Origin of the sequence: Streptomyces sp. NPDC096046 (assembly GCF_040303285.1) — a bacterium.
Classification (GTDB): domain Bacteria; phylum Actinomycetota; class Actinomycetes; order Streptomycetales; family Streptomycetaceae; genus Streptomyces.
The window spans coordinates 1-56,899 of the sequence record NZ_JBEOSZ010000033.1 but is presented as its reverse complement, the minus strand read 5'-3'; the positions used below and the strand labels follow the sequence as shown (position 1 = coordinate 56,899).

The following is a 56,899-nucleotide window of genomic DNA, read 5'->3' as shown; positions in this document are numbered from 1 at the left end:
AGGTCGTTCGTCCGCAGGCCCCGCCACAGGGCGGCCTGGTGTTCCTTCGGCCTCAGCGGCGTGCTGCACACGTACTTCGCACCCTCGAAGTCGGGCTCGGCGAGGTTGTCGGTGGACAGGAACAGGTACTGCGGGCAGGTCTCGCCGAAGACGTTGAGCCCTTCGTCGCGGGCCCGGGCCAGTTCGGCGACCGCCTCCGTCGCCGAGACGTGCACGACGTAGAGGGGCGCGCCGGCGACCTGCGCGAGCTTGATGGCGCGGTGGGTGGCCTCGGCCTCCAGCAGGGCCTTGCGGACCTCGCCGTGGTAGCGGGGGTCGGTCTCGCCCCGGGCCAGCGCCTGCTCGACCAGGACGTCGATCGCGATGCCGTTCTCGGCGTGCATCATGATCAGGCCGCCGTTGTCGGCGGAGCGCTGCATGGCGCGCAGGATCTGGCCGTCGTCGCTGTAGAAGACGCCCGGGTAGGCCATGAACTGCTTGAAGGAGGTGACGCCCTCCTCGACCAGGTGGTCCATCTCCTTGAGGGTGTGCTCGTTGACGTCGGAGACGATCATGTGGAAGCCGTAGTCGATCGCGCAGTTGCCGTCGGCCTTGGCGTGCCAGGCGTCCAGGCCCTCGCGCAGGCTGCGGCCGACGCTCTGCACGGCGAAGTCGATGATGGTGGTCGTGCCGCCCCAGGCGGCGGCGCGGGTACCGGTCTCGAAGGTGTCGGAGGCGAAGGTGCCGCCGAAGGGCAGCTCCATGTGGGTGTGGGCGTCGACGCCTCCGGGGATGACGTACTTTCCGGTGGCGTCGATCGTGCGGTCCGCGGTGAAGGTCTGCGCGGCGGGGGTGCCGGAGGCGGCGAGGGCGGCGATGCGGCCGTCCTCGATCAGGACGTCGGCGTGGATCTCGTCGGATGCGGTGATGACGAGGCCGCCGCGGATGACTGTACGGCTGCTCATGTCGTGGTCGCTCCTCGCGGTGGGTTGGTGCGGGTGGTGGGTGACTGGTCGCGCCCACGCGGCGGTGGCCGCATGCCGAACGCGGTCCCGCGCCCCTGAGGGCACGTCCCCCGCGGACGTCTCAAGGTGCAGTCAGCGGTCCGTAGGCCCCCGGTGCCCGGTCCCGGTAGAACTGCCAGCGGTCGCGGACCTCCCGGAGTCGGGCCATGTCCAGCTCCCGCACGACCAGTTCGGACTCCTTGTCGCTCGCCACCTCGCCGACGAACTGGGCCTCCGGGTCCACGAAGTACGAGGTGCCGTAGAAGTCGTTGTCGCCGTACTCCTCGACCCCGACCCGGTTGATCGCGCCGACGAAGTACTCGTTGGCGACCGCCGCCGCCGGCTGCTCCAGCTGCCAGAGGTAGCCGGACAGGCCGCGCGAGGTGGCCGAGGGGTTGAAGACGATCTCGGCGCCCGCCAGGCCGAGGGCGCGCCAGCCCTCGGGGAAGTGCCGGTCGTAGCAGATGTAGACGCCGACCTTGCCGACGGCCGTGTCGAAGACCGGCCAGCCGGAGTTGCCCGGACGGAAGTAGAACTTCTCCCAGAAGCCCCTGACCTGTGGGATGTGCGTCTTGCGGTACTTGCCGAGGTAGGAGCCGTCCGCGTCGATCACGGCGGCGGTGTTGTAGAGGACGCCGGGCTGCTCCTCCTCGTACATCGGCAGCACCAGGACGATGCGGAGTTCCTTCGCGAGGGCCTGGAAGCGGCGGACGATCGGGCCCTCGGGGATCTGCTCGGCGTACTCGTAGAAGGCCGGGTCCTGGACCTGGCAGAAGTACGGTCCGTAGAACAGCTCCTGGAAGCAGAGGACTTGGGCGCCCTGCGCGGCGGCGTCGCGGGCCGCCTGCTCGTGGACCTGGATCATCGATTCCTTGTCGCCCGTCCAGGCGGTCTGGAAGACGGCGGCACGGATCACTGGGCTCATCGGGACCTCCGGTCGCTCGGTGTGCCGTGAGCCTAGGAAGTCGCGCGGGCGTCTTTGAGTTGCAGCGTGTCACGTCGAAGGGCGTACGGCGTGCCACCGTGTCACTCTGTCGTGGGCCCATGTTTCACCGCCGTTTTCCCAGGTGGGAGCTTGTTTCACTGTTGTTGCGCGTCGTGCGCGAGGAGTGCGATGTGCACCGAGGCGGCTTGCTCGAAGTCGTCGAGGTCCACCCCGAGGCGGACCTGTATGGCCTCCAGACGGCGGTAGAGGGCCGGCCGGGAGACGTGGTGGAGCTGGGCGGTGCGGGACTTGTTGCGGCCGGTGGCGAGGTAGGTGCGCAGGACCGACAGCAGGTCCTCCTCGGTCCCGCGCAGCAGCCCGTCCAGCTCCCGCTCCGCGAAGGACTGCACATGCGGGTCGTCGCGCAGCAACCGGATCAGGCCCCGCAGATGGACGTCCTTCAGGCGCACGACCGGGGGGAGGTCGAGGACGGCGGAGGAGTCGGCCACGGCATCCGCGACGTGCTGCGCCTCGCGCAGTCCGGTGGGTACGTCGTCCCAGGCGGCCCGGGGCTCGGCCGCCGCCACGACGGTGTCCGGGCCGGGCTCGGTGCGCAGCCGGGTCGCGAAGTGCGCGGCGAGGGCGCCCGCGTCCTGGTCCCGGGGAACGCTCAGCAGCACGGCGGTGGCGCCGTCGGCGAGTTCGGCGACCAGCCCGGGCAGGCCCAGCAGCCGCAGAAGCCGTTCGAGCCGGGCGGGGTCGGCGTCGCGGACGACCAGCGGTACGAAGGTGCGCCGGTTGACGGGCAGCCCGGCCGCGCGGGCCCGGGGCAGGAGTTTCCGCGCCGGTACGACACCGCTGACCAGGTCGGTCAGCAGGCTCTGCGCGGACTGCTCCTCCCAGGAGCAGGCGGCGCCCCCGGCGAGCATGCGGTGCAGGACGAGGGCCTCGGCGGCGCGGTCGGCGAGCAGCCGTCCGGTGGCGGTGTCGCCCCGGTAGCCGCACAGCACGATCCGGCCCCAGCGTTCCCCGCACCCGCCCAGTTCGGCCCGGATCCAGCCGTCGCCCTCGGTGCCTCCGGCCTGCCGGGCGATGCGTTCCCAGTCGCGCAGCACGTCGTCCACGGCGGGCCGCTCCCCCGCCGTGCCGAGGACGCGGTGGGCGAGGTTGGTGACGACGACCGGGCAGGCGCTGTGCCGGGCGACCTCGTCGAGCAGGCGTTGCAGTGGGGCGCCCGCGGTGATGAGGGCGGTGAGTTCGGTGCGGACGGTCTCGGAGAGGCTGACGGCGGCGAACTTGCGCCGTACGAGCCTCGACTGAACCTCCTCGGTCAGGTCGGCGAAGGGGAAGGGCCGGTGCAGGACGACCATCGGCAGTCCGCACCGCTCGGCCGCCCGGCGCATCACGTCCGGCGCCGCGGGGAAGGCGCGGCCGAGTCCGAGGACGACGGCGGCGGCCTCCGCGCGGTGCAGGGACCGGACGTACTCGGCCTGCTTGTCCTCGTCGCCGGCGAGCAGGACTCCGGTGGTGAGGACCATCTCGCCGCCGCTGAGCATCACACCGACGTCCGCGGCCTCGGCGACGTGCACCCAGCGCACCGGCCGGTCGAGATGGGTCGCGCCGGCCACCACCTCGGGCTCCCCGGCGAGCACCCGCTCCAGGGTGAGGATCTGCCGCACCGACAGGGCGGGTTCCAGGGAATCCAGGATGGTGGTCATGGGCGGTCCCTTGCTCGGCGCACTGCTACCGGATGCTCCTCAGAGCGTTCTCGAGGATCGCGGCGCCTTCCTCGGCCTCCGCGACGGTGAGGGACAGCGGCGGGGCGACGCGCAGCGCACTGGTGTTGTGCCCGCCGCCCTTGCCGATCAGCAGGCCGCCCTCGCGGGCCGCCTCCAGGACGGCCGCGGCGGTCTGCGGATCGGCGTCGTCGGTCCCGGGCTTGGTGATCTCGACGCCGATCATCAGCCCCCGGCCGCGTACCTCCCGCACGGCCGGCACCTGGGCGGCGACGGACCGCAGCCGCTCGATGAGCAGGCCGCCGACGCGCCGGGCGTTGCCCTGGAGGTCGTGCTCCAGCAGGTAGGTGAGGTTGGCGAGGCCCGCCGCCATGGTGATCTGGGTGCCGCCGAAGGTGGAGATGCTGTGGGAGTCCAGGCAGTTCATGATCTCGGAGCGGGCGACGACCCCGCCGATGGACATGCCGTTGCCGATGCCCTTGGCGAAGGTCATGATGTCCGGCGGTCCGTTGCGGCCGTGGGCCTGCCAGCCCCAGAAGTGGTCACCGGTGCGGCCCCAGCCGGTCTGCACCTCGTCGGCGATCCACAGGATGCCGCGTTCGCGCAGCACCTCGCGGAACGCCGCGTACAGCCCGTCCGGTGGTGCGGTGAAGCCGCCGACTCCCTGGACGGGTTCGGCGATCAGCGCGGCCGGGGGGCGGGTGTGGCCGAGCAGGTCCTTGAGGTCGTCGACACAGGCCGCGATGAAGTCGTCGTCGCCCAGGGAGGCGAACGGGCCGCGTGTGCGCACGCCGCCGTGGACGTACAGCGTCTGGAGCGGGGAGAGCGAGGTCGGGGACCAGCCGCTGTTGCCGGTGATGCCCACGGAACTGAAGGAGCGGCCGTGGTAGCTGTTGCGCATGGCCAGGATGGTGTTGCTGCGCCGGTACGCCGTGGCCAGCAGCAGCGCGGTGTCGTTGGCCTCGGTACCCGAGGTGGTGAAGAAGACGCGGGCGTCCGGGATGCCGCTCAACCGGGCGATGCGCTCGGCGAGTTCGACCATCGGGCGGTTGAGGTAGAGGGTCGAGGAGTGGATGATCCGCCCGGCCTGCTCGCTCACCGCCTTGGTCACCTCGGGCAGCGCGTGCGCCGTCATGGTGGTGAGGATGCCGCCGAAGAAGTCGAGGTAGCGGTTGCCCTGCGCGTCCCAGACATGGCGGCCCTCGCCGTGGGTGATCTCGAGGGGCTCCTCGTAGTAGAGGGCGAGCCAGTCGGGGAGCACGGCCCGGTGGCGGCCCAGGAGGTCGTTGATCACGGCTTCACCAGCCCTTCGTAGGCATCGGGGCGGCGGTCGCGGTAGAAGGCCCACGTCTGCCGCACTTCTTCGATGAGGTCGATGTCCAGTTCCCGGATCACGAGTTCCTCCTGGCTGTCGCTGGCGACGTCCCCCACGAACTGGCCGCGCGGGTCGACGAAGTAGCTCGTGCCGTAGAAGTCGTTGTCGCCGTACTCCTCCTGCCCGACGCGGTTGATGGCGGCGATGTAGTACCCGTTGGCGACGGCTGCCGCGGGCTGCTCCAGCCGCCACAGGTGGGACGACAGACTCCGGTGGGTGGCCGAGGGGTTGTAGACCAGCTGGGCTCCGGCCAGGCCGAGCTGCCGCCAGCCCTCCGGGAAGTGGCGGTCGTAGCAGATGTACACGCCGACCTTGCCGACGGCCGTGTCGAAGACGGGCCAGCCGAGGTTGCCGGGCTTGAAGTAGAACTTCTCGCGGAAGCCCTTGAGCTGCGGGATGTGGTGCTTGCGGTATTTGCCGAGGTAGGTGCCGTCGGCGTCGATCACGGCCGCGGTGTTGTAGTAGAAGCCGGGCTGCTCCGCCTCGAACACCGGCGCGACGATGACCATGCCGGTCTCACGCGCGAGTGCCCGCATGCGCCGCACGGTCGGCCCGTCGGGGACGGGTTCGGCCCAGCGGTAGTGCTCCGGTTCCTCGACCTGACAGAAGTAGGGGCTGTTGAAGACTTCCTGGAAGCCGATGATCTTCGCGCCCCGGCGGGCCGCCTCGCGGGCGTGCTCCTCGTGTTTCGCCACCATGGACTCGGTGTCGCCGGTCCAGGTGGCCTGGACCAGGGCGGCACGTACGACGTTGGCCATGAGCTGCTCCTTCGACGCGACGTCTGCGCCTCTACGCCCGTAGAAGCCGGGCGTAGAGCCACGAACGTAAGCCTCTGGCACGGGGTTGCCAAGACCATCGTCGCCAACCCGCGGGGCATTGCGCGATTCGCACTCCGGTGGGTGAGTCGCCCGGAGCGCGATGTCGCCGGTCAGGCGGGTAATCCGGCGACGCGCAGGGCGTGTACGACATCCCGGTGGCGCTCCTGAGAGACCCCCTGGGCGGCTTCCAGCAGGAGCGGCACGAGGCGCCGCGGACCGGGCTCGGCGCTGCGGGCGGCCTCCTCGGGGGTACGGGCCCGCACGAACGCGTCGAGCAGCACCCTCACCTCGCGGTGGCGCTCCTCGTCGACCAGGTCGAGGACGGCCTGCCCGAGCTCGCCCGGCGGCCGGGCGCCCCCCTGCCGGAGCATCTGCCGCCCGTCCCCCGGCCGCCCCGCCGCGACCAGCGCGTCGGCGACGGCGACCAGCCGTCCGGCGGGCAGCGAGGCGGCCTCCCACAGCAGGGTCTGCCAGTCGGCGCCCAGCCCGGCGGTGTGCAGCCCCTGCGCGAGCAGCGGGAACCGGCCGGGCTCCCACGAGGCGACCTCGGCGAGCAGCGCGTGGGCCTCCCCACTGCGCCCCTCGCTCCGCAGCCGGGCCAGCGCGTCGACGGTCCTCTCCACCTCGGCCAGGCCGGCGGCCCCGGCCGGGGCGGCCTCCCGCGCCGGGTGCTCGACCCCCGCCTCCTCGGCGGCCCCGGCGAAGCGCGCACCCCGCGGTGTGCGGCCGGTGGCCGCGGGGGCGGGTGCGGGCAAGGCCGGCCCGACAGCGGGCGGCACCGTGACGGGTGCGGTGCCCTCGTCCGCCATGCCGGCGAAACGGGCGCTGCCACGACGGCGTTTGCGCTGCCTGGACGTGGGGGCCGCGGGGGCTGGGCCGGTGAACATGTCGGGGACGGCCGCAGCGGTGAACGCGTCGGGCGAGCCGCCCGCGACGGTTTCCGCACGGGCACTGCGAGGCTCCGCGCCCCGCGGAGCCCACCCCCCGGCCCCGGTCCGGCCCGGGCCCGCGAATTCCTCGGGCATGACCCCCTCCACGGCCTCCCCGGAACCGCTCCGGGCCCCCGGACGCCGCAGGGCACGCCATCCGTCGACCCCGGCCCCGCCCGGGCCCGCGAACGGGTCGGGCGTGCCCCCTTCTCCGGCCTCCCCGGAGCCGCTTCGGGAATCCGGACGCCCCGGGACGTGCCGCCCGCCGGCCCCGGCCCCACCCGGGCCCGTAAACCCCTCGGAGATGACCCCCTCCACGGCCTCCACGGAGCCACTCCGGGCCCCCGGACGCCCCAGGGCGTGCCGCCCGGCATCCGGGGTGACGGCGTCGTACCGGCCGGGTGTGGTGGTCGGCGTCGAGGCCGGAGTCGTGCGGTGCCGCTGCGTCAGGGCGGGTGATCCCGCCCCGGCGCCGTGCGGCGCGTCGGCGTCGTTCCGTCTTCCCGACGGCACCCCCTGCTCGGGCCGGTCCGCCTGAGCGATCCGCGCGCGGAGTTCGGCGCAGCGCGCGGCGGCCCGTTCGTGGTCGTCCTGGGCCCAGGCGAGGTCCACGCGGAGGGCGTCCGCCTGTGAGCGGGTCGTGGCCGAGGTCAGCTGGCGGGCCAGGGCGGCCCGGCGTTCCGCGGCATACTTCTGTTCGCGGAGCATGACGTCGAGACGGTCACCGAGGGCGTGGCGACCCCCGGGCCGGGTGTCGTACGCGGCGAGCGCCGCGGCGTGCAGGGACCGGGCGCGGTCCTGCTCCGGGCCGGCGTTTCCGGGGCCGTACCGCCCGGCGAGATCCTGGAGCAGGGACTCGACCACGTCCCACGGCGGCATCTCCCGCCCGTCGAGACAGGCCCGCATGCCCTCCGGGTCGCGGTGCCAGAAGACCGCGCACCAGCCTCCGGACGGATCGAGGCGTGCCAGCAGGCCGTTCAGGTAGGTCGCGAACTCCCCGACCTCAGCCGGGAGTCGATCCGCCGCCATCGCTCAACTCCCGTGAGACCGGAGCACTCCGCCCCGTAGGCAACACCAGTCGTGTTACGGACGTGCTACGGGGAGTTTTCACACGGGGCGCGGGAGTCTCAGACGGGCACCAGCACGCACTGGCCCGCCAGTTCGTCCATCGACAACCCGAGCACTCCGGCCAGCGCGGCCACCGTGAAGAAGGCCGGGGTCGGGGCCCGTCCGGTCTCGATCTTCCGGAGGGTCTCCGCGGAGATGCCCGCGCTCGCCGCGATCTCCGTCATGCTCCGGGAGCCACGCGCTTCACGCAGCAACCGGCCGAGCCGCTCGCCGCGTTCGCGCTCTTCTGGGGTGAGAGGGGTGCGCACCATGACCCCATTCTAATACCGGTATAGTAATTGGCATGGTGGAGCTCAAGACAGACACTTCGATCGACGCGATGTACGAGGCGGGCCAGGTCGTCGCCCGCGCCCTGACGGCCGCCCGGAAGGCCGCCGCCGTGGGCGTCTCCCTGCTGGAACTGGACGAGGTGGCGCACGACGTCCTGCGCGAGGCGGGCGCGACCTCGCCCTTCCTCGGTTACCGGCCGCCCTTCGCGCCGACCCCCTTCCCCGCCGTCCTGTGCGTCTCGGTCAACGACGCGATCGTGCACGGCGTCCCGACCCGCTACCGCCTGCGCGACGGCGACCTGGTCTCCATCGATTTCGGCGCCGAACTGGGCGGCTGGGTCGGCGACTCCGCGCTGAGTTTCGTCGTGGGCACCCCGCGTGTCGCGGACCTCCGCCTCATCCGCACCGTCGAGCAGGCCCTCGCGGCCGGCATCGAGGCCGCCGTCGTGGGCCATCGCATCGGCGACATCGCCCACGCGATCGGCACGGTGTGCCGGGACGCCGGCTACGGCATCCCGGACGGCTTCGGCGGCCATGGCATCGGCCGCCGTATGCACGAGGACCCCGGGGTGCCGAACGAGGGCCGCCCGGGTCGCGGCATGCGGCTGCGGCACGGCATGGTGCTGGCGATCGAGCCCATGGTCATCGCGGGCGGCACGGACGACTACCACGCGGCCTCCGACGGCTGGACCCTGAAGACGAACGACGGTTCCCGCGCCGCTCACGCGGAGCACACGGTGGCGATCACGGATTCGGGGCCGAGGGTCCTGACGGCGCGCTGAAGCCCGTCACACCTCCCTTTCCTCCTGGTATGCCCTGAAGGTGCCCCTCGCCCACGATCGTGCGAAGGTGTTCTACGAGCGCGCCCCAGGTGTAACCGGCTGCCACCCGGGTTACCCGACCCCGGCACGTCGACCAGCGAGGGCGTCCCCCGCCCGCGCGCCGGGGACGCCGGGAACGGAAGGCCCATGAGCAGCGGCTTCACCAGCCCGGAGGGCTACGGCTCGGACCCCTTCGGAGAATTCCTCGCACGCTTCTTCGGCGGACCGCGTCCAGGTCCCCGGCAGATCGATCTCGGGCGGCTGCTCAGTCAGCCGGCCCGGGAGCTCGTCCGCGGCGCCGCCCAGTACGCCGCCGAGCACGGCAGCCGGGACCTCGACACCCAGCACCTGCTGCGGGCGGCGCTCGCCACCGAGCCCACCCGCACCCTGCTCAGCAAGGCCGGCGCCAACCCCGACTCGCTGGCGTCGCAGATCGACGACCGGTCGGGACCCGCCCAGCACACGCCGGACGACGCCCCGCCGCCCACCGCGCTCTCCCTCACCCCGGCCGCGAAGCGGGCCCTGCTCGACGCGCACGACATGGCCCGGGCACGCGGCTACGGCTACATCGGCCCGGAGCACGTGCTGAGCGCCCTGGCGTCGAACCCCGACTCGGCCGCCGGGCACATCCTCAACGCCGCCCGCTTCGCCCCCTCCGAACCGCCCGAGGCACCGGAGGTTGCCCCATCCGAGCGCCCGCGTCCGACGAACACGCCGACCCTCGACAAGTACGGCCGCGACCTCACCGAGCTGGCCCGGCAGGGCCGGATCGACCCGGTGATCGGCCGGGACCAGGAGATCGAGCAGACCGTCGAGGTCCTCTCGCGCCGCGGCAAGAACAACCCGGTGCTGATCGGTGACGCGGGGGTCGGCAAGACGGCCATCGTGGAGGGGCTGGCGCAGCGCATCTCCGAGGCGGACGTGCCCGATGTGCTGCTCGGGCGCCGGGTGGTCGCCCTGGACCTCACGGGCGTGGTCGCGGGCACCCGCTACCGGGGTGACTTCGAGGAGCGGATGAACAACATCGTGGGCGAGATCCGCGCCCACTCCGACCAGTTGATCATCTTCATCGACGAGTTGCACACGGTCGTGGGCGCCGGCTCCGGTGGCGGCGACGGCAGCTCGATGGACGCCGGCAACATCCTCAAGCCGGCTCTCGCCCGGGGCGAGCTGCACATCGTGGGCGCCACCACACTGGTGGAGTACCGCCGCATCGAGAAGGACGCGGCGCTGGCCCGCCGCTTCCAGCCGATCATGGTGCCGGAGCCGACCCCTGCGGACGCGATCGAGATCCTGCGCGGCCTCCAGGACCGCTACGAGGCCCACCACCAGGTCCGCTACACCGACGAGGCCCTGGTCGCGGCCGTGGAGCTGTCGGACCGCTACCTCACCGACCGCCGCCTGCCCGACAAGGCGATCGACCTGATCGACCAGGCCGGTGCCCGGGTGCGGTTGCGGGCCCGGACCAAGGGCACGGACGTACGGGCCCTGGAGCGGGAGCTGGAGCAACTGACCCGGGACAAGGACCAGGCCGTCGCGGACGAGCAGTACGAGCAGGCCACCCAACTGCGCGACCGGATCATGGAGCTGAAGCAGCGGATCACCGACGCCGGTGGCGACAGCGAGGTCGACGAGGGTCAGGACCTCGTGGTCGGTGCCGAGGCGATCGCGGAGGTGGTGTCCCGGCAGACCGGCATCCCGGTCAGCAGCCTCACCCAGGAGGAGAAGGAACGCCTGTTGGGTCTGGAGGAACATCTGCACCAGCGGGTCGTCGGCCAGGACGAGGCCGTGCGGGTCGTCTCGGACGCGGTGCTGCGCTCCCGCGCCGGGCTCGCGGCTCCCGACCGCCCGATCGGCAGCTTCCTGTTCCTCGGCCCGACGGGCGTCGGCAAGACCGAACTGGCCCGGGCGCTCGCCGAGGCGCTGTTCGGCAGCGAGGACCGCATGGTCCGGCTCGACATGAGCGAGTACCAGGAGCGCCACACCGTCAGCCGGCTGGTCGGCGCCCCGCCCGGCTACGTCGGCCACGAGGAGGCGGGCCAGCTGACGGAGGTCGTGCGCCGCCACCCGTATTCGCTGCTCCTGCTGGACGAGGTGGAGAAGGCCCACCCCGACGTCTTCAACGTCCTGCTCCAGGTCCTCGACGACGGTCGGTTGACCGACTCCCAGGGCCGCACGGTGGACTTCAGCAACACGGTCATCGTGATGACGAGCAACCTCGGCTCCGAGGCGATCACCCGCCGGGGCGCCACGACGGGCTTCGCCGCGGGCGGCGCCGACGCGGACGAGGAGGCCCGCCGCGAGCAGATCCTGCGCCCGCTGCGTGAGCACTTCCGCCCCGAGTTCCTCAACCGCATCGACGAGATCGTCGTCTTCCGCCAGCTCACCACGGAGCAGCTGCGCCGGATCACCAACCTCCTGCTGGACCGCACCCGTTCCCTGGTGCGGGGCAAGGGCATCACGGTGACCTTCACCGACCGGGCCGTGGAGTGGCTGGCCGACCGCGGCTACCAGCCGGAGTACGGCGCCCGTCCGCTGCGCCGCACCATCCAGCGCGAGGTGGACAACGAACTGTCACGCCTGTTGCTGGACGGCAGGGTCGATGAGGGCGGCAGGGTGACAGTGGACGTCAAGGACGGGCACTTGGCCTTCGAGACGCAGGGGTCGGCAGCGCCCTCTTAGGGGTCCTTTCACTATGAGCGTCCGATCAGGGCACGTGGTCTGGTGCCGTGCATCGCAAGGCGCCGGGAAGCCCTCGTAGCGGAGCTACCAGGGCGTTTCCGCAACGCGGCGAGGTGCGGTGCCAGGCGGCGCGACCCGGACGGGCATAGTGAAAGGACCCCTTAGGGGCGCGGGGCCGTCGAGGTGCGGGTGCGGTGCGCGTGCCGGTGCGTGGGCGCGACCAGCCCCGCGCACCGGCCCACCGGCACCCCGCACCCGCACCCGCACCCGCACCCGCACCCGCACCTCAACGCTCGGGCCACACCACCATCGCCGACCCTCCGCCCCGTCGCGCGGTCTCAGCGGCTGCCAGCCACTTCCCACCGGGCAGCCGCTGCACACCCGTGGCCGCGCCGATCTCCGGGTTCTCCTTGAAGGAGTGCCCGATGGCCTCCAACCGCTGCCTCAGGTCACTGTCGTACAGCCCGGGCTCCAGATCGGTCCGCGCGGCGTTGCGCTGGCTGGCCCGGGGCGCCGCGATCGCGTCGACCAGCGGCAGCCCCCGGTCGACGAAGCCGGTGAGCGTCTGCAGCACGGTCGTGATGATCGTCGCGCCGCCCGGCGACCCCAGCGCCACCACGGGCCTGTCCTGCCGGTCCAGCACGATCGTCGGCGCCATGGACGACCGCGGACGCTTGCCCGGCCCCGGCAGGTTCGGGTCGTGCACGGCCGGGTTCGCCGGGGTGAAGGAGAAGTCCGTCAGCTCGTTGTTGAGGATGAATCCCCGCCCGGGGACGGTGATCCCGCTGCCGCCGGTCTGCTCGATGGTGAGGGTGTAGGCGACGACGTTCCCCCATTTGTCGGCCACCGACAGATGCGTGGTGCTGTCACCCTCGTACGTCGTGGGAGCCGCCGTGCCGCCGGAGCCGCAGCGCCGCGGCTGACGCGGATCGCCGGGCGCCACGGGGCTGGTCAGCACCGCGTCGTCCTTGATGAGGCACTCGCGCGAGTCGGCGAACCGCTGCGACAGCAGTTCCCTCGTCGGCACGTCCTCGAAGGCGGGGTCGCCCACCCACCGCCCCCGGTCGGCGAAGGCGATCCGGCTGGCCTCGATGAAGCGGTGCAGATAGCGCGCCTTGCTCGCCTTGGACAGGTCGGTCCGTTCGAGGATGTTGAGCGCCTCCCCGACCGTGGTGCCGCCGGAGGAGGACGGTGCCATGGAGTAGACGCCGAGCCCGCGGTACGAGGTCCTGCTGGGTGCCTGGAGCCTGGTGCGGTAGGCGGCCAGATCCTTGGCGGTCAGGTCGCCGGGCCGGGCGTTCCAGCCCGAACCGGGGTCCACCGGCGGCTTGTTGACGGTGTTGACGACGTCCCGGCCGAGCCGGCCGTGGTAGAGCGTGTCGACTCCCTTGCGTCCCAGCTCCGCGTACGTGCGGGCGAGGTCGGGGTTCTTGAAGGTGGAGCCGACGACCGGGAGTCGCCCGCCCGGCAGGAACAGGTCGGCGGTGTCCGGGAAGTAGCGGAAGCGGGTTTCGTTGGACGCCGTCTGCGAGCGGAAGGTCTCGTCTACGGTGAAGCCCTCACGGGCGATCCGCTCGGCCGGCTTCAGCACAGTGGAGAGCCGCTTGCTGCCCCATTTGTCGAGCGCCGTCTGCCAGGTGGCGGGTGTGCCCGGGGTGCCGACGCTCAAGCCGCTGCTGACGGCCTCGGCGAAGGCGAGGGGCTTGCCGTTCTCGACGAAGAGGTTCTCGTCGGCGCTCAGCGGGGCGGTCTCGCGGCCGTCGACGGTGCGCACCGTGCGGGACCCGGCGTCGTAGTAGACGAAGTAGCCGCCTCCGCCGATGCCGGCGGAGTAGGGCTCGGTGACGCCGAGCGCGGCGGCCGTGGCGACGGCCGCGTCGACGGCGTTGCCGCCCTTCCTGAGGACCTCGATCCCGGCGGCGGAGGCGTCGGGGTCGACGCTCGAGACGGCACCGCCGTAACCGACGGCCAGCGGGGACTTCTCACCGCCGGTGTGCCGCGCGGTGGGTGGCGGCGCCGCCGCTCCCACCGACATCACCACGGCGGCCGAAACCGCCAGGACCGTCAGATTCCGTGCGACAGGGCGACGCATCCGCACCTCCAGTCAAAGGCCGTCCGCGCAGCTTAATTCATCGCCATGGCCGCGTCAGGAAGGCGTCGAACACCGGTGCGTCGGGCCCGCCGGCATGTGCGCCCACGACCGACGAGGTGCGCAACATCTGAAGCCGGCGGCCTGCCTCTGCGGCCTTCCTCTGCCACGTTTCTGCCGCACGGCGTAGCTTCTCCAGCCCTGCCCTGTTCAGCGGGCTCGGTGTCAGTCGTCGGTGACCTGGTGGAGCGTGGTCCGGACGTCGTGGATGAACTGCCCCTGGCCCCGGCATAGGAGTGAGCCCGCCATGACAGGCCTGCCACCACGTCAAACCCCTTGAGCAGCCGACCGCATTGCTCTCGGCTCGCGCTGGGGTGATGGACGAGACGGCGTGACGGTGTACGCGGTGATCGTGCCGCTGCCGCCCTGGCCGCTGGTGAGGAAGGCGGTGGCGCCGCGCCGCGCCACCGCCTGACCCGGTCACCGCGGCACCCGTCCCCGGGTGCCGTCCGGGAAGCGGATCTCCACCTCGCCGGTCGCGGCGACCCGAACGCGCGGTCCTGAACGCCGCGCATACGGGTCGCCGTTCGTCTCCGGACCGGCGCTCAGCACGACGAGGGTCACCAGGAGGTGGGTGCCGCCCGGGTGGACGGGCAGGGTGAGGCACGGGGTCGCCGAGTGGTGGCCGCAGGCGTTGGCGCCGACCGCGCGTACCACTGCCGTCCCGGCGTCCTGCCACCCATGCAGGGCGACGACCGTGCTGGTCAGCCCGTCCGCGCGCCGGGCCAGCGCCCAGCCGGGGCCGGTCGACGCGACCGGCGGCGCGCTGTCGTCGGCGACGGCCCAGCCCCCTTCGCGCACGGGTGTGCCGGGCGGCGCGTCGACGCGGTGCACCCGGACCTCCCAGACGCCGTGGGCCACGCTGACCGTCTCGATGCGGTGTCCTTCCTCGCTGCCCGGGAGCACCGCCCGGTGCCAGGAGGCGGCCCGCGTGCCCTCGACGCCGAGGGGGTGGATGCGACCGCGCGGGGTGGGCGTGCCGTCGGGGGCGAGCAGGGCGATGTGGTTGTCGAGGCCCGTGTCCGGTGCAGCCGGTGTTTCGGGCGCCGTCGCACTGGAGTAGGCGAACCGGGCGTAGTGCGGGCTGTCCTCGGCCGTCGCGGGTGGGGGTGGCAGCCGGTCGCTGCCGTGGTTGACGAGCCGGACGATCCCGTCGGCGGCGGTGGAGTGCAGCAGCCAGCCGGGGGCAGGTAACGCGAGGCGCACGTCGGCCGTCTCGACCGGGCCGGGTTCCTCGGGCGCGGTCCACACGGGGTGGTCGGCGGGCAGGAGCAGGCCGAGGAAGGCCTTGCTCGCCCAGTAGGGGGAGGCCGGTCCCGAGTACCGCTGGGTGACGGGGAGGAACGGCCCGTACCAGCCGAGTGTGAGCAGTCCCTGCGCGTCGGGCACGCCGCGCTCGGCGAAGTGCTTCAGCGCGCCGGAGGCAAGACGGCGGGTGCGGCCGGGCGGCAGCGGGGTGGCGTCGGCGAGGACCCCCGCCCACAGCGGGGCCGTCGTCGCGAACCGGTAGGTGAGCGAGCGGCCCTGGTGGACGGGGGCGCCGTCGGCGCCGAAGAAGTGCTGGTGGTCGTGGAGGAACGACCACAGGCGCGTGCGGTGTTCGGCCACCAGCCGTGGGTCGGCCCGCGGCCCCGCGATACGGGCCCACAGGACCGGGTAGAGGTGCAGCGCCCAGGCGTTGTAGTAGTCGAACTTGCGGCCGTCGCCGTCGGTGTACCAGCCCTCGCCCCGGTACCAGTCCTCCAGGCGGGCGAGGCCGGCGTCGATCTCGGTGCGGCTGTGCGGGGCGTCGACGGAGGCGAGGAACTCCTCGGTGATGACCTGGAACAGCCGCCAGTTGGAGTCGTTGACCACGGCTCCGACGAAGCCGCCGAGCCAGTCGGCGACCCGCTGCCGTACCCCGTCGTCGAGCCGGTCCCAGATCCAGGGGCGGGTTTCGTGCAGGGCGATCGCGAGGGACGCGGCCTCGACCATGGGCTGGGACCGGTCGGTGATGGGCGGCCACCGGTCGGGCCCGCGCGGGTCGGACCCGGCCGCGAGCCCGGCCGCGTACCGCTCGATCAGGCCGGACACACCCTGCCCGCCCGAACCGCCGATGCGGAACGCGGCCAGCAGGAAGGAGCGGGCGAAGCCCTCCAACCCGTCCGACCAGGGACCGGAGTGGCTGGGCGGGCCGGGCAGCCGGTACTGGGCCAGGCCCGGGGAGGCGTAGGGCGTCAGGGCGTCGAGGAGGCGGTCGGCGATGGCCTCCCAGTGGGCGCGGGTCCAGCCGGTGAGGGGCGAGGTCAGCGGGTCGGGGGGTGGCAGATGGGGCAGGTTGGGGAGGTGCGTCGGGTCGGGGAGCGACACGTGCGGCGCGCTCATGCGGGTGCGGTTCCTCCATTGGTCACAGGGCGCGCCCGGGCGGGGGCGCGCCGACGCTGTCGCGTACGACGATGTGGGTGCCGAGCAGATGGTGGGCACCGGCCGCGTGCTCGGGGTCGCGCAGCGCGATGCGCACGGCGGCGCGGCCGAGTTCCTCGGCGGGGGTGCGGACGGTGGTCAGGGGCGGGTTGAAGTCCTCGGCGAGCGGGATGTCGTTGTAGCCGACGACGGAGATGTCACCGGGCACGCGCAGTCCGGTGTCGGCGATGGCGCGCAGGGCGCCGGCGGCGACCATGTCGTCCCCGGCGAATACGGCGGTGAACTCCCGTGTTCCTTTGAGGAGTTCAGTCATCGCGCGATGGCCGGCGGCCCGGCCCAGGCCGCAGTCGACGACGTGTGCGGCTTCCGGCGGCAGCCCGTGCTCGGCGAGGGCGGCCCGGTAGCCGGCGACGCGGGCGTCGAGGGCGGTGTTGCCGGGCAGTCCGCCGAGGAAGACGATCCCGCGGTGGCCGGCCGACAGCAGATGGGAGGTGATGGCGCGGGCCCCGGCCTCGTTGTCGAACTCGACGACGAGTGCCGGGATGTCCGGGTCGGGCGCGGGCCGGCCGCAGAGCACGAGCCGGGCTCCGGAGGAGTCGAGGGCGTGGGCGTAGTGGGCGACGCGCCGGCGGTAGGCGTCGTCCTCGACGACCCCGCCGACCAGGATCACCAGCCGGGCGCCCTCCTCTCGCATGAGCTGCACGAACTCCATCTCGCGCTGGGCGTTTCCGCCGGTGGCGCCGACCACGCAGAGCCAGCCGCGGTCGGCGGCCTCCGCCTCCACGCCCTCGGCGACCTGGGCGTAGAAGGGGCTGGTGACCTGGCGGACCACGACGGCGGCCATCTTGCGGCCGCCGCCGACCAGGGCGCGGGCGTGCGCGTTGGCCACGTAGTCGAGGTCGCGGGCCGCGCGCAGGACCCGGGCGCGGGTCGCCGGCGGCACCGGGTGGTTGCCGCTGAGCGCACGGGAGGCGGTGGCCGTCGACACGCCCGCCCGCTCGGCGACCTCGCGGATCGTGACCCGTCCCTTGGACACCATGTCGTTCCCCATCCCCCGCGTCTCCCTCTTCGGCCCACCACCACTCAGGTGTTGGCCGCGTAGTCCTCGGCGTATTCCTCGGCCATTCTGTCGCCGCCCCGGCTCCGCCACTTCTTCACGGCCGCGTCCCACTCGGACATGGGCAGACGCCCGGCGATGATCCCGGTGACCGTGTCGTCCAGGAAGGTCTTGAGGGTGGCGCCCTGGGAGTTGTTCGTCGCGGACTGGAGGCCGAAGGAGGCGTCGCGGATGGCGTGCGGTACGACCTTGCGCTGCCAGGCGTGCAGGGCGCGCACGGCGTCGGGCATGCCGGGCACGAACAGCACCTGGGGGCCTTCGGCGAGGTACTTCAGCGGCAGGTTGGTGTTGTTCTCGACCTCGCCGAGCTTGGTGAACTCGGGCGATCCGTCCCTGCCGCGGGTGAAGTGGACACCCTCGACGCCGTAGTGGACGAGTTCCCACTCCTTGCTGCCGAAGGGCGCGGCGAGGTAGTCCAGGATGCGCAGCAGCAGTTCTATGCGCTCCTTCTTCGCCTGCTTCAGGACGGTGTAGCCGAAGGAGCGGCGGGCGGCGACGATGCCGCCGGGCTCGCCGCCGACGCTGTACGGCAGGGCCGCGGCGGGACTCATCTTGCCCTGTGATTCCCGGTACTTGGGCAGGTAGGCGCCGAATCCGTCCTGCATGGAGCCGACGGTGCCGTTGTAGTACAGGGTCGTCAGGTCGATCTGGGAGATGGACGTGGCGTCGGGGTGGTAGGAGCCGTTCTCGCGCAGCTGCGCCTGGAAGGCGATGGACGCCTTGTAGCGCTCGTCGGCTGCGGCCGGCAGGAAGGTGCCGTCCTTGGTGACGGCCCAGCGCTGAGGCGCGTTGTGGGCGGCGGAGTGGAAGCCGTTGCCGAACAGGGAGCCGTTGGCGGCGCCCAGCATGTACGTCCTGCCGCGGGTGCCCCGCCGGGCCACGGCGGTGAAGTCCTCGGCGGTCCAGCCCTCCTTCATGCCCGCGTCGGCGAACATGTCCTGGTTGATCCAGAGGGTCGAGCCGGGCAGCGGGCGTTCCAGCGGAATGCCGTGGATGCGGCCGCCGATGCGGCCCATGTCGCGCCAGGCGTGGGTGGGGATGCCCGCGAGGTTGGGGTAGTCGGCGATCGCGTCGCCGGAGAGGTACGGCGTGAGGTCCTGGGCGCGGCGCCGCACGAACTGCGCCTCACGCGGCAGGGTGAAACCGGCGAACAGGTTGATGATGTCGGGCAGGGCGTCGGCGTCGCCGGCCATGACCGTCGCCATCTTCTTCTGGTAGTCGGCCTGGGAGATGATCGTGTACTCGATCTTCACGCCGAGGGCCTTCTCGACGGCGGCCCAAAAGCGGTTCTGGGAGGCGGGCTTGGGCGGGGTGCCGAAGGAGACGGTCATGACGCGGACGGTGGAGCCGTCGCCCGGGGCGCGGGAGACGGACTTGACCAGGTCGGACGGGTAGGTGGTGTAGCCGGCCTGGACACCGGCGTCGGTGGGGGCCAGGTCGGGCTCGGGCCCGGCGGCGGGCCGGTAGGCGGGCCAGGGGGCGAGCTTCTTGCCCGCGTTGGAGACGTCTCCGTCCCCGGAGTCCGAGGAGGAGCAGGCGGTCAGCAGACCGGGGACGGAGACGGCGGCACCGCCCACTGCCATGGAGCGCAGGAGGGTGCGTCGGGACATGCGGGGCATGGGTGAACCACCTCGTGTCAGCTCTTGATGGCGCCGGTGAGCACGCCCTTGGTGAAGTACTTCTGGAGGAACGGGTAGACGAGCAGGATCGGCACCGTGGCGATCACGAGCACCGCCATCTGCACGGTCTGCGGAGCGGTGACGGTGGCTTCGCCGGTGGTCGCGTCGGTGAGGCCGGCGCCGGACACCACATAGGTACGCAATACCTGCTGGAGCGGCCAGTGGTCGCTCTCCAGATACAGCGAGGCGTAGAACCAGGAGTTCCAGTAGGCGACGGCGTAGAACAGGCCGACGACGGCGAGTGCGGCCTTGGACAGCGGCAGCACCACCGACACCAGCACCCGCCAGTCCCCCGCCCCGTCCAGCCGGGCCGCCTCGTACAGCTCCTCGGGGACCGACTGGAAGAAGCCGCGCAGGACGACCAGGTTGAACACATTGACCAGGACGGGCAGGACGAGGGATGTGTACGAGTCGAGCAGGCCGAGTTCCTTGACGAGCAGGAAGCTCGGGATCATGCCGGGCGGGAAGAGGAACGTGAACAGCACCAGCAGCAGGACCGGTCTGCCGCCGAAGACGCCCGGGCGGGACAGCGCGTAGGCCAGGCTCACCGTGCAGGCGAGGCTCAGCAGGGTGCCCGCGATCGTGACACCGGCGCTGACCCCGAGGGCGTGGGTGACGATGCCGCCGTCGAAGATGTCGCGGTAGGCGTCGAGCGAGGGGTCAGTGGGCCACAGCACCCAGCCGCCGTTGTCGACGACCTCCCGGGTGGACGCCAGAGAGGTCGAGACGATCACCAGGAACGGCACGCACACCAGCAGGACGACCGCGGCGAGGGCGAGGGCCTTCGCGGCCTGGGTGAGCGGCCGGGGCTTCTCCATCCAGCCGGGCCGGGCTGACGCGCTCACTTGTAGACCCCCTGTTCACCGAGGCGGTGGGCGACCTTGTTGGCCGCATAGACGAGGAGGGCGCCGACGACACCCTTGAACAGGCCCGCGGCGGCGGCGAATCCGTAGTCGCCGCCGACGATGCCCTGGTAGTAGACGAAGGTGTCGATGACCTCGGCGGTCTGAGGTCCGACCGCGTCGCGTTGCAGCAGCATCTGCTCGAAGCCGACGGAGAGGATGTCACCGAGCCGCATGATGAGCAGCAGCACGATTACCGGGCGGATGGCGGGCAGGGTGACGTGCCAGAAGCGCCGCCAGGGCCCGGCGCCGTCGATGGCGGCGGCCTCATACTGCTGTTCGTCGACCTGGGCGAGCGCGGCGAGGAAGATGATCGTGCCCCAGCCGGCGTCCTTCCAGATGACCTGGGCGACGACGAGCGGCTCGAACGCGTCCGGGTTGCCGATGATGTCGACGGAGTGCAGACCGGCCCCGCTCAGGCCGCTGTTGAGCAGGCCGGTGTCCCCCAGCACCTGCTGGAAGAGCGCGACGACGATCACCCAAGAGATGAAGTGCGGCAGATACGCCACCGATTGCACGAACCGCCGCACCGAGCTCCAGGTGAGCGTGTGCAGCAGCAGGGCGAGGCCGAGCGGCACCGGGAAGTAGAAGACCAGCTGGAGGACGGAGATCCAGAGGGTGTTGAGGACCGAGTCCCAGAACGCCGCGTCCTCGAACATGCGCTGGAAGTTGCCGAGGCCCACCCAGGGGCTGCCCCACAGGCCGTCGAACGGCACGTACTCCTTGAACGCGATGACGTTGCCGACGAGCGCGCCGTAGTGGAACAGCAGGAAGTAGGCGACCCCGGGCAGCATGAGCAGGAACAGCGCCCGACTCTGAAAACCTTTACGCTTGTTCTGCACCCCATCGGGATCACATCGACCGGGACTCACTCCCTTCACACCTGCTCGTTCCCGTAAGGCAGTTGCCACGGCTCCCCCTCACCTCGGCGCGTCCGGTGAAGGGAAGCTAAAACGTTTTCACTACCCGGTCAACACTTCTGACACAGCGCTCAACACTTCCGGCGACGACGGGACTTCGGGGTCCGCGCGGACGTCGTGGAGGGGTCGGGTCGTGGAAAGGGTGTCTCATCGAACCCGTCAATGTGGTGGCGAGGGTTGTCGGCGCCATGTCGGGGCACCGCCCGCCCTGTTGCCCGAGCGGTGCTCCGACAGGTCCCGGTCAGGCGCGGCGGCGGGTGAAGCGCTGGTTGGGGTTGCCGCTGTAGGTGTACTGGGAGATTCGGGCGCCGTCGGCGGTCGAGTATTCCCAGACATCCATCGCCAGGCCGGACTCCCGGTTCACGAGGCTGATCACGCCACCGCCGTGGTCGACCACGCGCCACTGCTGACTGGTGGCGCCGGTGTCGGCCTGTTGGACGACGTCCGCGCCGGTCGCCGTGCCCGTGGGCTGGAGGAACAGGCCACTGTGCAGTGCCTTGACGCGGACGTGGCCGTTGCCGGCGTCGAGGAACTCGAACTGCTGGTTGGGGCGAGTGTTGGTGGTCCGCTGAACCAGTTGTGCGCCGGCGGCGGTGGAGGCCCCGTTGATGTCGGCGGCCTTGCCGCTGTGCTGGGCCAGCAGGGTGTAGAGGCCCGGGCCGCCGGGCGAGTCACCCAGCTGGGCTTCCCACCTGGTGTTGGACCCGGACGCGTCGGCAGGGAGGCGGTCCCGTGCGGCGGTGTCGCCGTACATGGTCCAGCGGGCCCAGTCGACGACGGTCCTCGGGAAGCGCTGGTCGCTCCAGAAGCTGGTGTGGCTGCCGCCGACGAAGGTGAGGAACGCCTTGGGCCAGGTGATCTCCGAGTACGCCTGCCGGGCCGAGGAGTACTGCGTGGTCGAGTCCCGGTCGCGGCGTAGAAGCCGGCCGCCTTGTTGAGGAACGCCACCGAGGAGCGGACGGTGTGCTTCGGCGCGTCGGCTTCGTAGTCGCCGCCGTAGCCACCCGACTTGAAGCCGGCCCCGTTGCCGGAAGGCGTCGTCGTCCCCGGCACGTACCCGTTGCGCCAGGCCCACGAGCTCTCGATGATCACGGGAGAGTAGGTGGAGATGAGATCGAACCCGTCATCGGCGTTCCACCACGATCGGCAACCCCGGAACACGTTCGCGGGGCGGCCGGACGGCGTGTAATGCGCACGGAACCCATCGGCGTTTTCACCGGGCCCGTCACTGCTGCGCAGGTCGTAGTTGTCGTGCGAGTCCGAGTTGAGGACGAGGTTGCCGCCCCCGCCGTTGATGAACAGGCCGGTGGCCATGTGGTGGCGGATGTTGATCTGCTCGAAGATGTTGTTGCTGCCCGAGTCCAGACGCCCCAGGACTCGGCGTTCCGGTTGTTGTTCTGGGGAACGCCCTTGACTTCCAGTCCTTTGAGGTGGATCCAGCTGCCGGTGACGCTGAAGCCCTTGATGCGGCAGTTGTCCGTCATCCGCGAGAAGTCGAAGACCGGCTTCTCGCCCGGCTGGGCCCAGTACCGGATCGGGTTGCCCGAGCTGCCGCTCTTGTTGAGGGTGATCGCGTCGACCCTGGCGGTCTGGCTCGGACAGGCGCTGTTCGCGCGGGTGTAGGCGTAGGTGCCGCACCGGAAGTAGACCGTGTCGCCCGCCTTGGCGACGGCCTGTGCACGGGCGATCGATGCCCACGGAGCGGCCTGCGTACCCGCTGCTCCGTCGTTCCCGTTCGGGGCGACGTAGTAGGTGTTTCCGGCCGCCGCGGCGCTCGCGGACGCCGAGTCGTCGACCATCGCGATGGAGCTCGCCGTGACCACCGAGAGCAGGAGGGCGGCAGGGGGGGACGAACTTAGCGGTCCTCACGGTGTCAGCTCCCGGAGTAGGTGATCTTCGGCCGGGGTGGCCGGGTCATGCCGGCACCGAGGAAGTAGTCGACGTGGTGGGACTGCATGTATCCCTTGAGCGTCATGGCGTTGCGGTAGGCGGGGTTGTGCGCGAGCGTGTACAACCTGGTGCTTGTCGGGTGATCGGTGGTGAAGATGATCAGCTGGTTGTGGCTCGCGTTGGTGTACACGGCCTCCTCACGCCAGTCGCCGAGGATGTCGCCGTAGAAGGTGGGCTGGACGTTCTGGCTCGCGTCGACCGCTCCGTAGTCGGAGGTGGTGAGCAGCCGCGCCAGGCTGTTGCTGGGCTTGGGGTTGTTCGGGTTCCACTTCTCGAACTTGCCGTCGTTGAGCAGTTCCATCGTGATGTCGCCGTCCCACCACAGACCCAGCTGCGGCCAAGGACGCAGCGAGGTGTTCGGTTCGGTGAGACGGTTGGCAGGTGCGTTGTAGAGGCCTGAGAAGGACCAGACCTCCATGCCGGGGAACCGCGGGTCGATGTCGCCGGCCATGCCGCGTCCCACGTCGGCGGTGCCGGACGCGGTGTGTCGCCAGATGATGGAGCCGTTGGTGGCGTCGTAGTAGTACTCGCGCAGACCGCTGGGGTTGTCCTGCTGGACGCCGTAGCCCTGCAGGCCTGGACGGTTGGGGTCCATCTTGGCGATGTGGAAGCGGTCGCCGTGGATGACGCCCGCGGGGCCCAGGGAGTACCGCAGGGTGCCGTCGCCGTTGAGTACGAATCCGATCTCGGCGACCTCGTCGGTCCCGTCGCCGTTGACGTCGATGACGCGGGTGTTGTGCCCGTCGGGTGTGTTCTGGTTGCCGCGCAGCCACTTCCACTGCCGGGTCAGGGACTGGCCGGTGAACTGCCAGGCGCCCATCATGAGGTTGAACGCCCCGTTGCCCCTGCGGTTCTTCATGAAGGCGACCAGACTGGGCCGGGAACCGTCGAGGTAGCCCACACCGAACCGGGCGTACATCGGGCCGTCCGCCAGGTAGTCCGTCGGCACGGGAGCGGTCGCGCGAGGCGCCCCGGTCATGCCGTCGAGAATCGCGATGAACTGGCGGTTGTCGTCGCTGTGGGTGAAGGTGGTGCCGTTGCCGAAGCGGACACCGTTGGCGATCCGCACGGCGACCTCGGCTCGGCCGTCGCTGTCGAAGTCGTAGACGGTCACGCCGTCGTTGTGGCCGACGTCGATGGTGGACGATCCGCCTTCGATGTTGTTCTGGTTGGTGCTGTTCGGGCCCATGTCGACCGACCAGAGGAGCTGCCCGTCGCGCCGGTAGGCCTCGAGAGTCTGCGGCGACGTCTGGCGATCCAGGACGAAGTCGTACTCACCGTCGCCGTCGAGGTCGCCGACCCAGACGAACTTCACCGGGCCACCGGCGCGCAGCGGTACGCGGACGGCCGGCTCGACGGCGTGGTTGGCGGTCAGGGTGAAGGCGCCGCTCGGGGGCTGCTCAGCGCCGTTGATCACGGGCCGTACCCGGTAGCTGTTCGACCGGGTCAAGTCGGCCGTCGAGTCGGTGAAGTTGGTGCCTCCGGTCAGGACCGCGGAGTTGAGCTTGACCTCCTGGCCTGAGGCGGTGGACCGGTACACGTTGAACCCGATGCCGTCCGGATCGAGTCCCAGCAGTCGCCAGGAGACGAGAACGCTGGTGTTGCTCGACCGCACGGCCACGACTCCGCGGCCGAGGTTCTCCATCGGTCTGGCGGCCGCCGCCGCGACGCCGTCCGTGGGCGTCGCGGCACCGGCGTCGACTGCGAGCGTCGTAGCCGCGACGGACAGGAGTACGGCTGTGGTTCCGGCTAACGAGACCTTGATGGAACGTTTCATGGATCCTCCCGTGCAGTGCAGGGCAGGGCAGTTGACCCCCCTCGGCCGCGATTGCGCCGGTACGGCCGCCTGGCCCGTCGGAGTGGTGGGGGGAGCGACGGGAAGGTTCGGGCATCGGAGCCCTCCGCCCAAGACGGTGTTGAAAACGTTTACTATCCTGATGGCATGATCGTGTCAAGACTCGCCGTCGTTCTCCATTGCCAGCACTGGTATTGCTCGTGCTGCGACGCCACCATAAGCTCCGGTCATTGATGCAAACGCTTTAACCGATGCTCCCCCGGGCGACGGGTTGCTGTCTCCCTGCACGGGTGGCCGGTTCGCGGGGTCCAACCCCCAGGTGTCGGCCGTCTCGGTGAAGCCGACGGCCCAGCCGATGGTCGCCTACCTGGCCGGTGACTCAACCGTGTGCGACCAGCTGATCGCCCCGCACGCCGGATGGGGCCAGATGATCACGCCTTTGCGTCCCGGCGCTGTCGTCGCCAACTACGTCGACTCGGCGCTGTCGTCGCCAACTACGTCGACTCCGGAGAGAGTTCGGGCGGCTTCCGGAGCAACTCGGCGCTCTTCCCGACCCTGCTGTCGAAGGTCAGGGCGAACGACGCGGTCTTCATCCAGTTCGGCCACAACGACAAGCAGACCAGCGCATCCGCCTTCCGGAGCAACCTCACGTCCATGATCACGCAGGTCCGTGCGAAGGGCGGCGTCCCGGTCCTGGTGGCCCCGCCGGTCCGCCGGCACTTCAACGGCAACCGGCTCACACCAACGGCGCTGCATGTCAACGGCGTGGGCGTGAACCTGCCCGCCGGGATGCGCTCGCTCGGCGCGGCGCACAACGTGCCGGTGGTCGACCTGACCACCAAGAGCAAGACGCTGGTGGAGTCCCTCGGCCCGTCCGCCTCCGCGCAGCTCTTCCTCCGCTCCTGCGTCGACGGCGTCACGGACAACACCCACTTCTCGCAGTACGGCGCGACCCAGTTCGGCGGGCTGGTGCTCCAGAGCATCCGGGAGTAACGCCTGCCCCTGGCCGCATACCTGCGCTGACTGACGCGCGGCGGCGCCCGTCCCCGGGAGAGAACCAAGTATGCGCTGCCGGCCCGGCTCACCCGGGGGACCGCAGCGACGCCCGCCCCGTGTTCCTCTTCTGCGGCCGGCGGGCCATCACCAACCAGGCGGCCACCCGCTACCTCACGCGCCACCACGAACGCCGGTCCCGCACGTACGACACCGGGGAGTTCGTGCTGCTGCTCAAGGTGATCAGCTCGCAGGCGTACGGTTCGGACGTCGTCGAACCGGTGGAGGACGTGACGCGAGCGGCACGGACCCCACTGCCCGCCGCGACGGCGACGGCGACGGCGACGGCGACGGCGACGGCGACGGCTCCACGCAATACACACCGCGCCTCCTGAAGCCCTCCACTGCTCAACAATCGTTACTGGCACGTAACTTACCGACAGGTTACCCCTGGTAAGCCACCGAGGTTACCGTTCGGTCACTTTGCATTGACACGAGTGAGGAGTGACCCGTGGGACCCCACCGCAAGGCCCTGCGCACCACCGCCGTAGGCGCCGTCTCGGCGACCCTGGTCGTCGGCACCGCCCTCGGATTCGCCCCCACCGCCCAGGCGGCACCTCACCCCGTCCGCTTCGTCGACATCGCCGGCGACGGCGGCACCGTCCTCAAGGCCAACGTCGTCACCCCCGCCGGCGCTCGTGACGGCAACCGCTACCCGCTGCTCGTGATGCCCACGAGCTGGGGACTGCCCCAGATCGAATACCTGGCCCAGGCCCAGAAGCTCGCCGACTCCGGGTACGTCGTGGTCACCTACAACGTGCGCGGCTTCTGGCAGTCGGGCGGCGAGATAGAAGTGGCCGGCCCACCCGACGTGGCCGACGCGTCGAAGGTGATCGACTGGGCACTGGCCCACACCCCCGCGGACGCCGGGCACATCGGCATGGCGGGAGTGTCCTACGGCGCGGGCATCAGCCTGCTCACCGCCGCACACGACCGGCGGGTCAGGGCGGTCGCCTCGCTCAGCGGCTGGGCCGACCTGACCGGCTCGATCTACGCCGGGCGCACCCAGCACGTCCAGGGCGCCGCCCTGCTGGACGGCGCGAGCGTGGTGACGGGCCGCCAGAGCGCGGAACTACGGCAGACGTTCGACGACTTCTACAGCTCCAACCTGGCCAAGGAACCCGAGCTCATCGCCTGGGGGAAGAAACGTTCCGCTGCGACCTACGTCGACCGGATCAACCGGAACGGCCCGGCGATCATGCTCGCCAACGCCTGGGGCGACAGCGTCTTCCCGCCCAACCAGTACGCCGACTTCTACGAGAAACTGACCGGCCCCAAGCGCCTGGAGATGCGGCCCGGTGACCACGCCACCGCCGAGCTGACCGGTCTGTTCGGGCTGCCCAACGACGTGTGGAAGAACACCGAGCGCTGGTTCGACCACTACCTCCGGGGCGAGGACAACGGCATCGACCGTGAACAGCCCGTCCAGCTCAAGTCCCGCTCCGCGGACGGCTACGAGGGCTACCCGGACTGGAAGTCGGCCGGGGCCACCCACCGGAAGATCGCCCTCGCGGGCACGACCACGATCCGCGCCAACGTGAACTCGGGGGCGGACGGCGGGGTCGTCTTCCTGTCCAGCATCCTCGACCAGGTGGCGAAGGTGCCGCCGCTGGCCTCGATCCCGCTGATCCCCCGCCGCTGGGCGGCCGTCTGGCAGTCCGAGAGGTACACCTCGACCCAACGGGTGCGCGGCACGGCCACGTTGCACTCGACCCTCACCCCGACCAAGGAGAGCGGCACCCTCGTCGCCTACCTGTACGACGTGGGGCCGCTCGGCCTCGGCAAGCTGGTCACCAACGCGCCGTACACCTTCCACGGGCGCACCCCCGGAAAGCCGTTCGGCGTCGACCTGGAGCTGTACTCCACGGCCTACGACGTCCCGGCCGGGCATCGCCTCGCCCTGGTCGTCGACACGGTCGACCCGCTCTACATCGAGCACAACCCGTCCGGCGCGCAGCTGACCTTCTCCTCACCGGCGAACGACCCGTCGTACGTGTCGGTTCCGCTGCGCGAGCAGTGATCTCCGGCTGCCGCCGGACGGGCCTGGCCGATGTGAACCGCCGCCCCCATGGGCTTCGGGCCGTGGGGGCAGCGCCCGGTGGGAATGTCCCGCGGACCGGGCGGGCGGTCTGCTCACCCCTGGCGGGATCGGCGGCCTTCGGTGAAGTCCCCCTCTCCGACAGGGATGAAGGGCACATCGTAGTCGAGGTCCGATCCGATGAGCCGTCCGGTGCCTGCTCCTTCAGTGCTTGAGGATCTTGGAGAGGAAGTCCTTGGCGCGGTCGCTGCTGGGATCGGTGAAGAACTCGTCGGGGGTACGGTCCTCGACGATCCGGCCGTCGGCCATGAAGACGACGCGGTTGGCGGCCGAGCGGGCGAAGCCCATCTCGTGCGTAACGACGACCATGGTCATGCCATCGCGGGCGAGTTGCTTCATGACCTCCAGCACCTCGTTGATCATCTCCGGGTCGAGGGCCGAGGTCGGCTCGTCGAAGAGCATCGCCTTGGGCTCCATGGCCAGGGCGCGGGCGATCGCCACGCGCTGCTGCTGGCCGCCGGAGAGCTGCGCCGGGTACTTGTCCGCCTGGTCGGCGACACCGACCCGCTCCAGGAGTTCCCGGGAGCGCTTGTCGGCGTCCTCCTTCTTGCGTCCGCGCACCTTGACCTGCCCCAGCGAGAGGTTCTCCAGGACCGTCTTGTGGGCGAAGAGGTTGAACGCCTGAAAGACCATGCCGACGTCGGCGCGCAGCCGGGCCAGCGGCTTGCCCTCCTCCGGCAGAGGCTGCCCGTCGAGGACGATCTCCCCGGACTCGATGGTCTCCAGACGGTTGATCGCCCTGCAGAGGGTCGACTTCCCCGAGCCGGACGGGCCGATGACCACGACCACCTCCCCCCGGCCGACGATGAGGTTGATGTCCTGAAGGACATGCAGGTCCCCGAAGTGCTTGTTGACGTCACGCAGCTCGATCAGCGGCTCGACGGCCATGCTCAGCCCTACTCACTCTCAGCTGTGTGGTGGTTGCCGCAACGTATCCAGGCAAGATCGCGGTTGTCGGGCGACACGCACTTTTCGATCATTAGCCGTATTTACGTCGGACGTTGGGCCAACGGGTGCCGTCATGAGGCTCACGACTCCGCGACTTCGGCGTACAGCTGCGACAGCTCGGGGACCCCGTTGACGGCCCACTCGTGCCCGGAGTCCACCACGTCGAACTCCCGGCCGGAGGTCAGCCGTACGACCGGCTGCCCGTCGGACCGGATCTCCCAGGCGGCCCCAGGCACGGTGCGTACGATGACGGTGCCGAGGTAGAGCCCGGCGTCGTTGCCGAGCCAGTGCAGGGTCTCCTCGTCGTCCCGCCAGCGCGGCACGAGCTGGTCCAGCGCTTCGAGGGAGGCCGCCGAGTCGTCCAGCCGGACCCCCTCCCGGTACGCCTGGGAACGGAGCAGTTCGCACTCGGCGAGGAGTTCCGCGATGCCTGCGGGATCGGGGAATCCGATCTTCTGGCGCCGGTTGCCCAGGAAAGGGATGTTCATACGTCCAGCGTGTCATTCGTACCGCCGTATGCACCACAGGGCGCGCGGGCCCGCCGATCCGGGCCGCTCAGGCCGAGTTCACGCGGCGCGCGTTGACGCGGCCCCTGCGGTCTCCCTGACTTCACCGTGCGTCTTGCGTCCCGGCCCTGTTCACCTCTGCGGTTTCGTCCCTGCGTTTCGTGTTGTCGCGTCGTGTGTCGCTGAGCGGGAGGAGTCGGCCGGCCGACTCCTCAGGCAGGACACCGTCCCGCGCTACGGCGTGCTGAACCTCGGCGTCTCGGGAAACCGCGTGGTCACCGACCGCTATCCCGGCGACGGGGTGTCCACGGACACGGCAGGGGTGAGCGCCCTGCACCGCTTCGACCGGGACGTCCTCGCCAGCCGACGGCGCGCACCGCCGTCGTCTTCGAGGGCGTCAACGACCTGCGGTGGGGCACCTCGGCTCAGCAGGTGATCGATGGGCTCCGCGACCTCGCGGCGCGCGGGCACGCCCGCGGACTGCGGATGCTCGCGGCGACGATCCTGCCCTGCGAGGGCGAGGCGTGGTGCACGCCCGCCGTCGACACCGAGCGGGTCGCGGTGAACGAATGGATCCGCACCGGCGGGGTCTTCGACGGGGTGCTCGACTTCGACGCGGTGGTGCGTGACCCGCGGCGGCCCTCCCGGAGACTGCCCGACCACGACAGCGGGGACCATCTGCATCCGGGCGACGCGGGGCTGACCGCCCTGGCGGACTCGGTCGACCTGCGGCTGCTGCGGCCCTAGCCTAGGAAGATACCAACCACCAGGCGATATCACCCAACGTAACGAAGCACTACTTGACGTCCAGGTCAAGATCCAGGTCGACGACCACGGGCGCGTGGTCCGAGGCGCCCTTGCCCTTGCGCTCCTCGCGGTCCACGTACGCGTCGCTGACCGCCTTCGCGAAGGGTGCGTTGGCGTACACCAGGTCGATGCGCATGCCGCGGTTCTTCGGGAAGCAGAGCTGGCGGTAGTCCCAGTACGTGAACGGGTGCTCGTACTTCAGGGGCCGCGGGACCACGTCCGACAGGCCGGCCTCGCGCAGGGAGGCCAGGGCGGCGCGCTCGGCGGGGGTGACGTGGGTGGAGCCCTCGAAGAAGGCGGGGTCGAAGACATCGTCGTCCGTCGGCGCCACGTTGTAGTCGCCCATCACCGCGAAGGGACGGCTGCCCGCCGCGTCACCGGCGACGGCGGCCTTGAGGGCCTCGAACCACTGGAGCTTGTAGGCGTAGTGCGGGTGGTCCACCTCACGGCCGTTCGGCACGTAGACCGACCAGACGCGGAGCGGGCCGCAGGTCGCCGAGAGGGCGCGGGGCTCCACCGAGCCGTCGAACCCGGGGTCGCCGGGCAGGCCCTTGACGACGTCCTCGAGGCCCACGCGGGAGAGCACCGCCACGCCGTTCCACCGGCCGGTGGCGTGGACGGCCGACTCGTAGCCCAGCTCGCGCAGTTGCTCCGCCGGGAACTGCTCCTCGGCGACCTTGGCCTCCTGGAGGCACAGCACGTCCGTGCCGCTGCTCTCCAGCCAGGTCAGAAGCCTCGGCAGGCGGGCGGTGATCGAGTTCACGTTCCAGGTCGCGATGCGCATGTCCCACAACCTACCCGGAGGGTCCGACAACGCGGCCGGGCCCCGTGACGGCCTAGATATCCGCGGAGTCTCCGGGCGTCAGCCGCAGGTGCTCCGAACCTCCGAGCTGCCCGATCTGGCGGTCGTAGATAGGGCGGGCCAGGTCGGTGAGGAGGGCGTCGTGGACGTCGTAGGCGCGCTGCGGCCTCACCTCGCGCACGTAGTCGATGACCTCGGAGATCTTGCTCCAGGGGGCCATCACGGGGAGCATCAGCGTCTCGACCGGGTGATCGGGGACGGTGAGGGCGTCGCCGGGGTGGAAGACCCTGCCGCCGTCGACGAGGTAGCCGACGTTGGTGACGCGCGGGATGTCCGGGTGGATCACCGCGTGGAGTTCGCCGTGGACCTGGACGTCGAAGCCCGCGGCATCGAAGGTGTCGCCGTGGCCGACGGTGTGGACGCGGCCGGGGAAGGCGGAGGAGATCTTCTCCGCGACGGCCTTCAGGGTCCAGATCTCGGCGGCCGGGTTGTTCTCCATCGCGGCCCGCAGCCGGAACTCGTCGAAGTGGTCGGGGTGCTCGTGGGTGACGAGGATCGCGTCGGCGCCGAGCGCGGCGTCCTCCTCGCTGAAGGCACCGGGGTCCAGGACGAGGGTCCGGCCGTCCTTCTCGAGGCGGACGCAGGCGTGCGACATCTTCGTGAGCTTCATGACTCCATCCTGCCTCCGTGCCCCGGCGCGGGGCTCACTCCTGGGGCGTGGTCTCCTCGCGGATGACCTGCTGGGCCACCTTGAAGGCGCTGTTCGCGGCCGGTACACCGCAGTAGACGGCCGCCTGGAGCAGCACTTCCTTGATCTCGCCGGGGGTGAGGCCGTTGCGCAGGGCGGCTCTGGTGTGGAAGGCCAGCTCGTCCAGGTGACCGCCGGCGACCAGGGCGGTGAGGGTGACACAGCTGCGGGTACGGCGGTCCAGTCCGGGACGGTCCCAGATCTCGCCCCAGGCGTAGCGGGTGATGAACTCCTGAAAATCCCCGGAGAACTCGTCGGCCTGGGCCAGCGCCCGGTCCACGTGCGCGTCGCCCAGCACCTCGCGGCGGACCTTGAGCCCGGCGTCGTACGGGTCGGGCCGGCCCTGGGGCTGCTGCGGTACGGCGCCCGGGGCGATCTCGGCGACGGGCCCGGTCTGCGGGGGCTGCGGCGAGGCGGGAGACAGGACCGGTCTGAGGGCGGCCGGGGGCAGGGCGGTCAGGCCGGTGGAGGTCTCGAAGGCGGGCTGCCAGGCCGTGGAGAAATGCCGCACCAGCAGGTCGGTGACCGCGGTGGGCTGCTCCACCGGGACCAGGTGGGAGGCGCCGGGGACGACGGCGAGGCGTGCGTCCGGGATGCCGGCGACCAGCGTACGGGCCTCGGCGGGGCCGGTGACCTGGTCGTCCGACCCGACCAGAACCAGGGTCGGTACGCCGACCCGCCCGAGCTCGGGACGGACGTCGAACGAGGCGAGCGCCTCGCAGGAGGCGATGTAGCAGCCGGGGTCGGTGGTGCGCACCATCTGCACGGCCCACTCGGTGATCGCGGGCTGCGCGGCGGCGAACCCGCCGGTGAACCAGCGCTCGGGCGCGGTACGGGCGATCGGGTCGAGGCCGTTGGTGCGGACGATCACACCTCGCTGCCGGAACTCGTCGGCCGTGCCGAAGCGGGGGGAGGCCGCGATCAGCGCGAGCGAGGCGAGCCGCTCGGGGTGGCGCAGGGCCAACTCGATGCCGACGGCACCGCCGAGCGCGCAGCCCGCGTAGCCGAAGCGCTGCACGCCGAGCCCTTCGAGGGTGGCCAGCAGCCGCGTGGTGAGATCGCCGACCGATCCGGCCGGGTACGCGGGAGCGCCGCCGTGACCGGGCAGATCGAACCGGAAGACCCGCCAGTGCTTGATCAGCTCGGGAATCTGGCGGTCCCACATGTGCCATGTGGTACCCAGGGAGGGACCCAAGATCAGGACGGGAGCCTCTTCTGGCCCGTCAAAGCGGTATTGCAGGGTGTTCGACGGTGTCTCACTCACGCCTCAGACCCTCTCACGTATCAGGGACGCCCCTATAACGCGGGGGTGCGGGCAACCGGTCTGACCAGGTTGAATACCTCGCGGGCTGCGTATCGCTTGAGGCATCGGATGATCTCGCGTCGGGTCTTGCCTTCCTGGGTGCGGCGTTCGTAGTACGCCTGGGTGCGCGGGTCGTGGCGCAGGCGGGTGAAGACGATGCGGTGCAGGGCGGCGTTGGCCTGCCGGTCGCCGCCGTAGTTGAGCCGGCGCGTGCTCCGCCGGCCGGAGGAGTACTCGATGGGGCTGACTCCGCAAAGGGCAGCAAAGGACGCCTCGGTGTTCAGTCGCTCGGGGTTGTCTCCCATGGTGATCAGGAGAGTGACGGCGCTGTCCGGGCCGATGCCCACCTGCTCGAGTAGCTGTGGGGCGTGGCGTTCGACGAGCCGGGTCAGGCGTTGGTTCAGCTCGTCGATCTGAGCGGTGAGCTGCTCGATTCGCTCGGCGAGCATGCGCAACGTCAGGTGGGTGGCCTGGCCCACCGTGTCCTCATCTCCCCCACCGTCGTGCGGGCGAGGTGCGCGCAGGTGCGGAACAGCTCGCGGTTACCCAGGCTCGACAGCCGTTCCCGCAAGGCCGGTTCGGCGATGACTAGGACGGCCTTGAGCTGGTTGATCGCCTGGGTACGGGCCTTGACCGCGGAGTCCTTGGCGAGCTTGAACAACCGGGCACTGTGCACCGGACCGTCGCCGGACTTGGCCCGGGCCCGGGCGCGGCCACTGAGCACGGCCCGCGCGGCGGCCTGTGCATCGAGCGGGTCCGACTTCCCCAGCAGCCGGCGGGCCGAGCGATCGGGCCGATTGACCTCATATACCTCGACCTGCTGCGCCAGCAGGTAGCGGGACAGCCCCGCACCGAAGGTGCCGGTGCCCTCCACACCGGCCCGGCGCACCGTCCCCCGTTTACGGGCCCACACGAGCAGCCGCCGGTAGCCGGCCGCCGTCGCGGGAAACGACTCTGTTCCCAGGACCTTCCCCAGCGGGGACACCACGGCGGCGACATGCACCTCGCCGTGCGTGTCCACACCCAGCACGACCTCCCGCCGAACGGGAGGATCCGTGCTCGAGGAGGTACTGCTCTGTCGGCTCGTCATGGTGGTCCGCCTCCCGCGTGGTGACATGCTTGGTGGATGGCACCGGCCTGCTCAGGCGGTCTGAACCGTGATGGCGCCGGATCGTCGGCAAGGCCCCTATAGGGACACGCCCTGTGGCTCGGTACCAGCAGAGACCGTCCCGCAACGGCAATCGACAAGTCCGTGACTGGACACTTCGGTCATAGATCTCATGAGTCAGACCCCCGCCCGGGACGGCACTGCGCAACCGTCCCATTGGCCCCGGCACACCGGCACGAACCGATCACAGTCGCATGACTTCGAACGAACCGGCGCTCAACCTGGCTTTGACGGGCTGACGCTGTGTTGACTACTCGCCCATTCGTGACCGGCATTGACGAACGGCTAGTGGCCCTGCGGAGCCATCACCGCAGGCGCGGGGTCGACTCGCCCGACCCGAAATGAACAACGACCCTGGCCGGCCAGAGTTCCACGAACCGGAAGGTAGTCCTCGGCCCGACTCCGCCACCGCGTTATCGCTGTCGACGGTCGATCCGCCGCAGTCCACCTCCGTCCGGAACTGCCCTGTCACCTGCCTAGCGCCGTCGTACCGGCAGTTCCGCGCACTGTTCCCGCCAATGGCTCGTGGGGACACGCGAGACACCGATCGACTCTGGTCCGCTGACCACTGCGGCAGACGGGAAGGGCCCGGCGTCCCGAAGCCGGGATGCCGGGCCCTTACCGAGGCGCGCGATCAGGCGGGGCGGATGTTCTCCGCCTGCGGGCCCTTCTGACCCTGTGTGATGTCGAACTCGACCTTCTGGCCCTCCTGCAGCTCGCGGTAGCCCTGGCTGGCGATGTTGGAGTAGTGGGCGAAGACGTCGGGGCCGCCGCCCTCCTGCTCGATGAACCCGAAGCCCTTCTCGCTGTTGAACCACTTCACTGTGCCCTTGGCCATGACTGTCTCCTTTGAGGGAAACCGGGCACGCACCCTGCGCGACCGGGAGGTGATCGCCCTGGTCCGGAGAGGCGCTGAACAGCAAGAACGCCCGTGATGGCGATCACGGGCGAACGGAACTTCGGAACCACGACTGCTGATCACAACGCTATAACGGCATGATGGAAGCCGCTAGCGGAAACGCGCCAGCATCCGGCCCGGAACGAAGGGCTGGATCGCCCGTGAGGCTCGACCGATGGTGATCAAGCAGTTCCGCGCCCTTCTGACACAAGGCGGCGAGGCATGGCTCCCCGCCGCCGACTGTTTTCCGGGTGGGCCTCACCGATCATGCGTGACCGGCCCCTCCTCAAACGAAGGCGGATCAGGTCGCCCGGGCCATGCGCTGCCAAGCGGCGAACTTGGCCACCTCGACGCCTTCGCGCTCAAGGTGATCGAAGACAAGGCGGCGGACGATAGCGAGGCAGGTCGGCAGTGCCTGCTCAAGGCGGGCGCGGCCGGCGTTCGATGAGATGGCCACTCTCGCAGCGGGCTCCGGCGCGGGCAAGAGAGGCGACCTTGCCAACGGCGCTGCAGCGTCGGAGAGTCTGCCACCACCTGCTTGGGGTGCGACCAGCGTTGAAGGCGGTAGCCGGTGACGAGCTCGGCGAGGATGCCGACAATGCGGTCCACGGAGTTCCCGGTGGCGCACCACCGTCAGTGGGCGGTGATCGAGGTCGCCGGACCGGTGACCATGACGCTCCAGCCGGTACCGGTGTGCGGGCCGATGTGGTCGGCCTGGTAGATCACGACCTCGGTGACGGCGGTGTGGTGCAGGAGCACCGATCCGCTGTGGTCGCCGAAGCCATGAGGCCGGTTTTGCGTAAGCGCGGGCGCTGGCTGGTGTGCGACCGCGGTGCCGGTTCGCCGAGAGCCAGGTCCGAACCGGCACACAGCAGTGAAGGCCCGGTGGACACCGGGCCTTCACGTCTGAGTAGCGGGGACAGGATTTGAACCTGCGACCTCTGGGTTATGAGCCCAGCGAGCTACCGAGCTGCTCCACCCCGCGTCGGTACGGTGAACTGTACGGCACCCATCGGGATCGGCCCAATCGACTTTCGCCTGCGCCCGGAGTTGGGCCGACTGCCATGATCGACCGACATGCCCACTGAACTTTCCCCGTGATGCTGGACACTCGTTGCTTACGCTGCGAGGGCGTGTTTGTGCTCGTGTCGTTGTCGGATCTCCAGCAGGGTGAGGTAGCCCCAGGCCGGGTGCTTCCGCAGTCGTCTGCGGTTGTAGAAGGTCTCGATGAAGGCGAAGATCTCCGCACGGGCGGTGATCCGGTCGGGCCAGTGGAGGGTGCCGATCTCTGCTTTGAGCAGTGCGAAGAAGCTCTCGGCTGCGGCATTGTCGTAGCACGAGCCGGTTCGGCCCATGCTCTGACGCAGGCCCAACCTGCTTATTTCCCGGCGGAGTTCGTCGGAGGTGTACTCCGATCCGCGATCGGAGTGTGCGATGCAGCCGGGCTGAAGCCGACCGCGTCCGGCGGCCATCGTCAGCGCGTCGACGACCAGGGATGCGCGGTGGTGGTCGGCCATCGAGTAGCCGACGATCTCGCGGGTGGCCAAGTCCAGCCAAGTCGCCAGATACAGCCAGCCCTCATCGGTGGGGATGAAGGTGATGTCACCGACCAGTTTCCGGCCCGGGGCGTCGGCGGTGAAGTCGCGGCCGATCAGGTCCGCGGCAGGCACGGCCTTCTTCGCCGGACGGGTCAGCGACCGGCGCTTGCGCCGGGTGACTCCGGTGATGTCGCGCTCACGCATGATCCGCTCCACACGCTTGCGGTTGACCCGCCGGTTCAGCCTGCGCAGCTCGGCGTGGATACGCGGCACTCCGTAGGTGCGCCGGGAGGCCAGGTGCAGCACGATGATCTCGTGGGCCAGGGCGTCGTCGGCGGCCCGGCGGGCGGCTCGGGCTCGCTCGCCGGCCTGCCAGGCGTAGAAGGAGGACCGCGCCACCTTCAGTAGCCGGCACAACAGAGCAACATTGTGGGTGGTCTTCTCCGCCTCGATGAACGCGTACACCTCGCTCATCGATCGCTCTCCTTCGCGAAGAAGACCGCCGCTTTTCGCAGCACCTCGATCGTCTCGGCCTGCTCACGGTTCTGCCGACGCAGCCGACTCAGCTCTTCCCGCTCCGCGCTCGTCAGCTCGCCCGACGCCCCTTGACCGCGGTCGATCGTGTCCTGCTTGACCCAATTCCGCAGTCCCTCGGCACTGACCCCGATCTCCCGGGCCACCTCGGTGACGGTCTTCCCGGAGGAGCGTACGAGCGCGACCGCGTCCCGTTTGGACTCCTCCGTATACCGCCTGCTGCGATTGCTCTTGCTTCCCACCTGGCGCTACTTCCTCTGGAACCTCACGTCCCAGTCTCCAGGTGTCCAGCAGCAAGGGGAAGCTTCAGTTCGCGGCGCTGGACATCGCCACCGGGAAAGTGATCGGCAAGGTGTCCGCCCGTCATGCCGCCGAGGACTTCCGTGACTTCCTGGACCTGCTCGACCACGAGGTGGAGTCCGGCCTGGCACTCCACGTGATCTGCGACAACCTCTCCGCGCACAAGGCGCCGGTCGTTCACAAGTGGCTGGTGGCCCACCCACGTTTCGCTCTGCACTTCACACCCACGTACTCGTCGTGGATCAACCAGGTGGAACGCTGGTTCGCGGAACTGCAGCGCCGCTGCCTGGAGCGCGGGGTGTTCTGCTCAGTCGACGCGCTCCAGGCAGCCCTGGAGAAATGGATCGAGGTCTGGGACGAACAGGCCCGACCGTTCCGCTGGACGAAGACAGCCGACCAGATCATCGACCGGATCTGCCGCTACTGCGACAGGATCTCCGGACCAGCTCACTAGAACTGAGGGACAAGTAGCTTTGCGTAGTCCGTGACTATGGGTGCCGGCCGGTGCCCGGGGCACCGTCTCTTGCCGCTGTCCACCAGACCACCCGACAAGGGCATGGGGGCGTGCACATTTTAGGCAAAAGTGAACGTTTACGTTTAGAAGATTTAGAGATTCCTTAGCTCCGCGGGCGGGGACGCGGCTGATATGGGCATACACGCGGCACCAGACGAACTGCGCGAACCTGCGGCGAGTACAGCACTTCCTCGACGGGCCATGACCGCCCGCATTCCGGCCCCGCTCCTTGTCGTGGGCAGCGTCGTGAGCATCCAGGTCGGACAGGCATTCGGGAAGCATCTGTTCGGAGCCGTTGGGCCTTTGGGAGTTGTCTTCCTCAGGCTGGCTTTGACCGCGGTGGTGCTCGGTCTGGCGTGGCGGCCGGCTTTACCCAAGAATTGGCGGGCTCGGGGGCTGATCGTGGCCCTGGGCACCGCGATCGCCGGTATGAACGTCATCTACTTGGCGCTAGAGCGTCTTGATGTGGGAGTAGCCGTCACGCTGCAGTTCTTGGGGCCACTGGCACTGGCATTGATCGGCTCGCGACGCCTCATGGACTTCCTCTGGGCCGTCTTGGCGTGGATTGGGGTCTTCTTGTTCACGAACGCCGGTGGTGGGAGCGAGCTCACTCTGTCGGGAGCAATCTTCGCGTTGGTGTCCGGTGCCTCCATGGCGATCTATGTAGTGCTGAACAAGAGGGCCGGTGCAAGGACATCCGATGGCAGCTACCTGACGTATGCCGTCGCGTGGGCGGCTGTTCTCTCCTTGCCGACCGGTGTGTGGGAGGGTGGCGCGGAACTGCTCGAACCATCGATACTGGCAGCGGGTCTGGGCGTGGCGCTGCTGTCGGCAGCGATTCCGTACACCCTCGACATGGCTGCGTTGCGGCGTCTGCCGCCGCGGACCGTAGCTGTACTCGAGAGTCTGGAGCCGGCCGTTGCGGGCCTGGCCGCAACGGTGGTGCTGGGTGAGATCCTCGCCGCAGTGCAGTGGGTGGCCATCGCGTGCGTGGTCGCTGCGTCGATCGGCGCTGTGTGCACGCCCAAGAAGACATCGAAGCGGTAAGGCAGCGGGGCTCACCGCGGGAACCGAGTTCGTCGAGGACCGGAGGGTGGAGCTTCGCCCACGTCCTGGTGGTCTTGCACCACTCGGTGAAGCGCCGGTGAGCTGTCCTTCCCGACGTCTCAACGACGCGGACGCCGCGGGCGTGCCCCCAAAAGGGTGCACGCCCGTCACTTGTTTACCGAGGAATGGGAGTGAAGTCGCGGTTGCCGAGGTACTGCGGCCGGGGCTGCGGGGCCGCATAGGGCTCTTCCAGGTGTTTTCGGTGCTGTTGTAGACGATGAAGATGTTCGAGCGCGGGTAGGGGGTGATGTTGCCGTTGGACCCGTGCAGGATGTTGCAGTCGAACATGACGGCGGAGCCCGCCGGGCCGGTCACCTGGTGGATGCCGTGCTCGTTCGCCATGCGGGTCAGACTGTCGTGGTCGACCGAGCCCACGGTAAGGCGGTGGACCCGCAGGGATTCCTTGTGGTAGTCGGGCGGGGTTTCGCCGACGGACGGGATGAACGTCTTGTGGGACCCGGGCATGACCATGAGAGGCCCATTGAAGTCGTAGTTGTCCGTGAGACCGATGGAGATACTGAAGGCCCTGGGACGGGGCATACCGTCCTCGGAGTGCCACGTTTCGAAGTCCGAGTGCCAGTCGAACTCGGCTCCTCCGAAGGCGGGCTTGTAGTTCACACGGCTTTGGTGCACGTACACATCCGAGCCGAGTACCTGCCTGGCGATGTCGGCCAGCCGTGGCGAATGGATGAGGTCGGCGAAGACAGCGCTGATCTTCTGCGCCTCGAAAACCGAGCGGATCTCGTTGGAGTCCGGTTCACGCACTACACGGTCGGTTCCGTGAAGGCTCGTGTCCTGGCTGAGGCGCCGCAGTTCCCCACGGTAGTGCTCCACCTCCTCAGGTGAGAGGAGGGCGTCCAGGACGAGGTAGCCGTCGCGGTCGTACTGCTCGAGCTGATCCCGGCCGAGGGGGCCTTCGGCGGTGGACCAGACGGTCGGGTCCTCACGGCGCTGAGGCCGGGGTTCGCTGACAGTGCGCGTCGGGTAGTGGTCGATCCGTCGAGTGGTCGTTGTCACGTTGTCCTCCAAGTGCGGGCGAAGCGGTCTGGAGACCTGGCCAGGGTCGTGTACTAGTGGAGTCATGATCGACTTGCGGCGGTTACGGGTCCTACGGGCTGTTCATCAGCACGGGACGGTCACGGACGCGGCGTCGGCACTGCATCTGACAGCTTCGGCTGTCTCACAGCAGATCCAGGCGCTCTCCAAAGATCTGCAGGTCGTTCTGCTGGAACGCGACGGGCGGCGGGTGCGGTTGACGCAGGCCGCTCATGCGCTGCTGCGGCACGCCGATGTTCTCTACGCCCAGTGGGAGGAAGCCACAGCCGAACTCGCCGGCTACGGGAGGGGCGCGGGCGGCCTGGTACGGATGAGCGCCTTCCCGACGGCGTTGACGGCGCTGCTGGTGCCGGCTGCACTGTCCATTCAGCAGGAAGACCCGGCGATGAGCGTCGAGATGAGCGAAGCGGAGTCGTCGGAATGCTTCGACTTGCTGCTCGGCGACCGCATCGACATCGCGGTGGTCGTACCCCTGCCTGGCAGTCCAACACCGATGGATCAGCGTTTCGACCAGCAGCCGCTCGCCGATGACCCGCAAGACCTCATCGTTCCCGAAGGGCACCGTCTGACCGACCGGGGCCCGATCGAACTGGCAGAGGCGGCGGATGAAACTTTCATCGCCGCTCCGGGCAGCATCGACCAGCACCAGCTGATCCTGGCCGCGTGCCAGGCGGCCGGTTTCTCGCCTCACATCGTGCACCGGGCACAGGAATGGAACGCCATCCTGTCGTTGGTCGCGCATGGCTTCGGCGTGAGTCTGCTGCCCCGGCTGGCTCCCATCCCTTTGGGAGTTCCGGTCGTGCGCGTTCCCTTGCGCGGTTCTCCCGTACCGGTCAGGCGACTGGTGACGTGCATCCGCAAGGGCAGCCAGGGGCAGCCGGCGGTGGCGCGCGGGCTTGCGGCGCTGCGCCGGGCCGCCGCGTCTCGCAGTGACATCAACGTGCTGGCCGCCGAGTGAGGGGCGTGAGGCGGTCATGATGTCGCGGGGCCGGGGTGCGTGCGGTGCTGGTGATAAACGAGCGGGGTGTGATCGGTGTGGTGGCTGCTCCAGATGACGCGGCCGACCAGCAGGAGGTGGTCGAGGGCGTGCTGGATTGTCTCGACCGCGCAGACCACACCTACTGCGGTGTCGGTCAGGACGGGCTGTCCGTGGAGCAGGGTGTGCGCCACCCCGTCGAAACGGTGGTGAGGGTCGCCACCGGCGAACTGTTGTGTCAGGGCACGCTGCTGCCAGCTGAGCGCATTGACGGCGAAGGCGCCCCGGCGCTTGATGTGCTGGGCCGTATGGCTGTCGGCGGCCAGGGAGACCAGCATGCTGGGAGGGTCCATCGACAGGGAGAGCACGGCGCTAGCGGTGCATCCGACCGGGCCAGCGTCGGTGGTGGTGGTGATGACCGTGACGGAGGTGGGCAGATGGGCCATGGCGCAGCGGAAGTCCGCCGCGATGTGGAGCGGTTCGTGTTCGCGCAGCGAAGTAGTCACAGTTGTCCCTCGTTCAGGCTCCGGATTTCAGGGCCGCGGTGATCGCGCGGCGGTCCACCTTGCCGTTGGCGTTGAGTGGGAGGGCGGCGAGCTGTGTCACAGTCGAGGGCACCATATAGGCGGGCAGTCGTTGCCGTAGCCGCTCGCAGGCGGAGGAGGAGTCCACTTCTCCGACATAGGCGGCACGCAGCTCCGTCCGCGCGGCAGACCTTTGCACGCTCACCACGATCGCGTCGTGAATCCCCGGCTGCTCGCGAAGCGCTGCCTCAATCTCCCCGAGTTCGATCCGGTAGCCGTGGATCTTCACCTGCTGATCGAGGCGGCCCAGATGGAGAAGCACGCCGTCGTGCCACCGAACACGGTCCCCCGTGCGGTAGTACCAGTTGTTGTCGGGCGCCTGCTGTCGCTGGGAGTGGAACGGGCGAGCATTGCTTGGGTCAACGAAGCGCCCCATGTCGGCCGCGGGGTCGAGATAGCCGGGGAATCGCTGCGGGCCGCGGATGACAAGTTCCCCTTCGTCCGCGCGCCGCAGGTCCTGGTCCAGGACGGCGATGTCGTGACCGGGGTGCGGGGAGCCGATGGGCACTGTGCCGTTGGGCGTGACCGGCCACTCGGCCGGGTCGGCCGGCAGGCGGTACTCGGTGCAGGTGACGGTCATCTCGGTGGGGCCGTACAAGTTGGCAATTTCGCTGTGCGGCGCCGCAGTCTGCCAGGCCCGTGCCTGGGTGAAGGTCAGGGTCTCCCCCGCGAACAAGCTGTGGCGCAAGGTCGGCATGGCCGACGGGGTCAGCTTGCGCAGACGCGAGGCGAGAGAGATCAGGGACGGCACGGAGAACCAGTGGCTCAGCGCCTGATCGTTGACGAAGCGGACAGGGTCCAGCACGTCCTCGCGGCTGGGCACGACGAGCGTGGCCCCGGTGGTCCAGGCGCTGAACATGTCGAACACCGACGGGTCGAAGGTCAGGTCGAAAGTTTGGGAGATCCGACTCCCGGGCCCGATGCCGTAGCGTTCACGCGTGTGCTCGACGTAGGCGGCGACGTTGCGGTGCTGTACAGGGACGCCCTTCGGCGTGCCGGTGGAGCCGGAGGTGAACAGAATGTACGCGAGATCCTCAGGATGAACCGGCGCAGGGGCGAACGGTCCTCCGAGCGTGGCGGAAGACAGAAACTCGCTGTCGAAGCGGATGACAGGGGCTGGCAGCCACTGTCCACCGGCTGATGTGTCGTCGGCTACCACGGCGGTAAGGCCGGCAGCGGAGGCGATGGCCGTGTTGCGCGCGGCGGGGAAGGCCGGGTTGAGGGGAATGACGGTGGCGCCGGACATCTGGATGGCCAGGTAGCCCGAGTAGCTGGTGACGGTCCGGTCAGCCAACAGCCCGACCCTCGCCCCGGGAGATGTCCCTTCGGCCCGGAGAGTCTGAGCAATGTGTTCTGCGGCAGCCTGCAGTTGGGCGTAGGTCAGGCAGTACGGACCGGTGCGCAGTGCCTCATGTTCCGGGTGGTGGAGCGCTGTTCGTCGGAAGTGGTCGTGGACGGGGTGAGTGGCCACAGTTGCTCCTTGTCCTCCTGCCCGAGCAAGCCTCGAGCCTCGGTCTCGGCCGCTGCCAGGTCCCGCAGGGCTGTGTCGATGAGGGAGGTTCGTGGACGGCCGCGACGGGCGGAGTTCACCGCGAAACGCAGCGTCTTGGGCAGGCCGGACCAGCAGGAAAGAGCACGACGCAGAGCTCGTTCCCGCTGCGGGAGCCGCTCCGGACAGGGCGAGGCGAGAAGAAGGCGGTATTTGTACTGGTGATGGCGGGAAGCGGCCCAGAGGTCTTCCAGAACCGCAGGCTCGCCTGCTTGCGCACAGACAGCGTCCAGGTGCTCGACCAGGTAGCCGCTCACGTCGTCCGGGTCGGTGATCCACACGCCGTCTTCCGCCGTGTCGTCGGTGTCCCCCGCCGGCACCCGGGTGAACCACTGACGGGTTCCGACCGGTAAGGCGGGCACAACATGTCCGAACACCTCGCGGCTGCGCCTGCGCTGCACGGGGCTGAAAGCCTCATCCGCGGTGAACAGCGCCGCCATGTCCGGGGGCGACACCCAGCCGCTGAAGGGGACTTGTTCCCGTCCGTTGGGGAACAGGCCGCTGAAGTGATCGTGCAGCTGCCAGAACTCACCTTCCCGGTGCCCGGTTGCCACCAGGAAGTGAGGGGCCGGCTCCTGACCTGGGGGCGCCCAGGGAAGCCGGGCCGCGTCGACTGTGAACAAGACCCGGCCGTGCGCCTCGATCTCGTCAGCGAGTGCCCCCAGTGCCGTGTCAAGCCGTAGCGCGCCCTTCGGTTGGAGCACTGTGCCATCCGACAGCTGGTCGAGGGCGATGGCATGGTGGCGGAACGCGGGAGGCTCAGGCTGGGCGGCAGGCTGGATCGCGAGACGTGCTGAGTACGCGAGACGGGCGGACGCGGTGGGGTCCTCTTCGGCGAGGTAGGCCAGGAGAGCACTGGTGTAGCAGCTCAAGCCTGCATCGGTTGCCGTCGCGTCACAGTTCGTGTCGTCATGTTCGTCGGCCACGTCTCCTCCTTCCTGTCTGTGGATCGGCTGGTATGAGCAAGACACATCGGATACGGGCTGGCCGTGCCCGTCAGGTGCCGCCAGGTGAGACCTCGCCAGTGGCCTTCCCGTGCGCCGACCTCGACTCTGATCCGCCACGGTGCGCCGGCGATGCCGGTACCGGCGGCCTTGCTGCACGCCTCCTGCGCCGTCCAGATGTACGCGAAATGCCGGGGCTGCTCAGCGGGAGGGAGACGACGCAGTGCGGTGGCGGCCGAAGAGGAGCAGCACCGGCGTAGGAGCGCCCGGCTCGGTGGCATGGGGACCTGCACGTCGATGCCGACCGGGTGATCGGCGACAGCGGCAGCGACCGTGTCCCCGCTGTGGGAGATGCTGACCGACAGGCACGGATGTGCGGGCACATGAGGTTGCCCTGTAGCCCGAGTACTCAGAGGTGTGAGCAGGTCGACCCCGAAGTCGCTGAGGAGGAAGCGTGCGAGGGCGCGGCCCGCCAGGTGTTCCCTGGCCCGCCACGCCGGCATCGTGCGCGCCGCCGGGCCGATGTCGGAAGGCTGCAGAACGTCGAGGGCCTCTTCCATGGAAGCGACCGCTACGTACTGTCCTGGGCGTGGGCTGATCGGCGTGATCATGATGCGATGTTTCGTGCGTGCAGCAGGGTTTCGGCGTGGTCGGCGATCAGGTCCCGGAGCGTATGACTGGTGCCGCCGGCGATACCGAACATCGCCGCTTCGGTCCGCAGCTGGTGCAGGCCGTCGCGTTCGAAGGCTTGAGCGCCCTGAAGACGCGCGCAGACGGTCAGGACTCGGTCGAGGGTTTCAGCTCCGGCCGCCTTGAGCAGCGCGGCGGCCGCGGCGGCCGGAGGGGCGTCCGATGCAGGCGCGCACGTCTTCTCGCAGAGGGCGTCGAGACGTTGCTGGTCGAGCAGGGCTGCGGCGAACTCCTGGCGCACCGCGGCGTTGTCCCACTGCGGGGCTCCGGCGATACGGCGCCGGGTGAGCATCTGACGTGTTTGGGCGAGGACACGTGCGGCAAGGGCATTGGCCCACAGACCGCTTGCCAGGCGCTCGGTGTTGATGCGGCGGGCGAAGATCGCGAGCCCTCGTGAGGGCGAGCCGATGAGGTGGTCGGTGGGCAGCCGTACTCCGTCAAAGTGGAGGGAGCCGATGTCGGCGCCACCGAACCACAGGGTGTCGGCCGGTTCCGCCCATACGCCGGGTGCGGTGAGCGGAACGAGCAGGAGGGAGAAGTGGGTGAAGTGCCTCCCTGGACGTCGGCGTGCCAGAACGAGGGCATGGTCGGCGGTGATCGCGTTGACGATCCAGCGTTTGCCTCCGGTGAGGACGAGCGTGTCGCCCTCCTGCTCGATGCGTGTGCTCATGGCGGTCAGGTCCGAGCCGGCGGTGTCACTGTCTGTGGCGGCAAGGGCCAGAGTGAGTCGGCCGGCCGTCGCTTCTGCTGCTGTGCGCCCGGCCAGGCTGTCGGGCGGTGCGTCAAGCAGGAGGGGCAAAGCGGTGGCGGCCTGGACACAGAAGCTGAGCGTGACGCCCAGCGGAAGCACCGCGTCCAAGGCGGTCAGCGTGGTCCGCAGACGCTCGGGGTCGAGTCCCCAACGGCCTTCCATACTACGGTCGTTGTAGAGCGCGCCGACGACGCCGGAGGTGGCGAGCGTCTTCCAGACGTCCCGTGCGTGTGGGCAGGCGTCCGCGCCGAAGGGGAACAGAGCCTCCTGAAGGGCCACGGCAGCAGAGGGAGTCTCAGGCATACGTGACTTCCTGGTCCATGAGGGTCAAAGTGCCGTTGGCCAGCCGGAGCCGGTCGTTGCTGTAGTTCAGTGACGCCGAGCGCAGGTCACGCCAGGCTCGTTCCAGGCACAAGGGCGCGTCGCGCATGTACCCGTGGCGTAGTCCGGCGAGTTCCACGAGTTCGTCCACGGCCGTGAAGCACTGTTCCGAGGCCGTCACCTTGACGGTGTTCAGCAGCGTTTGCACGGCAGGTGCCGCCAGATCGCGGTCGGCCTCCTGGTAGACACACGCGGCATGCTGGATCAGGGCGTGGGTCGTTTCCAGCCGCTGCCGGACGGTGGCGAGGCGGCTGAGCAGCAGTTCGCTTCGCACGTCCCGCCGGCGCCGTTCAGCGGGGCTGCGGAGCCAGGACACCGTGCGGGCCAGAGCGCCGGACGCCGTGCCGAGCCAGCAGGAGGACCAGCCCAGGTGGGCGAGGGGAGCGAAGGTGCGCACCGTGATGTCACGGAAGCCGCCGTGGTCCCCGACGACCTGGTGAGCGGGTACGGCTCCCCGCAGACGCAATGGCCGGCTGTCGGTGCCGCGCATGCCGAGCGGGTTCCAGTGGCCAGTGGGCTCTACGTCGATCTGTGAGCGGTGTGCGTAGATGAGGGACACCTGGTGAGGTGAGGCCGCGTTGGGGGCCTGGGTGGTGATCAGGAAGCCGTCGGCATGCATTCCGCCTGTAACCACCGGCGCCGTCCGGTCGATCTTGAGGTGATTGAGGTCGCCGACGAGGGGGGTGTCGGAGGTGAGGAGGTGCCCGCCGGTAGCGGCTTCCGTGGTGACGGACGCCAGGTAGAGGTCGCCGCGCGCGATGGCGGGGAGCAACTCGTCGCGCAGGCGCCCGGAGCCGTGATGCAGGACGGCGGCGACCTGCTGGCAGTGCATGGCGAAGATCATGCCCACGGACATGCACTCACGCGAGAGGCGGGAGGCGGCCTCCAGCATGTCCGTCAGAGTCCCGCCGAGTCCGCCGTAGGCGGTGGGGACGAGGAGTCCCAGCAGACGGCTTCGGCGGAGTTCGTCCAGGGCTGCGGCTGGGAAGATCGCTTCGTGGTCTGTCCGGGCAGCGTGATCGCGTACGCGGGCCAGGACCACCTCGAGGGAGATGGCCTCGATGGGCTTCACGGTGGTGTCGTGGGCCCGGTGGCCGGGCCGGTCGATGGTGGTCATCACGCTGACGTTCCCGTGCGGGTGCGGGCGTCGCCCACGGCCTGCCAAAGGTGGTCGGCCGTGGAGAAGGTCGTGTCATTGAGCTGATCGTCATCCAGGCTGACACCGTAGAGGTCCTCGATGTCGAACAGCACTTCGATGGCCTGCATGGAGGTCAGGCCGAGGTCACGCAGGGAGGCGTCTGCCTCAAGGGGCTGGTCGGAGGGCAGGAACCGGAGGTGGCGGCGGAGGAGGTCGGTGAAGGAGCTGTCCATGGGTGGAGTCCTTTCGTGACGGTTCAGACGGGTGAGTGGGTGGCGGTGCGGTGTACGCGCAGCCGGCTGCTGTCCACGTGGGCCGTGCCGTCCATGACGACTTCGGCGGGGAGCGGATGTCCTAGGAACAGGACGAGGCTCGCGTGCAGACCGTAGGCGCCGACGTTGGGAACGCTGAGGATGTCACCAGGTGCCATCTCGCCCATCGGAGCGGACCGGGCCCACGTGTCCAAGGGAGTGCAGAGGGGGCCGCACACCATGGTCGGCGTCTGCGACGCATGCTCCATGGCCCCATGGTGGTGCAGTTGCGGCCGGATGGCCGGAACACGGCGCAGGCCCGACATGCCGCCGAGGTGGTGGATTCCGGTGTCCAGGACGAGTACTCGTCGGCCGTGCGCCTGTTTGACGTCGAGGACGCGGGTGTACAGCCGGCCGCATGTGGCGGCGAGGTAGCGTCCTGATTCGAAAGCGATGGCAGGTTGCCCGTGTCGCCAGCCGGGAAAGGCGCTGTCGAGTTTTCGAGCGAGGCGGTCGGCCAGGCTCGGAAAGAGGGGCAGTCGACCCTCGTGCGCGTAGGGGGCTCCAAAGCCGCCCCCCAGATCCAGCGTCCGCAGCGGTGTGCCCAGTAGATCTTGGACACGCTCTGCGGTGTCGATCGCGACGGTGAATTGCTCCACCAGGGCGTCTTCGTCGCTGAGGTTGGTGGCGAGGTAGAGGTGCAGTCCTTCCAAGCGGGCATGGGACTGCCGGGTGATGGCGGCCGCGTCCGCTTCGATGGCTGCGATGTCGGCACCGAAGGGCGAGGGCAGTCCTGTCATCGCCAGTCCGGCTCCGGGAGCGGCGACTTCGGTGTTCACGCGGAGGAGGAAGCGTGCGGTGGTTCCGTTGCGTTGGGCGGCTGTGTTCAGCTGACGGGCGGCGTGAGCGGAGTCCAGGGAGAAGTCCCGGACCCCTGCGGTGAGAGCCGCGTCCAGGTCGCAGTCGCGCTTGCCGGGCCCGGAGAACAGGATGTCCTCCGGTGGGACGCCGGCGGCCAGGGCGTCCTCAAGCTCTCCCACGGAGCTGATTTCCGCGCGGCAGCCGCGTGCGTGCAGTGCGGACACCACGGCCGGGTGGGGATTGGCCTTGAGGGAGTAGTAGAGGGCGCTGGGGGCGGGTAGCTGCGCCCGCAGCTGGTCACAGGCGTCTCGTACGGCCGCCACGTCGTACACGTAGGCGGGGGTGGGTCCTTGGTAGCCGGCTGCGCCGGGGAGGTCAGACACTCGCGGCCTCCCTTGTCAGCTCGGTGAGACGCTTCTTGTCGATCTTTCCGTTCGCGTTTGTCGGCAGGGCCGCCATCCGGCGGCAGGAAGCGGGCACTTTGTGAGCTTCAATCCGCTCGCGCAGCATTTGCAGGACCTCGTGCGGTTCGGCCGTCCCGCTGGTGACCAAGAGGGCATCGGGCCGGTCAGCCGCAGGGAGGAGAACCGCCGCCGTGTCGACGCCAGGGAGCCGGCGGGCTGCCTCCTCGACCTCGATGGCGCTCACCCGGAAACCCTGTTGCTTGTAGACGTCGTCACGGCGCCCGTCGAAGTGGAGGTAACCGTCCTTGTCGACGAAGCCGTAGTCACCGGTGCGCAGTTCGGGGAACAGGCCGTCGCGGTGGACGAAGCGCTCGCTCGTGAGGTCGGGGCGTTTCCAATAGCCGGCCATCACGTGCGGCCCACGAACCGTGATCTCACCCAGGCATCCGGCCGGCAGGCGCTCACCCTCCTCGTCGACGGTGAAGACCTCGGTGCCGTCCAGCGCCCGGCCGACGGTGTCGGGCCGTAGCAGGTCCTCGTCGGGTTCGAGGACGGAGACTCGTTTGCACTCCGTCAGGCCGTACATCAACTGAACTCGCAGGTTCGGCAGCAGCTGCCGCAGACCGGCCAGCACCTCCGCGGGCATCGCTGCTCCGGTATTGGTCATCAGACGGAGTTCGGGCCGCTCTTGAGGCCGGCGCCGCAGGAGGCGCAGCAGTCCTGCGGCCATGGGCGGCACGGCAGGCAGCACTGTGGCCCCTGCCGTCTTCAGGTTCTTCAAGAATCCCGGGCCGGTCTCCGCAGCCGTCGCCAGATGCAGGTGAGCGCCGGCTTCCGCGGCGAGGAACACCTGGTAGAGGCCGTAGTCGAAGGACAGCGGTAGCGGACTGTAGATGACATCGCTGGAGGCGTAGCGAAGGCGCCGGGCGATGGCGCGGGTGGCGAAGAGGACCTGTTCGTGCGTGGACACGACTGCTTTGGGCATGGCCGTGGTGCCCGAGGTGTAGATCAGGCAGACCGGGTCCACGGGCAGGGACGGCGTCACTGCGACGGGTGATCCAGGGGCGGCTGTCGCCTCGCGTGTCAATTGGCTCAGGTTCGCTGTGGAGATGTGCTTGTCCGTGGCCAGGTCGCGGCTGCGGGGGTCGTCGGTGACGAACAGTCGGGGGTCGCTGTCGTTCAGGATGTGCGCGAGAACATCGCCGCGTACCTCCTCGTGGATCACCGAGAAGACAGCTCCCAGTCGGGAGGCGGCGAACAGGAGAGACGGCAGGTGGACGTCGCAGGCGCCGGTCACGACGATGCGGTCCCCGCGCCGCAGGCCGTGATCTCGCAAAACGTGTGCCATGCGGTGGCTGGCCGCGACGAGTCGCTCGTAGCCGAGTGTGCTGTTACCGGCGGTCAGTGCCGGTGGGGCGGCAGCCGTACGCGGCTGGTCCAGCAGATGATGCAGCAGTGTCGTCTCCATGTCAGACCGCCTGTGTGGTGCGGGCTTCAACGGCGCGTGCGGCAAGGTCCGTCAGCCGGTCGAGGTGACGCAAGTTGTCGATGGTGAGGTCGGCTGCGTCGAATGTGACGTCCAGTTCCTGTTCGAGCTCTTCGACAAGGTCGACCATGCGGAAGGAGCTGAAGGTGGGATGAGCCTCCAGGGCGGGCTGGGTGCGCAGTTCGCCTGGCTCCACTTCGAGGATGCGTGCGGCGCGGCTGAGTACGGTGTCACGTAGAGACGTTCGCTCAGGCATGGGACTCCATCAGAGCCGAGTGGTGTGTGGGTCAGGTGGTCTCGCGGACAGCTCGGGCGAGCACGCGCAGTCCGTCGTCCGCTTCACCAACGGTGATGGTGAGGGGCGGCAGAAGCTTGACGACCTCGCCCTGCGGACCGGAGGTTTCCAGCAGCAGTCCAAGTTCAAAGGCACGCCGGCAGACTTCCGCCGCACGTTCCGTGCGGGTGAATTCCACGCCCCAGACCAGGCCGCGGCCCCGGTAGCACGCTCCGTCGGCGGCGTTCTCGTCGCAGAGAGCCAGCAGTGCCTGCTCGATCTGCTCGCCTCGTGCCCTGGTCTGCTTTTCCAACTGGTCGTCGGCCCAGTACGTGTCCAGGGTGGCAGCGGCGGTGACGAAGGCGGGGTTGTTGCCGCGAAAGGTGCCGTTGTGCTCGCCCGGCTCCCAGATGTCCAGCTCCGGCTTGAACAGGGTCAGCGACATCGGCAGGCCGTAGCCGCTGATGGACTTGGACACCGTGACGATGTCGGGGACGATCCCGGCCTCCTCGAAGGAGAAGAAGGCGCCGGTACGGCCGCAGCCCATCTGGATGTCATCGACGATGAGCAGCATGTCCTGACGTGAGCACAGATCGGCGAGCACCCGAAGCCACTCCGGGCGGGCCACGTTGACGCCGCCTTCGCCCTGCACCGTCTCCACGATCACCGCGGCGGGCTTGTTCAGGCCGGAGCCCTGGTCCTCCAGCAGCCGCTCGAACCACAGGAAGTCCGGAACCGTGCCGTCGAAGTAGTTGTCGAACGGCATCGGCGTGCCGTGCACCAGCGGTATGCCGGCGCCGGCCCGCTTGAAGGCGTTGCCGGTGACGGCGAGGGAGCCCAGGGACATCCCGTGGAAGGCGTTGGTGAAGGACACGATCGCCTCGCGCCCCTTCACCTTCCGCGCCAGCTTCAGCGCCGACTCGACGGCGTTGGTGCCGGTCGGGCCCGGGAACATGACCTTGTACGTCAGGTCGCGCGGGCGCAGCACCAGGTTTTGGAAGGACTCCAGGAAGCGGCGCTTGGCGGTGGTGGCCATGTCGAGGCCGTGGGTGACTCCGTCCCGCTCCAGATAGTCGAGCAGCGCCCGTTTCAGCACGGGGTTGTTGTGGCCGTAGTTCAGCGAACCGGCCCCGGAGAAGAAGTCGAGATAGGTATGGCCATCCTCGTCGGTGAGGTGAGTTCCGTGCGCGCCGTCGAACACCGCCGGCCAGTCGCGGCAGTAGCTGCGTACCTCGGATTCCAGGCTCTCGAAGACGCTTAAGGCGGGCGGCATGATGGTCATGCGTACTCCCTGGAGGTCGTCAAGCAGCGGTGGATGGCGCGGAGGTTTCTGACAGGCGCTGGGCCTGCTCCACGTCCTCGTACAGGAGGGACAGCAGCGCCTCGTGCAAGCCCTCAGGAGGTGTGTTGCCACGTCGCAAGCGGCGCACGGCCAGATAGCACTGGCCGGCGAACCTGGCCCAGGCGTCGGCATGGCGGATGAACGGTTCACAAACCTCGCCAGGGACAGTGTGCGTCAGCCACTGCGCGTGCAGGCGGCGCGAACGCGCAAGGAGCCAGCTCTCCAGCAGCAGCGCCTCAGCGGCGGTCGAAGGGTCCTCGCAGTCCTGGTACTTCTGCGCGTAGACGCGCATGAGGTGGCCCGCTTCACTCAGGCTGGAGGCGTTGCGCTGAAGCGTGTGCGCTGTGCCGGGTCGCTGCGGTGTCGTCGCCTCGACCTCGCCGAGGCGCAGGCACTGCCCTGCCAGTCGTTGATATTGCCGAGCCTGCCCCGAACTCGGTCCAGCCACCGTGCACCGGGTGCGCACCGCGGGCGCACCGCGCCTGTGGTGGCCGTACGACCGTGGTGCGCACCCCAGGTCCGCGCTCAGGACCCGCCCAGGCCCTCCCCCGCCATGCCCGCGCTCAGCGTCGTGCCGTCCGACGGATCGATCAGCAGGAAGGAGCCGGTGGAGCGGGACTCCCGGTACGGGTCGAGGGCTATCGGTTCGGCGGTGCGGATCATGACGCGTCCGATGTCGTTGACGACGAGCTGCCCCGGATCCCGGTGCCGGCTCAGGTCGTCCAGAGCCAGCCGGGAGGGGATGGCCTTGACGACCGCCTTGACCGTGCGGGTGGTGTGCCTGAGCAACACCTTGTCGCCCGGCCGCAGCGCGCGGTCGGCGAGATGACAGACGGTGCCTTCCACGTCCTGTGTGACGGCGGGGCCGACGCCGGCCGGCGCGATGAGGTCGCCCCGGGAGATGTCGAGACTGTCCGCGAGGAGCAGGGTCACGGACTGCGGAGCCCTGGCGACATCACTTGCCCGGCCCAGGACGTCGATCCCCGTGATGGTGCTCGTACGGCCGGAGGGAAGGACGGTGACCCGGTCGCCGACGTGCAGCACCCCACGGTCCAGCCGGCCGGCGTACCCCCGGTAGTCGGGAAGGCCGGCGGTCTGCGGCCGTACGACGTACTGCACCGGGAAACGGGCCGCCGCCTCGGTGTCGCGGCTGCCGACGGGGACCGACTCCAGGTGATCGAGCACGGTGGGGCCCGCGTACCAGTCCATGTGTCCGGACGGCTCCACGACGTTGTCGCCGGCCAGCGCGGAGATCGGGACGGCCGTCACCTCGGGGATGCCGAGCAGGGCGGCGTACGCCGTGAACTCGTCGGCGATCCGGGCGAAGACGCTCTCCCGGTGGCCGACGAGGTCCATCTTGTTCACGGCCAGGACCACGTTCGGGACGCGGAGCAGGGCGGCGACGGCGGCGTGCCTGCGGGTCTGCTCGACGACGCCGTTGCGGGCGTCGACCAGCACGACGGCCAGGTCGGCGGTGGAGGCGCCGGTGACCATGTTGCGGGTGTACTGCACATGGCCCGGGGTGTCGGCCAGGATGAACCGGCGGCGCGCGGTGGCGAAGTAGCGGTAGGCCACGTCGATGGTGATGCCCTGCTCGCGCTCGGCCCGCAGCCCGTCCGTGAGGAGCGCCAGGTCGGGGGTGTCCCGGCCGCGGCTCCGCGATACCCGCTCGACGGCTTCGAGTTGGTCGGTGAGGACTGATTTCGAGTCGTGGAGGAGCCGTCCGACGAGCGTGGACTTGCCGTCGTCGACGGAGCCGGCGGTGGCGAGCCGCAGTGTGTCGACCACGGTGGGGACGGATGCCCCCGGCCGATGGGCGAGAGCTGTCGTCGCCAGTTCCGTCGCGCCGATGTCGGTGGTCGTCATCAGAAGTACCCCTCGCGCTTGCGGTCTTCCATCGCGGCTTCGGACAGTTTGTCGTCGGCCCGGGTCGCGCCCCGCTCGGTGAGCCGGGACGCCGCGATCTCGGCGATGACCTGCTCCAGCGTCACCGCGTCCGAGTCGACGGCACCGGTGCACGACATGTCACCCACGGTCCGGTAGCGGATCAGCCGGCGTTCGACCTGCTCGCCATCGGCGGGGCCGCCCCATTCGCCCACCGTCAGCCACATGCCGGCCCGCCGGAACACCTCGCGTTCATGGGCGAAGTAGATCTCGGGCAGCTCGACGCCCTCACGGGCGATGTACTGCCACACGTCCAGCTCGGTCCAGTTGGACAGCGGGAAGACGCGGACGTGTTCACCGGGGGCGTGCCGCCCGTTGTACAGCTGCCACAGTTCGGGACGCTGGCGACGCGGGTCCCACTGCGAGAACTCGTCCCGCAGCGAGAACACCCGCTCCTTGGCGCGGGCCTTCTCCTCGTCCCGGCGGCCGCCGCCGAACACCGCGTCGAACCGGTGCCGCTGTATCGCCTCGGTCAGCGGGACGGTCTGCAACGGGTTGCGCGTCCCGTCGGCACGTTCTCTCAGCACATGCCGGTCGATGTAGTCCTGTACGGACGCCACATGGAGGCGCAACCCATGTGCGGCCACCACACGGTCCCGGTACTCCAGCACTTCCGGGAAGTTGTGTCCCGTATCCACATGCAGCAGCGAGAACGGCACCGGCTCGGGCGCGAACGCCTTCCGGGCGAGGTGCAGCATCACGATGGAGTCCTTGCCGCCGGAGAACAGCAGGACCGGCTTTTCGAACTCCCCCGCGACCTCGCGGAAGATGTGCACCGCCTCCGACTCGAGGACATCCAGGTGAGTCAGCGGCGCGAGGCGCTCCGCACTCGGCCACGCGGTGCGGTCGGCGGCCCCTACGGCGGTGGTTTCCGCGGTCGGCACGACGGTCGTCATACCAGTCTCCTCTCGGCGAGCAGGTCCCACACCGCGTCCGCGGACTCCCCGGGAGTCTGCCGGTGCGCCTGGAGGCGCAGGTCGGGCTGGTCCGGCACCTCGTACGGGTCGTCGATCCCGGTGAGCCCGGACAGCTCGCCGGCCGCCTGCCTGGCGTACAGGCCCTTGACGTCGCGCCGGCCGCACACCTCGACCGGCGTGGCCACATGCACTTCCAGGTACGTGGTGCCGCTCGCCCCGTGCCGCTCCCGCACCGCCTCCCGGCTGTCCGCGTACGGAGCGATCACCGGCACCAGTACCAGGACGCCGTTGCGCGACAGCACTTCGGCCACCAGGCCGATACGCCGGACGTTGGCGTCCCGGTCCTGCCGTGAGAAGCCGAGGCCCGCGGAGAGGAAGCGGCGGATCTCGTCGCCGTCCAGAACCTCCACGCGACGGCCGGCCTCCCGCAGCCGCGCCGCGAGGAGTCGGGCGACGGTGCTCTTGCCGGAGCTGGGCAGGCCGGTCAGCCAGACGGTCGCCCCGCAGTCGCAGCAGGGCGGGCCAGGGGGTGCCGTCGCGCGTTGAATGGTCTCTTGGATCACAGTCATGGTCGTTCTCCTCTTCGGCTCGGCCCGGTTCTCAGGCCTCCACCTCTGCGGGAAGGGACGAGGACGCCGGGGCGGGTGCCGTCCTGGCGCCGCGGTAGCGGTTGCGGTCGGCCCGCCGGACCGGTGTTGGGGTGACCTGTGCGGCCGCCTCCTGGTCGATGTGGGCGGCCAGTTCGGCCACCGTCGGATGCTGGAAGAAGGCACCGAGCCGGACCTCGGCGGAGCAGAGGTCACCGATGCGGGCGGCGACCTTGGTCGCGAGCAGCGAGTGCCCGCCCAGGTCGAAGAAGTTGTCGAGGGCGCCGACGCGGACGACACCGAGGATGTCCGACCACACGGTGGCGATGGCTCGCTCGGTGTCGGTACGCGGGGCGACGTACACTGCGGTGCCCGTCTCCCGTCCGGTGCCCGGCTTCGGCAGGGCCTTGCGGTCGAGCTTCCCGTTGGCGCTCAGGGGCCAGGCGTCCAGGACCAGGAAGTGCCGCGGGATCATGGACGCGGGCAGCCGGGACTGCAGATGACGGCGGAGTTCGGGGACGAGCGAGCTGCGCCAGGCCGCTTCCATCGGGTTGTTGGAGTACGCGCCCCAGCCCTGCTCGGGTGCGGTCCTGGGGAGTTCGCGCACGGGGCGCAGGGCGCGGGCGGCCGAGCGGGTGATCAGGACGTCGAGACGTCCCGGCTGCTCGGGATGGAGGGCCGGTACGACCTGGTAGCCCATCCCGGCCACCAGTGCCTCGAGTTCGGACGGGTCGAGCGTCTTGCCTGTCGGTCCCGCGAGGTCGGCCGCGAGCCGCTCGTCCGTGACCGGCCCGACGACGACGCTCTCGGGCCGCTCGGCACGCAGCCGGGCGGCGAGCTCCGCGACGGGCGCGGCCGGCCAATGCCCGGGCTCGGCACCGGTGACGGCATCCTCGGAGTCCTCGGCATCCTGGGAGTCCTGGGCATCCTGGGAGTGCTCGGGGCCGCCTGCCAGGTGCAGGATCGCGTCGTACCGGTACTTTGTCAGCTCGTTGCGGTGGCCACCCCGCTTGGACAGCAGCGAGACGGTCTCGATCTCCGGCCGGTCAGCGGCCAGCGCCGTGAAGAAGGCGGGGTCGACGACGAGTTCGGCGTCCGCCGCCACCCGGTCGGCGACGGCCTGTTCGAAGGTCTCGGTGCTCTGGTCGGCGTCCTGGCCGTGCGGCTGCGCCCGCTGGAGCGAGGTGTGGAAGGTTCCCAGGAGCGCGTGGTTGCGCACGTCGCCGATGACCACGCTGCCGCCGGGACGCACCACGCGGAGGGCCTTGGTCAGGACCTCGGCCAGATAGTCGGCGTTCGGGAAGTACTGGGCCACCGAGTTGATCAGTACGAGGTCGAAGGCGTCGTCGGGCACCCCGTCGAACTGTTCGGCCGAGCGCTGGAGCAGCTCCACCTCGCCCGAACCCGCGGGCAGCAGAGGCAGTTTCGCCGTCAGGTCACGGACGGCGACCTCGGAGACGTCGGTGCCACGGTAGTAGTCCGTGTGCGGCGCGATCCGGAAGAGCAGCAGTCCGGTGCCGCAGCCGATCTCCAGGACCCGTCGGTGCGGAAGGGCGAGGACCCGCCCGGTGATCGAGTCGACCCACTCGCGCATCTCGTCCGCCCCGAGCGGCTCGCCGGTGTACGAACTGATCCAGCCGGAGATGTCGAAGGTCGGATCGTCGGTCTGCTGCTCGCCGGCCCGGTAGATCTGGTCGAAGACCTCGCTCCACCGGTCGACCTGCGTCTCCTCGCTCTCCGTGCTCTGAGCGGGCAGATCGCGTTCGGTGAGGTAGGCGACGAGTTCCGGGGTGCCGTCCGTGCCGGGCGCGGTGGTGACCAGCGCCTGGTCGACCGCCGGATGACCGGTCAACGCGGCC

General features: G+C 69.7%; 47 protein-coding genes, 1 tRNA gene and 6 pseudogenes (1 of these 54 cut by a window edge). 10 read left to right on the top strand and 44 right to left on the bottom strand.

Features of this window, described 5'->3' with window-relative positions; all coding sequences use genetic code 11:
- The 7 genes from hydA to ABTX62_RS25530 all read right to left on the bottom strand — a co-directional run.
- Positions 1–944: the 5' portion of a dihydropyrimidinase gene (gene hydA, locus ABTX62_RS25560; RefSeq protein WP_352118392.1), read on the bottom strand. Its footprint begins 460 nt before the window's first position; 944 of the gene's 1,404 nt are visible here — the first part of the coding sequence; it begins with the start codon at positions 942–944; its stop codon lies off the left edge, out of view.
- Between the two features lie 121 nt (positions 945–1,065).
- On the bottom strand, positions 1,066–1,908 hold the full coding sequence (locus tag ABTX62_RS25555) for a nitrilase-related carbon-nitrogen hydrolase (protein WP_352118391.1): 843 nt from the start codon (positions 1,906–1,908) through the stop codon (positions 1,066–1,068).
- A gap of 155 nt (positions 1,909–2,063) precedes the next feature.
- On the bottom strand, positions 2,064–3,626 hold the full coding sequence (locus tag ABTX62_RS25550; protein WP_352118390.1) for a PucR family transcriptional regulator: 1,563 nt from the start codon (positions 3,624–3,626) through the stop codon (positions 2,064–2,066).
- A gap of 25 nt (positions 3,627–3,651) precedes the next feature.
- On the bottom strand, positions 3,652–4,938 hold the full coding sequence (locus ABTX62_RS25545) for an aspartate aminotransferase family protein (protein WP_352118389.1): 1,287 nt from the start codon (positions 4,936–4,938) through the stop codon (positions 3,652–3,654).
- On the bottom strand, positions 4,935–5,777 hold the full coding sequence (locus tag ABTX62_RS25540) for a nitrilase-related carbon-nitrogen hydrolase (protein WP_283971127.1): 843 nt from the start codon (positions 5,775–5,777) through the stop codon (positions 4,935–4,937). Before ABTX62_RS25540 ends, ABTX62_RS25545 begins: the two co-directional genes overlap by 4 nt.
- A gap of 170 nt (positions 5,778–5,947) precedes the next feature.
- Complete coding sequence (locus ABTX62_RS25535; RefSeq protein ID WP_352118388.1) at positions 5,948–7,795, bottom strand: hypothetical protein; 1,848 nt, start codon at positions 7,793–7,795, stop codon at positions 5,948–5,950.
- Positions 7,796–7,893: 98 nt separating this feature from the next.
- The gene (locus ABTX62_RS25530) at positions 7,894–8,145 is read right to left on the bottom strand and encodes a helix-turn-helix domain-containing protein (RefSeq protein WP_352118387.1); all 252 of its coding nucleotides are present in this window, start codon (positions 8,143–8,145) and stop codon (positions 7,894–7,896) included.
- A gap of 32 nt (positions 8,146–8,177) precedes the next feature.
- Here ABTX62_RS25530 and map point away from each other — a divergent pair, with 32 nt between their 5' ends.
- Both map and ABTX62_RS25520 read left to right on the top strand, forming a co-directional pair.
- Positions 8,178–8,945, top strand: a complete 768-nt coding sequence (gene map / locus ABTX62_RS25525) for a type I methionyl aminopeptidase (RefSeq protein ID WP_352118386.1) — start codon at positions 8,178–8,180, stop codon at positions 8,943–8,945.
- Positions 8,946–9,131: 186 nt separating this feature from the next.
- Positions 9,132–11,666: an ATP-dependent Clp protease ATP-binding subunit gene (locus tag ABTX62_RS25520; RefSeq protein WP_352118385.1), complete on the top strand. Its 2,535-nt coding sequence runs from the start codon at positions 9,132–9,134 to the stop codon at positions 11,664–11,666.
- Between the two features lie 286 nt (positions 11,667–11,952).
- On the opposite strand, the gene ggt is transcribed toward ABTX62_RS25520, so the two are convergent.
- The 9 genes and pseudogenes from ggt to ABTX62_RS25470 all read right to left on the bottom strand — a co-directional run bounded on the left by ggt (position 11,953) and on the right by ABTX62_RS25470 (position 24,563).
- Positions 11,953–13,758, bottom strand: coding sequence for a gamma-glutamyltransferase (gene ggt, locus ABTX62_RS25515; RefSeq protein ID WP_352118384.1), 1,806 nt, complete (start codon positions 13,756–13,758; stop codon positions 11,953–11,955).
- A gap of 477 nt (positions 13,759–14,235) precedes the next feature.
- On the bottom strand, positions 14,236–16,179 hold the full coding sequence (locus ABTX62_RS25510; RefSeq protein WP_352118383.1) for a DUF2264 domain-containing protein: 1,944 nt from the start codon (positions 16,177–16,179) through the stop codon (positions 14,236–14,238).
- A gap of 22 nt (positions 16,180–16,201) precedes the next feature.
- Positions 16,202–17,269 (bottom strand): LacI family DNA-binding transcriptional regulator, encoded by a 1,068-nt coding sequence (locus ABTX62_RS25505; RefSeq protein ID WP_502998012.1) that lies wholly within the window; start codon positions 17,267–17,269, stop codon positions 16,202–16,204.
- A gap of 32 nt (positions 17,270–17,301) precedes the next feature.
- A complete protein-coding gene (locus tag ABTX62_RS25500; protein ID WP_352118382.1) occupies positions 17,302–18,954 on the bottom strand; it encodes an extracellular solute-binding protein in 1,653 nt (550 codons plus the stop codon).
- 17 nt (positions 18,955–18,971) lie between these two features.
- On the bottom strand, positions 18,972–19,859 hold the full coding sequence (locus tag ABTX62_RS25495) for a carbohydrate ABC transporter permease (protein WP_352118381.1): 888 nt from the start codon (positions 19,857–19,859) through the stop codon (positions 18,972–18,974).
- Entirely contained in the window at positions 19,856–20,710 is an 855-nt protein-coding gene (locus ABTX62_RS25490) for an ABC transporter permease (protein ID WP_352118416.1), read from the bottom strand. Before ABTX62_RS25490 ends, ABTX62_RS25495 begins: the two co-directional genes overlap by 4 nt.
- Before the next feature lie 367 nt (positions 20,711–21,077).
- Entirely contained in the window at positions 21,078–21,590 is a 513-nt protein-coding gene (locus ABTX62_RS37955) for an RICIN domain-containing protein (RefSeq protein ID WP_502998013.1), read from the bottom strand.
- A 218-nt stretch (positions 21,591–21,808) separates the two neighbouring features.
- Positions 21,809–22,635, bottom strand: a pseudogene (locus ABTX62_RS37950) (right-handed parallel beta-helix repeat-containing protein); the annotation flags it as partial.
- A gap of 74 nt (positions 22,636–22,709) precedes the next feature.
- Positions 22,710–24,563 carry a rhamnogalacturonan lyase family protein gene (locus tag ABTX62_RS25470; RefSeq protein WP_352118379.1) on the bottom strand — a complete coding sequence of 618 codons (1,854 nt, stop codon included), beginning with the start codon at positions 24,561–24,563 and terminating at the stop codon, positions 22,710–22,712.
- 435 nt (positions 24,564–24,998) lie between these two features.
- Between ABTX62_RS25470 and ABTX62_RS25465 the strand changes: the two genes are divergently transcribed.
- From ABTX62_RS25465 to ABTX62_RS25455, 3 genes and pseudogenes are all read left to right on the top strand, one after another.
- On the top strand, positions 24,999–25,574 hold the full coding sequence (locus ABTX62_RS25465) for a GDSL-type esterase/lipase family protein (RefSeq protein WP_352118378.1): 576 nt from the start codon (positions 24,999–25,001) through the stop codon (positions 25,572–25,574).
- A gap of 63 nt (positions 25,575–25,637) precedes the next feature.
- A pseudogene (locus ABTX62_RS25460) lies at positions 25,638–25,969 on the top strand (hypothetical protein); the annotation flags it as partial.
- Between the two features lie 116 nt (positions 25,970–26,085).
- Positions 26,086–27,654, top strand: coding sequence for a CocE/NonD family hydrolase (locus tag ABTX62_RS25455; protein WP_352118377.1), 1,569 nt, complete (start codon positions 26,086–26,088; stop codon positions 27,652–27,654).
- Positions 27,655–27,876: 222 nt separating this feature from the next.
- On the opposite strand, the gene ABTX62_RS25450 is transcribed toward ABTX62_RS25455, so the two are convergent.
- Both ABTX62_RS25450 and ABTX62_RS25445 read right to left on the bottom strand, forming a co-directional pair.
- The gene (locus tag ABTX62_RS25450; RefSeq protein ID WP_352118376.1) at positions 27,877–28,620 is read right to left on the bottom strand and encodes an amino acid ABC transporter ATP-binding protein; all 744 of its coding nucleotides are present in this window, start codon (positions 28,618–28,620) and stop codon (positions 27,877–27,879) included.
- A gap of 140 nt (positions 28,621–28,760) precedes the next feature.
- Entirely contained in the window at positions 28,761–29,168 is a 408-nt protein-coding gene (locus ABTX62_RS25445; RefSeq protein WP_283971149.1) for a DUF6278 family protein, read from the bottom strand.
- A gap of 330 nt (positions 29,169–29,498) precedes the next feature.
- On the opposite strand from ABTX62_RS25445, the pseudogene ABTX62_RS25440 reads away from it, so the two are divergent.
- Positions 29,499–29,933: pseudogene (locus ABTX62_RS25440) on the top strand (GDSL-type esterase/lipase family protein); the annotation flags it as partial.
- 49 nt (positions 29,934–29,982) lie between these two features.
- Here ABTX62_RS25440 and ABTX62_RS25435 read toward each other — a convergent pair.
- From ABTX62_RS25435 to ABTX62_RS25410, 5 genes and pseudogenes are all read right to left on the bottom strand, one after another.
- On the bottom strand, positions 29,983–30,777 hold the full coding sequence (locus tag ABTX62_RS25435; RefSeq protein WP_352118375.1) for an exodeoxyribonuclease III: 795 nt from the start codon (positions 30,775–30,777) through the stop codon (positions 29,983–29,985).
- A gap of 52 nt (positions 30,778–30,829) precedes the next feature.
- On the bottom strand, positions 30,830–31,465 hold the full coding sequence (locus ABTX62_RS25430) for an MBL fold metallo-hydrolase (protein WP_352118374.1): 636 nt from the start codon (positions 31,463–31,465) through the stop codon (positions 30,830–30,832).
- A gap of 34 nt (positions 31,466–31,499) precedes the next feature.
- Positions 31,500–32,807, bottom strand: coding sequence for a bifunctional 3-oxoadipate enol-lactonase/4-carboxymuconolactone decarboxylase PcaDC (gene pcaDC, locus ABTX62_RS25425; protein WP_352118373.1), 1,308 nt, complete (start codon positions 32,805–32,807; stop codon positions 31,500–31,502).
- A 32-nt stretch (positions 32,808–32,839) separates the two neighbouring features.
- Positions 32,840–33,936, bottom strand: a pseudogene (locus ABTX62_RS37945) (IS110 family RNA-guided transposase).
- 712 nt (positions 33,937–34,648) lie between these two features.
- Positions 34,649–34,852 carry a cold-shock protein gene (locus tag ABTX62_RS25410; RefSeq protein ID WP_266963435.1) on the bottom strand — a complete coding sequence of 68 codons (204 nt, stop codon included), beginning with the start codon at positions 34,850–34,852 and terminating at the stop codon, positions 34,649–34,651.
- A gap of 235 nt (positions 34,853–35,087) precedes the next feature.
- Between ABTX62_RS25410 and ABTX62_RS25405 the strand changes: the two genes are divergently transcribed.
- Entirely contained in the window at positions 35,088–35,360 is a 273-nt protein-coding gene (locus tag ABTX62_RS25405; protein ID WP_352118370.1) for a hypothetical protein, read from the top strand.
- Positions 35,361–35,545: 185 nt separating this feature from the next.
- Here the strand turns inward: ABTX62_RS25405 and ABTX62_RS25400 are convergent, their stop codons facing one another.
- The 4 genes from ABTX62_RS25400 to ABTX62_RS25385 all read right to left on the bottom strand — a co-directional run bounded on the left by ABTX62_RS25400 (position 35,546) and on the right by ABTX62_RS25385 (position 37,226).
- Positions 35,546–35,671: a hypothetical protein gene (locus tag ABTX62_RS25400; RefSeq protein WP_352118369.1), complete on the bottom strand. Its 126-nt coding sequence runs from the start codon at positions 35,669–35,671 to the stop codon at positions 35,546–35,548.
- 152 nt (positions 35,672–35,823) lie between these two features.
- Positions 35,824–35,897: transfer RNA gene (locus tag ABTX62_RS25395), tRNA-Met, on the bottom strand.
- A gap of 133 nt (positions 35,898–36,030) precedes the next feature.
- On the bottom strand, positions 36,031–36,924 hold the full coding sequence (locus ABTX62_RS25390; RefSeq protein WP_352118368.1) for an IS3 family transposase: 894 nt from the start codon (positions 36,922–36,924) through the stop codon (positions 36,031–36,033).
- Positions 36,921–37,226 carry a transposase gene (locus tag ABTX62_RS25385; protein WP_352118367.1) on the bottom strand — a complete coding sequence of 102 codons (306 nt, stop codon included), beginning with the start codon at positions 37,224–37,226 and terminating at the stop codon, positions 36,921–36,923. Before ABTX62_RS25385 ends, ABTX62_RS25390 begins: the two co-directional genes overlap by 4 nt.
- 29 nt (positions 37,227–37,255) lie before the next feature.
- Here ABTX62_RS25385 and ABTX62_RS25380 point away from each other — a divergent pair.
- Positions 37,256–37,738, top strand: a pseudogene (locus ABTX62_RS25380) (IS630 family transposase); the annotation flags it as partial.
- A 261-nt stretch (positions 37,739–37,999) separates the two neighbouring features.
- Positions 38,000–38,845, top strand: a complete 846-nt coding sequence (locus tag ABTX62_RS25375; protein ID WP_352118366.1) for an EamA family transporter — start codon at positions 38,000–38,002, stop codon at positions 38,843–38,845.
- A 175-nt stretch (positions 38,846–39,020) separates the two neighbouring features.
- Here the strand turns inward: ABTX62_RS25375 and thpD are convergent.
- Positions 39,021–39,922 (bottom strand): annotated as a pseudogene (gene thpD / locus ABTX62_RS25365) (ectoine hydroxylase).
- Positions 39,923–39,986: 64 nt separating this feature from the next.
- On the opposite strand from thpD, the gene ABTX62_RS25360 reads away from it, so the two are divergent.
- Positions 39,987–40,919: a LysR family transcriptional regulator gene (locus tag ABTX62_RS25360; protein WP_352118365.1), complete on the top strand. Its 933-nt coding sequence runs from the start codon at positions 39,987–39,989 to the stop codon at positions 40,917–40,919.
- A 14-nt stretch (positions 40,920–40,933) separates the two neighbouring features.
- Here ABTX62_RS25360 and ABTX62_RS25355 read toward each other — a convergent pair whose 3' ends face one another.
- From ABTX62_RS25355 to ABTX62_RS25280, 16 genes are all read right to left on the bottom strand, one after another.
- Complete coding sequence (locus tag ABTX62_RS25355; RefSeq protein ID WP_352118364.1) at positions 40,934–41,443, bottom strand: flavin reductase family protein; 510 nt, start codon at positions 41,441–41,443, stop codon at positions 40,934–40,936.
- 13 nt (positions 41,444–41,456) lie between these two features.
- The gene (locus ABTX62_RS25350) at positions 41,457–42,992 is read right to left on the bottom strand and encodes an amino acid adenylation domain-containing protein (RefSeq protein WP_352118363.1); all 1,536 of its coding nucleotides are present in this window, start codon (positions 42,990–42,992) and stop codon (positions 41,457–41,459) included.
- Positions 42,902–43,996, bottom strand: a complete 1,095-nt coding sequence (locus tag ABTX62_RS25345; protein ID WP_352118362.1) for a hypothetical protein — start codon at positions 43,994–43,996, stop codon at positions 42,902–42,904. The genes ABTX62_RS25350 and ABTX62_RS25345 overlap by 91 nt, the downstream gene beginning before the upstream one ends.
- Positions 43,939–44,517, bottom strand: a complete 579-nt coding sequence (locus tag ABTX62_RS25340) for a 4'-phosphopantetheinyl transferase family protein (protein ID WP_352118415.1) — start codon at positions 44,515–44,517, stop codon at positions 43,939–43,941. Before ABTX62_RS25340 ends, ABTX62_RS25345 begins: the two co-directional genes overlap by 58 nt.
- 104 nt (positions 44,518–44,621) lie before the next feature.
- Positions 44,622–45,758, bottom strand: a complete 1,137-nt coding sequence (locus tag ABTX62_RS25335; protein WP_352118361.1) for an acyl-CoA dehydrogenase family protein — start codon at positions 45,756–45,758, stop codon at positions 44,622–44,624.
- Entirely contained in the window at positions 45,751–46,953 is a 1,203-nt protein-coding gene (locus ABTX62_RS25330) for an acyl-CoA dehydrogenase family protein (protein WP_352118360.1), read from the bottom strand. The genes ABTX62_RS25335 and ABTX62_RS25330 overlap by 8 nt, the downstream gene beginning before the upstream one ends.
- Positions 46,953–47,207, bottom strand: coding sequence for an acyl carrier protein (locus ABTX62_RS25325; protein WP_352118359.1), 255 nt, complete (start codon positions 47,205–47,207; stop codon positions 46,953–46,955). Before ABTX62_RS25325 ends, ABTX62_RS25330 begins: the two co-directional genes overlap by 1 nt.
- 23 nt (positions 47,208–47,230) lie before the next feature.
- Positions 47,231–48,469, bottom strand: coding sequence for an alanine racemase (locus ABTX62_RS25320; RefSeq protein WP_352118358.1), 1,239 nt, complete (start codon positions 48,467–48,469; stop codon positions 47,231–47,233).
- Positions 48,462–49,958, bottom strand: a complete 1,497-nt coding sequence (locus ABTX62_RS25315) for a class I adenylate-forming enzyme family protein (protein ID WP_352118357.1) — start codon at positions 49,956–49,958, stop codon at positions 48,462–48,464. Before ABTX62_RS25315 ends, ABTX62_RS25320 begins: the two co-directional genes overlap by 8 nt.
- A 1-nt stretch (position 49,959) precedes the next feature.
- Positions 49,960–50,232: a hypothetical protein gene (locus ABTX62_RS25310; RefSeq protein ID WP_352118356.1), complete on the bottom strand. Its 273-nt coding sequence runs from the start codon at positions 50,230–50,232 to the stop codon at positions 49,960–49,962.
- A gap of 31 nt (positions 50,233–50,263) precedes the next feature.
- Positions 50,264–51,532, bottom strand: coding sequence for a diaminobutyrate--2-oxoglutarate transaminase (gene ectB, locus ABTX62_RS25305; RefSeq protein WP_352118355.1), 1,269 nt, complete (start codon positions 51,530–51,532; stop codon positions 50,264–50,266).
- Positions 51,533–51,551: 19 nt separating this feature from the next.
- Entirely contained in the window at positions 51,552–51,884 is a 333-nt protein-coding gene (locus ABTX62_RS25300; protein ID WP_352118354.1) for a hypothetical protein, read from the bottom strand.
- Between the two features lie 233 nt (positions 51,885–52,117).
- On the bottom strand, positions 52,118–53,458 hold the full coding sequence (locus tag ABTX62_RS25295) for a sulfate adenylyltransferase subunit 1 (RefSeq protein WP_352118353.1): 1,341 nt from the start codon (positions 53,456–53,458) through the stop codon (positions 52,118–52,120).
- Positions 53,458–54,432, bottom strand: a complete 975-nt coding sequence (cysD, locus tag ABTX62_RS25290) for a sulfate adenylyltransferase subunit CysD (protein WP_352118352.1) — start codon at positions 54,430–54,432, stop codon at positions 53,458–53,460. The genes ABTX62_RS25295 and cysD overlap by 1 nt, the downstream gene beginning before the upstream one ends.
- Positions 54,429–55,022, bottom strand: coding sequence for an adenylyl-sulfate kinase (cysC, locus tag ABTX62_RS25285; RefSeq protein WP_352118351.1), 594 nt, complete (start codon positions 55,020–55,022; stop codon positions 54,429–54,431). Before cysC ends, cysD begins: the two co-directional genes overlap by 4 nt.
- Before the next feature lie 31 nt (positions 55,023–55,053).
- A partial coding sequence (locus tag ABTX62_RS25280; RefSeq protein ID WP_352118350.1) for a methyltransferase occupies positions 55,054–56,899 on the bottom strand: 1,846 nt, incomplete at its 5' end.

Excerpts from the sequence above, each read along its gene's own strand:
- ABTX62_RS25520 (WP_352118385.1), top strand. The coding sequence starts at position 9,132 with ATGAGCAGCGGCTTCACCAGCCCGGAGGGCTACGGCTCGGACCCCTTC.
- ABTX62_RS25325 (WP_352118359.1), bottom strand. The coding sequence starts at position 47,207 with ATGGACAGCTCCTTCACCGACCTCCTCCGCCGCCACCTCCGGTTCCTG.
- ectB (WP_352118355.1), bottom strand. The coding sequence starts at position 51,532 with ATGACCATCATGCCGCCCGCCTTAAGCGTCTTCGAGAGCCTGGAATCC.
- ABTX62_RS25490 (WP_352118416.1), bottom strand. The coding sequence starts at position 20,710 with ATGCTGCCCGGGGTCGCCTACTTCCTGCTGTTCCACTACGGCGCGCTC.
- ABTX62_RS25310 (WP_352118356.1), bottom strand. The coding sequence starts at position 50,232 with ATGCCTGAGCGAACGTCTCTACGTGACACCGTACTCAGCCGCGCCGCA.
- map (WP_352118386.1), top strand. The coding sequence starts at position 8,178 with ATGGTGGAGCTCAAGACAGACACTTCGATCGACGCGATGTACGAGGCG.
- ABTX62_RS25535 (WP_352118388.1), bottom strand. The coding sequence starts at position 7,795 with ATGGCGGCGGATCGACTCCCGGCTGAGGTCGGGGAGTTCGCGACCTAC.
- ABTX62_RS25540 (WP_283971127.1), bottom strand. The coding sequence starts at position 5,777 with ATGGCCAACGTCGTACGTGCCGCCCTGGTCCAGGCCACCTGGACCGGC.
- ABTX62_RS37955 (WP_502998013.1), bottom strand. The coding sequence starts at position 21,590 with ATGTACGGCGACACCGCCGCACGGGACCGCCTCCCTGCCGACGCGTCC.
- ABTX62_RS25555 (WP_352118391.1), bottom strand. The coding sequence starts at position 1,908 with ATGAGCCCAGTGATCCGTGCCGCCGTCTTCCAGACCGCCTGGACGGGC.
- ABTX62_RS25530 (WP_352118387.1), bottom strand. The coding sequence starts at position 8,145 with ATGGTGCGCACCCCTCTCACCCCAGAAGAGCGCGAACGCGGCGAGCGG.
- ABTX62_RS25435 (WP_352118375.1), bottom strand. The coding sequence starts at position 30,777 with ATGCGCATCGCGACCTGGAACGTGAACTCGATCACCGCCCGCCTGCCG.
- ABTX62_RS25340 (WP_352118415.1), bottom strand. The coding sequence starts at position 44,517 with ATGCCGGCGTGGCGGGCCAGGGAACACCTGGCGGGCCGCGCCCTCGCA.
- ABTX62_RS25505 (WP_502998012.1), bottom strand. The coding sequence starts at position 17,269 with ATGGGGAACGACATGGTGTCCAAGGGACGGGTCACGATCCGCGAGGTC.
- ABTX62_RS25445 (WP_283971149.1), bottom strand. The coding sequence starts at position 29,168 with ATGAACATCCCTTTCCTGGGCAACCGGCGCCAGAAGATCGGATTCCCC.
- ABTX62_RS25465 (WP_352118378.1), top strand. The coding sequence starts at position 24,999 with ATGGGGCCAGATGATCACGCCTTTGCGTCCCGGCGCTGTCGTCGCCAA.
- ABTX62_RS25335 (WP_352118361.1), bottom strand. The coding sequence starts at position 45,758 with ATGCCTGAGACTCCCTCTGCTGCCGTGGCCCTTCAGGAGGCTCTGTTC.
- cysC (WP_352118351.1), bottom strand. The coding sequence starts at position 55,022 with ATGACTGTGATCCAAGAGACCATTCAACGCGCGACGGCACCCCCTGGC.
- ABTX62_RS25375 (WP_352118366.1), top strand. The coding sequence starts at position 38,000 with ATGACCGCCCGCATTCCGGCCCCGCTCCTTGTCGTGGGCAGCGTCGTG.
- ABTX62_RS25360 (WP_352118365.1), top strand. The coding sequence starts at position 39,987 with ATGATCGACTTGCGGCGGTTACGGGTCCTACGGGCTGTTCATCAGCAC.
- ggt (WP_352118384.1), bottom strand. The coding sequence starts at position 13,758 with ATGCGTCGCCCTGTCGCACGGAATCTGACGGTCCTGGCGGTTTCGGCC.
- ABTX62_RS25300 (WP_352118354.1), bottom strand. The coding sequence starts at position 51,884 with ATGCGCGTCTACGCGCAGAAGTACCAGGACTGCGAGGACCCTTCGACC.
- ABTX62_RS25470 (WP_352118379.1), bottom strand. The coding sequence starts at position 24,563 with ATGAAACGTTCCATCAAGGTCTCGTTAGCCGGAACCACAGCCGTACTC.
- ABTX62_RS25450 (WP_352118376.1), bottom strand. The coding sequence starts at position 28,620 with ATGGCCGTCGAGCCGCTGATCGAGCTGCGTGACGTCAACAAGCACTTC.
- ABTX62_RS25430 (WP_352118374.1), bottom strand. The coding sequence starts at position 31,465 with ATGAAGCTCACGAAGATGTCGCACGCCTGCGTCCGCCTCGAGAAGGAC.
- ABTX62_RS25330 (WP_352118360.1), bottom strand. The coding sequence starts at position 46,953 with ATGACCACCATCGACCGGCCCGGCCACCGGGCCCACGACACCACCGTG.
- ABTX62_RS25315 (WP_352118357.1), bottom strand. The coding sequence starts at position 49,958 with ATGGAGACGACACTGCTGCATCATCTGCTGGACCAGCCGCGTACGGCT.
- ABTX62_RS25550 (WP_352118390.1), bottom strand. The coding sequence starts at position 3,626 with ATGACCACCATCCTGGATTCCCTGGAACCCGCCCTGTCGGTGCGGCAG.
- ABTX62_RS25410 (WP_266963435.1), bottom strand. The coding sequence starts at position 34,852 with ATGGCCAAGGGCACAGTGAAGTGGTTCAACAGCGAGAAGGGCTTCGGG.
- ABTX62_RS25500 (WP_352118382.1), bottom strand. The coding sequence starts at position 18,954 with ATGCCCCGCATGTCCCGACGCACCCTCCTGCGCTCCATGGCAGTGGGC.
- cysD (WP_352118352.1), bottom strand. The coding sequence starts at position 54,432 with ATGACGACCGTCGTGCCGACCGCGGAAACCACCGCCGTAGGGGCCGCC.
- ABTX62_RS25390 (WP_352118368.1), bottom strand. The coding sequence starts at position 36,924 with ATGAGCGAGGTGTACGCGTTCATCGAGGCGGAGAAGACCACCCACAAT.
- ABTX62_RS25295 (WP_352118353.1), bottom strand. The coding sequence starts at position 53,458 with ATGACGACCACCGACATCGGCGCGACGGAACTGGCGACGACAGCTCTC.
- ABTX62_RS25405 (WP_352118370.1), top strand. The coding sequence starts at position 35,088 with ATGGTGATCAAGCAGTTCCGCGCCCTTCTGACACAAGGCGGCGAGGCA.
- ABTX62_RS25510 (WP_352118383.1), bottom strand. The coding sequence starts at position 16,179 with ATGAGCGCGCCGCACGTGTCGCTCCCCGACCCGACGCACCTCCCCAAC.